Origin of the sequence: Hyphobacterium sp. CCMP332 (genome assembly GCA_014323545.1) — a bacterium.
Classification (GTDB): Bacteria; Bacteroidota; Bacteroidia; order Cytophagales; family CCMP332; genus CCMP332.
This window is the reverse complement of the sequence record CP058647.1, coordinates 230,687-288,357: the sequence shown is the minus strand read 5'-3', so window position 1 is coordinate 288,357 and position 57,671 is coordinate 230,687. Positions and strand designations below refer to the sequence as shown.

The 57,671-nt window shown below is 36.7% G+C and carries 49 protein-coding genes (2 of these 49 running past the window's edge); 33 read left to right on the top strand and 16 right to left on the bottom strand.

Annotated elements, in window-relative coordinates:
• Nucleotides 1-141, bottom strand: the 5' end (the start) of a protein-coding gene (locus HZR84_01225) for a PhoH family protein (GenBank protein ID QNL20629.1). The gene continues 1,194 nt to the left of window position 1, outside the view; the window shows 141 of its 1,335 coding nt (coding positions 1-141); the start codon lies at nucleotides 139-141; the stop codon falls past the left edge of the window.
• A 147-nt stretch (nucleotides 142-288) separates the two neighbouring features.
• Here HZR84_01225 and HZR84_01220 point away from each other — a divergent pair, with 147 nt between their 5' ends.
• Nucleotides 289-1,170 (top strand): amidinotransferase, encoded by an 882-nt coding sequence (locus HZR84_01220; protein QNL20628.1) that lies wholly within the window; start codon nucleotides 289-291, stop codon nucleotides 1,168-1,170.
• On the opposite strand, the gene HZR84_01215 is transcribed toward HZR84_01220, so the two are convergent.
• From HZR84_01215 to HZR84_01195, 5 genes are all read right to left on the bottom strand, one after another.
• On the bottom strand, nucleotides 1,167-2,090 hold the full coding sequence (locus tag HZR84_01215; protein ID QNL20627.1) for an L-lactate dehydrogenase: 924 nt from the start codon (nucleotides 2,088-2,090) through the stop codon (nucleotides 1,167-1,169). The genes HZR84_01220 and HZR84_01215 overlap by 4 nt on opposite strands.
• Nucleotides 2,091-2,135: 45 nt before the next feature.
• Entirely contained in the window at nucleotides 2,136-2,924 is a 789-nt protein-coding gene (locus tag HZR84_01210; protein ID QNL20626.1) for an ABC transporter ATP-binding protein, read from the bottom strand.
• The gene (locus HZR84_01205; protein QNL20625.1) at nucleotides 2,924-3,838 is read right to left on the bottom strand and encodes a zinc ABC transporter substrate-binding protein; all 915 of its coding nucleotides are present in this window, start codon (nucleotides 3,836-3,838) and stop codon (nucleotides 2,924-2,926) included. The genes HZR84_01210 and HZR84_01205 overlap by 1 nt, the downstream gene beginning before the upstream one ends.
• Nucleotides 3,838-4,497 carry a metal-dependent transcriptional regulator gene (locus tag HZR84_01200; GenBank protein QNL20624.1) on the bottom strand — a complete coding sequence of 220 codons (660 nt, stop codon included), beginning with the start codon at nucleotides 4,495-4,497 and terminating at the stop codon, nucleotides 3,838-3,840. The genes HZR84_01205 and HZR84_01200 overlap by 1 nt, the downstream gene beginning before the upstream one ends.
• 95 nt (nucleotides 4,498-4,592) lie before the next feature.
• Nucleotides 4,593-5,696: a hypothetical protein gene (locus HZR84_01195; protein ID QNL20623.1), complete on the bottom strand. Its 1,104-nt coding sequence runs from the start codon at nucleotides 5,694-5,696 to the stop codon at nucleotides 4,593-4,595.
• 11 nt (nucleotides 5,697-5,707) lie between these two features.
• On the opposite strand from HZR84_01195, the gene HZR84_01190 reads away from it, so the two are divergent.
• The gene (locus HZR84_01190; GenBank protein QNL23151.1) at nucleotides 5,708-6,523 is read left to right on the top strand and encodes a 2,3,4,5-tetrahydropyridine-2,6-dicarboxylate N-succinyltransferase; all 816 of its coding nucleotides are present in this window, start codon (nucleotides 5,708-5,710) and stop codon (nucleotides 6,521-6,523) included.
• Entirely contained in the window at nucleotides 6,523-6,918 is a 396-nt protein-coding gene (locus tag HZR84_01185) for an acyl-CoA thioesterase (GenBank protein ID QNL23150.1), read from the top strand. Before HZR84_01190 ends, HZR84_01185 begins: the two co-directional genes overlap by 1 nt.
• Nucleotides 6,919-6,920: 2 nt before the next feature.
• Here HZR84_01185 and HZR84_01180 read toward each other — a convergent pair whose 3' ends face one another.
• Complete coding sequence (locus HZR84_01180; protein QNL20622.1) at nucleotides 6,921-7,808, bottom strand: 3-hydroxybutyryl-CoA dehydrogenase; 888 nt, start codon at nucleotides 7,806-7,808, stop codon at nucleotides 6,921-6,923.
• A 160-nt stretch (nucleotides 7,809-7,968) separates the two neighbouring features.
• On the opposite strand from HZR84_01180, the gene HZR84_01175 reads away from it, so the two are divergent.
• On the top strand, nucleotides 7,969-8,892 hold the full coding sequence (locus HZR84_01175) for a T9SS type A sorting domain-containing protein (protein QNL20621.1): 924 nt from the start codon (nucleotides 7,969-7,971) through the stop codon (nucleotides 8,890-8,892).
• A gap of 48 nt (nucleotides 8,893-8,940) precedes the next feature.
• Here HZR84_01175 and HZR84_01170 read toward each other — a convergent pair whose 3' ends face one another.
• From HZR84_01170 to HZR84_01140, 7 genes are all read right to left on the bottom strand, one after another.
• Nucleotides 8,941-11,163 carry an amino acid permease gene (locus HZR84_01170; GenBank protein ID QNL20620.1) on the bottom strand — a complete coding sequence of 741 codons (2,223 nt, stop codon included), beginning with the start codon at nucleotides 11,161-11,163 and terminating at the stop codon, nucleotides 8,941-8,943.
• Nucleotides 11,164-11,170: 7 nt separating this feature from the next.
• Entirely contained in the window at nucleotides 11,171-14,701 is a 3,531-nt protein-coding gene (gene smc / locus HZR84_01165) for a chromosome segregation protein SMC (GenBank protein ID QNL20619.1), read from the bottom strand.
• Between the two features lie 84 nt (nucleotides 14,702-14,785).
• On the bottom strand, nucleotides 14,786-15,199 hold the full coding sequence (locus HZR84_01160; GenBank protein QNL20618.1) for a hypothetical protein: 414 nt from the start codon (nucleotides 15,197-15,199) through the stop codon (nucleotides 14,786-14,788).
• A gap of 107 nt (nucleotides 15,200-15,306) precedes the next feature.
• Nucleotides 15,307-15,939: a class I SAM-dependent methyltransferase gene (locus HZR84_01155; GenBank protein ID QNL20617.1), complete on the bottom strand. Its 633-nt coding sequence runs from the start codon at nucleotides 15,937-15,939 to the stop codon at nucleotides 15,307-15,309.
• Complete coding sequence (locus HZR84_01150; protein ID QNL20616.1) at nucleotides 15,940-16,773, bottom strand: hypothetical protein; 834 nt, start codon at nucleotides 16,771-16,773, stop codon at nucleotides 15,940-15,942. It lies immediately after the preceding gene.
• Nucleotide 16,774: 1 nt separating this feature from the next.
• The gene (locus HZR84_01145; protein ID QNL20615.1) at nucleotides 16,775-17,962 is read right to left on the bottom strand and encodes a phosphoglycerate kinase; all 1,188 of its coding nucleotides are present in this window, start codon (nucleotides 17,960-17,962) and stop codon (nucleotides 16,775-16,777) included.
• 78 nt (nucleotides 17,963-18,040) lie between these two features.
• Nucleotides 18,041-18,388, bottom strand: coding sequence for a 4Fe-4S dicluster domain-containing protein (locus tag HZR84_01140; GenBank protein QNL20614.1), 348 nt, complete (start codon nucleotides 18,386-18,388; stop codon nucleotides 18,041-18,043).
• Nucleotides 18,389-18,470: 82 nt separating this feature from the next.
• Between HZR84_01140 and HZR84_01135 the strand changes: the two genes are divergently transcribed.
• Nucleotides 18,471-19,484 (top strand): acyl-CoA reductase, encoded by a 1,014-nt coding sequence (locus HZR84_01135; protein QNL20613.1) that lies wholly within the window; start codon nucleotides 18,471-18,473, stop codon nucleotides 19,482-19,484.
• Here HZR84_01135 and HZR84_01130 read toward each other — a convergent pair.
• Nucleotides 19,477-28,194 (bottom strand): gliding motility-associated C-terminal domain-containing protein, encoded by an 8,718-nt coding sequence (locus HZR84_01130; GenBank protein QNL20612.1) that lies wholly within the window; start codon nucleotides 28,192-28,194, stop codon nucleotides 19,477-19,479. The genes HZR84_01135 and HZR84_01130 overlap by 8 nt on opposite strands.
• Before the next feature lie 241 nt (nucleotides 28,195-28,435).
• Here HZR84_01130 and HZR84_01125 point away from each other — a divergent pair, with 241 nt between their 5' ends.
• From HZR84_01125 to HZR84_01110, 4 genes are read left to right on the top strand one after another with little or no spacing between them, the layout of a single operon-like run.
• Nucleotides 28,436-30,700, top strand: coding sequence for an aconitate hydratase (locus tag HZR84_01125; GenBank protein QNL20611.1), 2,265 nt, complete (start codon nucleotides 28,436-28,438; stop codon nucleotides 30,698-30,700).
• Nucleotides 30,701-30,709: 9 nt separating this feature from the next.
• Nucleotides 30,710-31,615 carry a polysaccharide biosynthesis/export family protein gene (locus HZR84_01120; GenBank protein ID QNL20610.1) on the top strand — a complete coding sequence of 302 codons (906 nt, stop codon included), beginning with the start codon at nucleotides 30,710-30,712 and terminating at the stop codon, nucleotides 31,613-31,615.
• Nucleotides 31,616-34,021, top strand: a complete 2,406-nt coding sequence (locus tag HZR84_01115; GenBank protein QNL20609.1) for a polysaccharide biosynthesis tyrosine autokinase — start codon at nucleotides 31,616-31,618, stop codon at nucleotides 34,019-34,021. It begins immediately after the preceding gene.
• Between the two features lie 8 nt (nucleotides 34,022-34,029).
• Nucleotides 34,030-35,088: a GDP-mannose 4,6-dehydratase gene (locus tag HZR84_01110; GenBank protein ID QNL20608.1), complete on the top strand. Its 1,059-nt coding sequence runs from the start codon at nucleotides 34,030-34,032 to the stop codon at nucleotides 35,086-35,088.
• Between the two features lie 101 nt (nucleotides 35,089-35,189).
• Here the strand turns inward: HZR84_01110 and HZR84_01105 are convergent, their stop codons facing one another.
• A complete protein-coding gene (locus HZR84_01105) occupies nucleotides 35,190-35,561 on the bottom strand; it encodes a four helix bundle protein (protein ID QNL20607.1) in 372 nt (123 codons plus the stop codon).
• Between the two features lie 241 nt (nucleotides 35,562-35,802).
• Here HZR84_01105 and HZR84_01100 point away from each other — a divergent pair, with 241 nt between their 5' ends.
• The 24 genes from HZR84_01100 to HZR84_00985 all read left to right on the top strand — a co-directional run.
• Nucleotides 35,803-36,768 carry a Gfo/Idh/MocA family oxidoreductase gene (locus HZR84_01100; protein QNL20606.1) on the top strand — a complete coding sequence of 322 codons (966 nt, stop codon included), beginning with the start codon at nucleotides 35,803-35,805 and terminating at the stop codon, nucleotides 36,766-36,768.
• A 1-nt stretch (nucleotide 36,769) separates the two neighbouring features.
• On the top strand, nucleotides 36,770-37,285 hold the full coding sequence (locus tag HZR84_01095) for a UpxY family transcription antiterminator (GenBank protein ID QNL20605.1): 516 nt from the start codon (nucleotides 36,770-36,772) through the stop codon (nucleotides 37,283-37,285).
• Nucleotides 37,286-37,379: 94 nt separating this feature from the next.
• Nucleotides 37,380-37,910 (top strand): ArsR family transcriptional regulator, encoded by a 531-nt coding sequence (locus HZR84_01090; protein ID QNL20604.1) that lies wholly within the window; start codon nucleotides 37,380-37,382, stop codon nucleotides 37,908-37,910.
• 231 nt (nucleotides 37,911-38,141) lie between these two features.
• A complete protein-coding gene (locus HZR84_01085) occupies nucleotides 38,142-38,969 on the top strand; it encodes an ABC transporter permease (GenBank protein QNL20603.1) in 828 nt (275 codons plus the stop codon).
• 20 nt (nucleotides 38,970-38,989) lie between these two features.
• Entirely contained in the window at nucleotides 38,990-40,435 is a 1,446-nt protein-coding gene (locus HZR84_01080; protein ID QNL20602.1) for an MBOAT family protein, read from the top strand.
• Nucleotides 40,436-41,395: a hypothetical protein gene (locus HZR84_01075; protein QNL20601.1), complete on the top strand. Its 960-nt coding sequence runs from the start codon at nucleotides 40,436-40,438 to the stop codon at nucleotides 41,393-41,395.
• Between the two features lie 35 nt (nucleotides 41,396-41,430).
• Entirely contained in the window at nucleotides 41,431-42,726 is a 1,296-nt protein-coding gene (locus tag HZR84_01070) for an ABC transporter ATP-binding protein (protein ID QNL20600.1), read from the top strand.
• Nucleotides 42,713-43,501, top strand: coding sequence for a sulfotransferase (locus HZR84_01065; protein ID QNL20599.1), 789 nt, complete (start codon nucleotides 42,713-42,715; stop codon nucleotides 43,499-43,501). Before HZR84_01070 ends, HZR84_01065 begins: the two co-directional genes overlap by 14 nt.
• Before the next feature lie 5 nt (nucleotides 43,502-43,506).
• Nucleotides 43,507-44,331 carry a sulfotransferase domain-containing protein gene (locus HZR84_01060; protein ID QNL20598.1) on the top strand — a complete coding sequence of 275 codons (825 nt, stop codon included), beginning with the start codon at nucleotides 43,507-43,509 and terminating at the stop codon, nucleotides 44,329-44,331.
• Between the two features lie 6 nt (nucleotides 44,332-44,337).
• Nucleotides 44,338-45,423: a DegT/DnrJ/EryC1/StrS family aminotransferase gene (locus HZR84_01055; protein ID QNL20597.1), complete on the top strand. Its 1,086-nt coding sequence runs from the start codon at nucleotides 44,338-44,340 to the stop codon at nucleotides 45,421-45,423.
• Nucleotides 45,420-46,118, top strand: coding sequence for a WbqC family protein (locus tag HZR84_01050; protein QNL20596.1), 699 nt, complete (start codon nucleotides 45,420-45,422; stop codon nucleotides 46,116-46,118). The genes HZR84_01055 and HZR84_01050 overlap by 4 nt, the downstream gene beginning before the upstream one ends.
• Before the next feature lie 22 nt (nucleotides 46,119-46,140).
• Nucleotides 46,141-46,908 (top strand): phytanoyl-CoA dioxygenase family protein, encoded by a 768-nt coding sequence (locus tag HZR84_01045; GenBank protein QNL20595.1) that lies wholly within the window; start codon nucleotides 46,141-46,143, stop codon nucleotides 46,906-46,908.
• A 7-nt stretch (nucleotides 46,909-46,915) separates the two neighbouring features.
• On the top strand, nucleotides 46,916-47,905 hold the full coding sequence (locus HZR84_01040; protein QNL20594.1) for a GNAT family N-acetyltransferase: 990 nt from the start codon (nucleotides 46,916-46,918) through the stop codon (nucleotides 47,903-47,905).
• Nucleotides 47,902-48,525, top strand: a complete 624-nt coding sequence (locus HZR84_01035) for a class I SAM-dependent methyltransferase (GenBank protein QNL20593.1) — start codon at nucleotides 47,902-47,904, stop codon at nucleotides 48,523-48,525. The genes HZR84_01040 and HZR84_01035 overlap by 4 nt, the downstream gene beginning before the upstream one ends.
• Nucleotides 48,522-48,980: a GNAT family N-acetyltransferase gene (locus tag HZR84_01030; protein ID QNL20592.1), complete on the top strand. Its 459-nt coding sequence runs from the start codon at nucleotides 48,522-48,524 to the stop codon at nucleotides 48,978-48,980. The genes HZR84_01035 and HZR84_01030 overlap by 4 nt, the downstream gene beginning before the upstream one ends.
• Nucleotides 48,981-48,990: 10 nt before the next feature.
• Nucleotides 48,991-49,926 (top strand): hypothetical protein, encoded by a 936-nt coding sequence (locus tag HZR84_01025; protein ID QNL20591.1) that lies wholly within the window; start codon nucleotides 48,991-48,993, stop codon nucleotides 49,924-49,926.
• Nucleotides 49,919-50,884 (top strand): glycosyltransferase family 2 protein, encoded by a 966-nt coding sequence (locus tag HZR84_01020; protein QNL20590.1) that lies wholly within the window; start codon nucleotides 49,919-49,921, stop codon nucleotides 50,882-50,884. The genes HZR84_01025 and HZR84_01020 overlap by 8 nt, the downstream gene beginning before the upstream one ends.
• The gene (locus HZR84_01015; GenBank protein ID QNL20589.1) at nucleotides 50,856-51,899 is read left to right on the top strand and encodes a GNAT family N-acetyltransferase; all 1,044 of its coding nucleotides are present in this window, start codon (nucleotides 50,856-50,858) and stop codon (nucleotides 51,897-51,899) included. Before HZR84_01020 ends, HZR84_01015 begins: the two co-directional genes overlap by 29 nt.
• Before the next feature lies 1 nt (nucleotide 51,900).
• The gene (asnB, locus tag HZR84_01010; protein QNL20588.1) at nucleotides 51,901-53,718 is read left to right on the top strand and encodes an asparagine synthase (glutamine-hydrolyzing); all 1,818 of its coding nucleotides are present in this window, start codon (nucleotides 51,901-51,903) and stop codon (nucleotides 53,716-53,718) included.
• Nucleotides 53,708-54,682, top strand: a complete 975-nt coding sequence (locus HZR84_01005; protein ID QNL20587.1) for a hypothetical protein — start codon at nucleotides 53,708-53,710, stop codon at nucleotides 54,680-54,682. Before asnB ends, HZR84_01005 begins: the two co-directional genes overlap by 11 nt.
• Nucleotides 54,669-55,235 (top strand): GNAT family N-acetyltransferase, encoded by a 567-nt coding sequence (locus tag HZR84_01000; GenBank protein QNL20586.1) that lies wholly within the window; start codon nucleotides 54,669-54,671, stop codon nucleotides 55,233-55,235. The genes HZR84_01005 and HZR84_01000 overlap by 14 nt, the downstream gene beginning before the upstream one ends.
• Entirely contained in the window at nucleotides 55,232-56,359 is a 1,128-nt protein-coding gene (locus HZR84_00995) for a glycosyltransferase family 4 protein (GenBank protein QNL20585.1), read from the top strand. Before HZR84_01000 ends, HZR84_00995 begins: the two co-directional genes overlap by 4 nt.
• Complete coding sequence (locus HZR84_00990; protein ID QNL20584.1) at nucleotides 56,349-57,485, top strand: glycosyltransferase family 4 protein; 1,137 nt, start codon at nucleotides 56,349-56,351, stop codon at nucleotides 57,483-57,485. Before HZR84_00995 ends, HZR84_00990 begins: the two co-directional genes overlap by 11 nt.
• Nucleotides 57,478-57,671, top strand: partial view of a sulfotransferase domain-containing protein gene (locus HZR84_00985; GenBank protein QNL20583.1) — the 5' portion only. It continues 643 nt past the right edge of the window; the window shows 194 of its 837 coding nt (coding positions 1-194); its start codon is at nucleotides 57,478-57,480; its stop codon lies off the right edge, out of view. The genes HZR84_00990 and HZR84_00985 overlap by 8 nt, the downstream gene beginning before the upstream one ends.

Below are 57,671 nucleotides of genomic sequence, written 5' to 3'. Positions count from 1 at the left end.
TTTAAAATTATCGAGTTCTTCGAGAACTGTAATTGGAATGGCAATATCGTTTTCTTCAAAATTGTTAATTGAATCGTGATCGTATAAGATCACTGAAGTATCAAGAACAAATATTTTCTTAGGCTTTTTGCTCCCAGGCATAGGCTGATGTAATTCCGATCTATATAAAAAATGCTGCAATAGGCAGCAATGATTTTGAAGTTGAAAATTTGATAATTTATTCTTTGCTTTCCTAATCTAATTGTAAAATATAATGACATATTTTATATGACTCTGGCTAAAAAGTTAATGATGGTACGGCCTGCTTCTTTCGGATCAAATCCGGAGACCCTTCAGAACAATGCATTTCAAAAAAGTGATGTGATTGATTCAAAAAAAATACAAAGGGAAGCTTTGATTCAATTTGACGATATGTTTAATAAACTCCGGGAAAACAACTTTGACCTGTTAGTTCTTGACGAGCCTTTGGGGGATGCCTTACCGGATACAATTTTTCCCAACAACTGGTTCAGTACGCATCAACGCAGGGAGATCATTTTATACCCGATGTTTTCAGCATTGAGGAGAAAAGAACGACGACCAGAATTTATAGAAGCCATTAGCGATTCTTCAAATTATAATTTGTTATTGGACCTGAGTCAAAAAGAGAAGAATGGGGTTTTTCTTGAGGGAACGGGCAGCGTGGTATTTGATCATAATTCTCGGTTGGCATTTTGCTGTGAATCGCCTAGAAGTAATGAATCGCTCTTTTTTGAATTGGTCGAACATTTAAATTATAGGGGATTCTATTTTAAGGCTATTGATAAAAATGGTGTCCCAATCTATCATAGCAATGTAATGATGGCCGTAGGCGTTAGGAAAACGGTGGTCTGCTTAGATGCCATTGATAAAAACGATCGGGATCAAATGATTGCTTTGTTAAAAGAAGGCCGTAAAGACATTATTTCAATTACATTGGAACAAATGCATCAGTATGCAGGCAATCTATTACTGGCCAAAAATGATGATAATCAGGCTTTTTGGTTGATGTCAAAAACGGCTTTTGACTGTCTTGATCAAAGCCAAATAGATTCCTTAAAAGAAGATGGTGAAATTCTCTATTTCAACATTCCAGTAATTGAGAAATACGGTGGTGGTAGTGTTCGCTGTATGCTCGCTGAATTGTTTTAAAACATTTTCACCGAATTTATAGCATCAGAAATGACTCTTACACTTTTTTGAAGTGCCTTCGATTCCGAATCGGTCATTTTTAATTCTAATACGTCGATTACGCCTTTATTTGATACCATGGAAGGAAGAGATATGGCTATATCATTTATCCCATATGGTCCGGAAATAAGTGTTGAAAGGTTTATGATCCTTTTTTCGCCTCTTAAAATCCATTTTAAAAGTGTAGCAGTAACAAGGCCTATGGCGTGGTTTGTGGCACCCTTGCGTTTGATGATTTCATAGGCAGCCCTTCGCACTCTTTCACCAATCTCGGATTCATATTCGCTATTCCAATCTTTCCATTCGCGTAGAGGAATTCCACCAATCATTGCTCTCGACCAAAGAACAACTTCTGAATCACCGTGCTCTCCAATGACCTGAGCATGGACACTTTTGGGTTCCAAAGCCAATTTTTTACCAATCATTTCTCTTAACCTTGCAGTATCGAGCATGGTTCCTGTACCGATGACCTGTCCGGGTGGAAGTTTAGTATATTTTTGATAAAAGTAAGTTAGGATGTCTACGGGATTGGCCACTATAATTAGAATACCTTTGAATCCTTTGAGTTTTGCCGATATGTTTTTAACAATTTTTATGTTTTCTTTTAACAGGTCAAGACGACTCTCATCGGGCTTTCCTCCACGTCCTGCAGTAATTACGATGGCCTTGCAATTTAACATCTCTTCTATTTCTACGGCCCTAACTTCAGCGGAAGAGTAAAATGGAGAACCGTGATTAAAATCCATCGCCTCGCCTTCGGCAATTTCTTTGCGCGCATCGTTTAATAACAATTCACGGCATATTCCCTTGTGTAAAATAGAACTCGCAACACCGGTGCCAACCCAACCCATTCCTATTATCCCAATTGAGACATCATTCATATTTCTACTTTATTTTGAGTGCATTTTGGATATTCTAAGGCAATATTAAGATTCTCTGGATGGGAAATCCTGTTTTTTCATGATATCGGTAAGGGAACTTAAAATTGTCAGTTTACCGCCATATGTATCTGTCAGATTTTTAACATTGAAAGTTTTAGAAATTGGTCCTGAAGCAACTAGTCTTAGATTAAGCAAGATCAACCAGTCAAAATATTCGGCAACAGACTGGAGGTCATGGTGCACAACGACCAGAGTCTTTCCGTTTTTCACCATATTTCTCAACAATTCAATGATGGCACTTTCTGTAGCAGCGTCTACGCCGGCAAAGGGTTCATCCATAAAATAAATGTCAGCATCCTGTGCTATGGCTCTCGCTAGAAACACTCTTTGCTGTTGGCCGCCCGAAAGCTGAGAAATTTGTCTTGTTGCATAGTTTTGCATGCCTACTTTTTCCAAAGCAATTTGAGCAATTTCCCTGTCGGCCTTGCGCGGTCTTTTCAAAAGACCAAGATGTCCATAGCGACCCATCAGCACAACATCAAAAACTGAAGCAGGAAAATCCCAGTCAACCGATTCTCTTTGTGGAACATAACTCACTTTTTTCCTTACATCATCGATGTCTTTATCAAATATTTTTATGTAACCACTGCTGATTGGAATGAGACCCATAATGGATTTTAACAAGGTGGATTTACCCGAACCGTTGGGTCCAAGAATTCCAATTATTTGTCCTTTCGGAACAGAAAAGTCAACCCCCCAGAGTACGGGTTTGCGATCGTAGCTGACGGTTAAGTCATGGACTTCAAGAATTGGATTTTGTGCTTGTATAATCATTATTTCAAAGCTTCAACTATTATTTTCACATTGGCTCTCACTGTGCCTATATAGCTTCCTTCCGGACTTCCGGCTTGACCCAGGGCATCTGAATAAAGATAGCCGCCAATTTTGAGAGGGTGTCCTTTTCGCATACAGCCTTCTACCACAGCATCAATAGACCGTCGCGATACAGATGTTTCAACAAAAACGGCGGGAATTTTATTCTCCACAAGAAAATTTACGAGTTTAGTAATATCTTTTATTCCGGCTTCACTCAATGTGGATATTCCCTGTAATCCACGTACCTCAATATTATAGGCACGGCCAAAATATTCAAATGCATCATGAGCGGTAACAAGAACTTTATTTTTATGTGGAATTGAATTGATAGAATCTTTTACAGCATTGTGTAAATATTTTAATTGGAGGACATAATTATCGCGATTGTTCAGGATTTCATTGCTAAAATGCAGTGTGTCTGCCAAATGGCCACCCAAATTATAAACTGCCTTCGACCAAAGCGACACATCAAACCAAATATGGGGGTCATAATTTCCTGAAAATCCTTCTGCCTGAATAAAATCATCTTTATCAAGCATTTCTTCCATTGAGTAAACAGTCTTTCTTTCTTTTAATCGTTCAAGAATTTCAACCATTTTACCCTCGAGATGCAGTCCGTTATAAACTACAATATCCGCATTGTTTAATCTTTGCAAATCGCCCTGAGTCGCTTTGTACAAATGTGGATCGACACCCGGGCCCATTAAACTTGTAATTTCAGCATTGGTATCGAGTAAATTGATAAGCGCATCACCGATAATTCCGGTTGTGGCCACAATACGGACTTTTCCCTGCTTTTCAGAGGAATTTGTCGAAGTACAGGCTATTGTGATAAGCAGCAATAACACATAAAACATCAAATTTTTTCTCATCAATAATTTACCATTAGATTTTGTGCTATTTGTGCTGAAATAATTATTGGGCTGTGATTATTGATGCTGACTTCATATGAATTGTCAAATTCGACGATCTCAATTACCTTGACTTTCACTCCAAGTTTAATATGAATCTTGTCCAGGTATTTGAGGAAAACACTAGAAGTTTCTCCCAATCCCACTACTGAAGCCATTTCTCCGGGTTTCAGTTCAGACAAGGGAAATTTTTGAAGTTCAGGGAATGAACCCGAATCATCGGGAATGGGATCGCCATGAGGATCAAATTTTGGCTGACCCAAAAACTCGTCCAGTCTTTTTATCAATAGAGGAGAACGGATGTGTTCCAATTGCTCAGCTACTTCATGAACTTCATCCCAATTAAATTTTAATTTATCAACCAAAAACACTTCCCAAAGCCGATGTTTTCTTATCACTCTTATGGCGGCCTCCTGGCCTTCGGTATTTATTTTTACACCCTGGTATTTTTTGTAATTGATCAGCTTTTTATTTGAAAGTTTTCTCAGCATGTCACTTACAGATGCCGGCTTTGTGTCCATGGCATCGGCTATTGCATTGGTGCTCACAGCCTGATGCCCCTGCTGTGACAAATGAAAAATGGCCTTGAGATAATTCTCTTCTGTAAGACTGAGTTTCATAGTATAAATTTAGACAAATCTAAAAATAATATTTGAATAAATAAACTAATATTTAAATTTATAAAGCATTGTAATACAGGTAAATATGATAAAAGTTAAGAGGAGTCTAAAACCGTGTTTAAAAAATTTAACTTGATCTTTTCACTATTCCATAGGGCGGATTCATCTTTAAAATCTGAATGGATTTTTAATTTTATGGCTTCGATGACTGATGTATCCGGAGAAGAATTAAAATCAAAATGAATGAGGGGTGCTTTTGGATTACAGTTCTTTTTCCAATAGTTATTTTCACTGATGATCATTGGAATTCCATTTGCAAGCGCATCGTATAATTTAGTGGGGAATTTATTCCTGTTTTGTTCATTGACGTGATAAGGAGCAAGAAGAACATCCGATCTTTTATAGACTTCAATAATTTCGTAATTATCTACAGGGTTACTTTTTATTTCACCGCTTAACCAAGGGTAGGAAATTTTATTTAACCTTGAATAGACATCCTCTTTAGTGGCATGAATACATAGATTTAGCTGGGCTTTTTGCCCCAATTTATTAATTGAATCAACAAAATTAATGGCTTTAAAAATACCGGTGCTATGATGCGCAGTACCTGTAAATGCAAATCGGATATTATCCGGATTGAATATATTTCTCCGGATTTTTTCACCCTGGTATTTATTCTCCAATACCGTGTGTTTTGGACCAATAAAGGGGAGTTCATCTAAATAACATTTCTCAGCTAAAAAAAAATGGTCAATTTGCCTGCTCGCCTTTAGCTCAATATTTCTTATATAAGTTGCCAGTAAATGATTCAAGGGAAAGGGATATATGCCTAGCCTACTTACATTTAGACTGTGATTTTCACGAATATCATAAATAAGAAAACAGTCATTATTTTTTTTGTATTTAATTGCTGAATTTAAAAGTTCAAAAGTATTGACGATTAAAATTTCAGGTTTAATTCTATTGAGCAGTGCTAAGAATTTATAATTTGATTGCATTCTGCCCAAACTGATCCGCTTAAAATTAAAAATTGGATGAAATGAAATCTTATTATCACTTTGTTTATTGTTAGAACTAAAACCGGCAATATGTACATCGAGGTTTGGAAATTCTGCTAAAGATAAACCCAACTTTTTGTACATTCGCGGCTCATTAACCGGCTTTAAAACAGAAGCAATAAGGACTTTCTTTTTATCCATTGAATCGGCAAATTATGGAATTACAAAAACTAATTGAAACGGCCTGGGACAATAGAGAACTTCTCAAAGAAGATGAAACGATTGCTGGCATAGAAAAAGCAATTGAAATGCTCGATAAAGGCGAAATTCGTGTGGCAGAACCAGAGGGCGAGGACTGGAAGGTCAATGAGTGGGTAAAGAAAGCAGTTATCCTCTATTTTCCAATTCGCAAAATGGAAACCCTGGAATCAGGAATTTTCGAATTCCACGACAAGATTCCATTAAAGAAAAATTTTGCAGAATTAGGAATTCGGGTTGTACCTCATGCACTCGCCAGATACGGTGCTTATGTATCAAAAGGAGTAGTTATGATGCCTTCGTATGTAAATATTGGTGCCTTTGTGGATGAAGGTACTATGGTAGATACCTGGGCTACGGTGGGAAGTTGTGCGCAGATTGGAAAAAACGTACATCTGAGTGGTGGTGTTGGAATAGGAGGTGTTTTAGAACCTCTTCAGGCTTCACCGGTTATTATAGAGGATGGCGCATTTATAGGTTCAAGGTGTATAGTGGTAGAAGGTGTGCGCATAGGAAAGGAAGCGGTTTTAGGTGCAAATGTAAGCCTTACTAAAAGCTCTAAAATTATCGATGTCACAAAGTCAACACCTACTATCTACAAAGGCTTTGTTCCACCGCGATCTGTAGTCATTCCGGGTACCACAGTTAAAAAGTTTCCCGCAGGGGAATTCAATGTTCCTGCGGCCTTGATAATTGGTAAGCGAAATGCCGGAACTGATCTGAAAACATCATTAAATCAAGCATTGAGAGAAAACGATATCGCCGTATGATGACATTAATCACATCTAAAATTGCAATGGCAAAGGACCTCGGTATGCATGGCAATTTATTTGGAGGAAATATGCTTTCATGGATAGATGAAGCAGCCGCTACATTGGCTTCAAGGATTGTGCAAACCGCAAGTCTTGTGACGCTTAAAATGGAAGAAGTAGTTTTTAAAAAAGCTGTTAAACAGGGTTTTCAGATTTTAATTTATGGTGAGGTACATAAGATTGGAAGCACTTCAATTACCCTTTCCATTGAAGCTCGCAAGCACAATGTTTATTCAGGAGAAGAGGATGTAGTTTGTTCTACTAAAATAACTTTTGTTAAAATAGACGAACACGGTTCTGCAATACCGATATCACCTCATATTCGTAAAAAATGGGAAAATGGGGAAATTTAGGTTTATTTGAAATTCGCGGCGATGACCAATTCCTTGCCACCCATTGAATAATCATAAAAACCGGTACCCGATTTTATCCCGAGATTTCCGGATTGTACCATGTTGACCAATAATGGGCAAGGGGCGTATTTTGGATTGCCTAGACCTTCGTGTAATACCCTTAAAATAGAAAGACAAACATCCAATCCTATAAAGTCTGCCAGCTGTAATGGTCCCATGGGATGTGCCATGCCCAGTTTCATAACGGTATCAATTTCCTGAACTCCGGCCACACCCTCAAATAGTGTAATGATCGCCTCATTAATCATTGGCATTAAAATTCGGTTGGCCACAAATCCTGGATAATCATTTACCTCTACAGGTACTTTTTTTAAATTTTCAGAAAGTTCAAATACCGTTTTGGTAACCTGATCGGAAGTAGAATAGCCCCTGATTACCTCTACCAGTTTCATGACCGGCACCGGATTCATAAAATGCATACCAATTACCTTATCGGGTTTTGAGGTTACACTGGCAATTTTAGTTATGGAAATTGATGAGGTATTGGAAGCCAGTATGCAATCCTTTTTAGTATTCTCATCAAGGGTCTTGAAAATTTTTAATTTCAAATCCACATTCTCCGTGGCTGCTTCTACAACCAAGTCAGCATCGGCAACACCTTTTGGCAGATCCGTATTCATATTAACTCTGGCCAGAATACTTTTTTTGTCGTTTTCAGTAATGAGCTCTTTTTTGATTTGGCGTTCGAGATTTTTATTAATGTTGGCAATGCCCTTGTCCAATGAATCCTGACTTATGTCAATCAGATTGACATCATATCCGTTTTGAGCAAAAACATGTGCGATCCCATTTCCCATAGTACCTGCTCCAATTACTGCGATTTTTTTCATCCTTTTGAGTTTTGGTCACGCAAATTTAATGCTCAGAAATGCTTATCCAAATAATTTAATATTCACTTACTTTTTGAATTTTTATTGTATTAAGTAATAAAAAAGACCTATTATAAATCTAAAATTGCTTTAATTGGTTATAAATAGAAATATCTATACTATGAAAACAAAATTACTTTTACTCTTAACCTTAATTTCAATTCAATTTGTCTGGGCTCAATCTGTGACTATAAGTCCGGATAAAGATAATACCTTGTATGAATCCGCTAACGGTGATATCAGCAATGGCGCCGGTGATTATTTGTTTTTTGGGCAAACCAATCAAGGCGATTTAAGAAGGGCCCTAATATCTTTTGATATTGCATCAGCGCTTCAACCGGGAGATAGTGTCACCAATGTATTACTTCGATTTGAAGTCAGCAAGGTACCAAACAGCACAAGTAGAACCACAAATATTCATACATTAAGTACTGATTGGGGAGAAGGCAGCAGCAATGCAGGAGGAAACGAAGGTACCGGAACAGCAGCAAGTACGGGAGATGCCACCTGGACCATGGCCTTTTTTGGTGGAACCAATCCCATTCCGTGGGCCAATGCCGGTGGAGATTTTAACCCAACTGCATCGGGTAGTGTCGATGTGACGGGTACAGGAGCTTATAGTGCTTCAAGTGCACAGATGATTGCCGATGTGCAGGACTGGTTAAATAATCCTTCCAATAACAATGGTTGGATATTAATTGGAGAGGAAGGCATAAATGCCAGTGCAAAACGCATCGATTCAAGGGAAAATTCATCCAACTCAATTTCCTTGCAAATTGATTTTTTAAGACCTGTGGCTCTAAATGCAAAATCCGATTTGATTAAAACTGTTTCTGTGTTTCCAAACCCTGTCAAATCAAGTTTTGAGATTAAGTCTAATATGAAAATTGAAAATGTTGAAGTGCTCGATTTAAATGGAAAAAGAAGAAAAGTATTGAATCCAAATTCTAAGCTTTTTGATATTTCAGATTTGGACCGGGGTATTTATTTGCTCAAAATGCAAATAGGAGATACAACCATAACTCAAAAATTGATTAAGAATTAAATTGCATAAAACGGCACAATTAACCCGAAACGCAAGTTTCGGGTTTTTTTATACTATTTGCTTTTGAGTATTGGTATTGACGAAGAGCACATCACCAATGGAATCGTAACCTTTAAAAACTTCTTCGGCCTCGTGTTTCACCATTTCAGTTCGAATTCCCAGAATGGTTAAATCGGCTTCGGCAGACTTTTCATTGACAATATTTTTTATTTCAATCTCTTCGGTTTTAGGTATAACCTCAATATTATTTGGTGAAATTGGCAACCTGCCTGTTTTGATCAATTCCATGATCTTATTTCTTTGATTGACTAGATCTTCTTTTGGATAAATGGCAAAGATTTTAATATCGCCCTTATGCCAATCCGGATGTCCTAAAATAATGTAGGACAACAAGATCATTAAACTCGCATTCTCAAAATCCTTTTGAGTAAGCCAAATGTGAATTTGTTTTCTAAAACCGAAATTTCTGTCAGAACTTCCGAGAATCATAACATCAAAATTGGTGGATTTCGTGAGTTGAAAGTTATCTACAATATCACTCAGATTATCGGGTTTATGTTTTGAAAACTCAAAGAGTATCATGTTATTTTCTTTGCCGGATATGCCCGGAAGTTGAATCACCTGGGCCACTGCCGAGGTATAGCTTGGACTGATCATTGTATCCAAGTAGATATTTGTTTTGTTGGCCTCTGCCATTTTTATGAGCTTGTTTAAAGACTCTCTTGCTTTAATATGTGTGTCTTTGGACAGATAACCATCAATTCTATGAATATAGGTTCCAAATCCAAATTTATAAGAAATCCAACCCAGCAATTCAAAAGCACCAAAACGTTTGAATGAGTCTTCTGAAATACATACTACTGAGGGTCTCCATGTATCAGCATCGGGATCTTTATGAGCCTTTTGCAGAAATACCTGAAGTTGGCGTGCTAATTGGAATATTACGGATTGAAATATTCTGTTTAATCCCTCTTTTTGACTTCTGGTATTCGATATTCCCAGATAAGTGAGTACCATAATAGCCAGGGATATTGTGGCGTAGGTGGCATTCATTTGAAACATCAGAAAAATACACAATACGGCTCCAACCAGGGATAAAAACCATTTCGATCTAAAGGAAGGCCGGTAGGAGGGATCACCAGCAAAATGTTCCAAAAATGAAATGGTACATATTGCTCCATAAGTCACCATGAAGAACATTGAAATGATCTCTGCCACAAAGTTGACATCACCGATCATAACGAAAAAGAAGGCAATAATTGAAGTGACGATTGCGGCGTTTCGCGGTTCTTTGCTTTGCGTTACAAATTTTGATAACCAGATATTGGCATCTGTGGATGGAAAAATTCTATCTGAAGCCAGAGCCTGCAAAGTTCTGGGTGCTACCATAATTGAACCCAGTGCTGAAGAAATGGTAGCTGCAGCGAGCCCAATAGGTATGATTGGTCCCCATATGGCAATATCGCTCATGATCAACTGATTCTGATCGAGTTCGTTAGGTGAGGCGGAGAGGTACAGTTTTATAGCAATAAAGAAATACATTATCATTCCAAAAATTGTTGCATACAACGTTCCTCTTGGAATTGATTTTTTGGGATCCTTTAAATCTCCGGATAGTCCCACACCGGCAGTCATACCGGTAAATGCTGGAAAACAGATGGCAAATACAAAAAAGAAATTATCCGGATCAGAAACCGTCTGCATCATATCCATTTCAGTAAAATCAACAGAACCGGCTGTTTTTCCTCCCATAAAAAACATAATAAGAGATGCTGCGAGAATGGTGACTACAAAATAGAGCGCTTTCACTCCAAGATCAGCACCCTTAATCAAAATGAGTGAAATCAATAATAGCAAAAAGGGAATGCTCACGATTCTGTAATCAAAAACGTAAATCGCGTATTCCTGTAATAAATAATGAAATACAGGTTCAAATGCCTGGGAAAATGCGATAATATAAAATGCTACACTTATCGCCTGAGATAAATAAAGTGCTATTCCAATTGCGGCACCTATGGTGATTCCAAATGACCTGGAGATAATATAGTATTCACCGCCACCTTCTACTTTCTGGTTTGTGGCAATTTCAGCAATGGCCATGGCCGTTGGAATTGTTACCAAATGACCAATAATGATAATTGCAAAAGTGCCGTATAAGCCAACATTTCCAACCGCATATCCAAATCTGAGGAACATGATTGCTCCGAGAATGGTAGAAACAGCTGTAAGAAATACAGGCGCCGTTCCAAAGCCTTTTTTAGTTTGACTCATAAAATAATCAGGTTAATTCTCTTAAGTCTACAGGAACGACTCTCGATACCCCATTTTCTACCATGGTAATCCCATAAATTATATCTGTACTTGCCATGGTTCTTTTATTATGTGTGACGATTATAAATTGAGATTCATTGGAAAACTCCCGAACAATATTATTGAATTTATCAATATTCGCATCATCCAAAGGCGCATCTACTTCGTCAAAAATACAAAAGGGAGCCGGTTTTAATAGATAAATTGCAAATAATAGGGAAGTGGCCGTAAGCGTCTTTTCTCCCCCCGACAATTGATTGATGGTTAGCGGGCGTTTGCCCTTGGGTTGCGCAAATATTTCAATGTCGGAATCCACAGGATCATCGGGGTTTATTAGTTTTAAATCACAGGAATCTTCTTCTGTAAAAAGCGTGCGAAATACCTTGTGAAAATTAACCCTTATTAGCTCAAATGCCTTTTCAAATGTTTCTCTAGCCACCATGTCAATCTCCGAGATGGTATTTAAGAGAGATTCCTTTGCTTTTATTAAATCTTCTTTTTGTTCTATTATAAAATCATATCGGTTTTTAATCTCCTCATAAGCTTCCAGCGCCATGGGATTAATAGGGCCTAATCGCTCGAGACGATCTTTTATTTTTTGAACTTCATTTAACAGCGCTTCTTTTTCTTCCTCATCAATGTTTTTATTGCCATCAATTTTGGCTATGTCAATTTCAATTTCAAACTCAACAGAAAGCCTCTCCTTGAGGGCGGTCATTGCCAGGTCTGTTTCATTTCTTTTTTCCTCAAGACTGTGGATAAATGAATCAATCACCTCTTTTTTTCTTTGAAATTCCCTGACTTGCTTCTCTATATCATCGATCAACGTTCTCAGCGCATAATAGGCTTTTTCCTTTTCATTAACCGTGTTTTCAAGGGATTCCTTTTGATCGTATAATTCAACGAGATCAGACTCCGCAGCATCGGTTTTACTGAGTAAGACTTTTATCTCTTCATTGGTTTTCTGAATATCACTTTGAGCTTTTTCTATTCTTTCCTTACTGTTTTCAAAATTGCCTTTTTTGTAATCGATATCCTGGGTCAGCGACTTTTCTTTATTCTGAAGCTGAATAAAAAAGATATTTGCTTCATTGTAAGCCTGAGAGGCTTCCGAAGAATTGGATTTTTCTTTCTCAAGTGCTTCTGCGGCAGATTTTAATTCCTGTTCTATATTTTCAAGTGCTATTTGACATTTTTCGAGTTTAGGCCCCTGTTCGAGTTTCGAAGATTCGATCTCTTCAATTTTAGCACGGATATCTTCTTTTTGACCTGAACTCGAAGCAATTAAATCTTCAAATTGCTCTTTCCTTGTTTTGATAGAAACCAGCTCTTGTTTGAGGTTATTCAAATAGTCCTGTTTTTCATCGATAATATGGTTTTTATCAGCCTTTTTGAGCTCCTCAAGGTCAAATTGCCGTTTTTTAAGTTTGGCTTCGGTCTCCTGATCTTTTATTTGAAGTTTTTGAATTTCATTTTTTAGTTTGACCAGATTTTTTTCCCTTCCAATCCTTTTGCCTTCAAAAAGTCCTACTGAACCGCCGGACAGACTAAACTTCCTTTTTACTGTTTTCCCATCTTTACTTATCCATACTACATCTTTATCTGATAATATACTGTTGTCAAATTTTTCAACGATATAGACATTATCAAGAAGGTATTGCACCAGTTTTTTATACTGCATATCGTATTCTACCAGTTCGGTAGCTGCGATGGCTGAATTAAAGATTTTTGGCTTTTGAGAAAGGTAATTGTCAAATTCAGAAAGGATAAAGAAATTGGCCTTTCCCTTACTGGCGTCGCTCAATAAATGAATAGCTTTTAATGCCTCGTCGAGACTGGCCACCACATAGTAATTCAGGTAGGGTTCAAGGTAATTTTCAATAGCCAACTTGTGGTTTTCATCTGTAGAAATAATATCGGAAAGCAGCGGTGACTTTTTTGCCCAATTGCCTGATTTTTTAAGAAATTTTATTGCCTCGGGAAAACCTTCCAGATTATCGACCAGTGATTTTGTGAGTTTGTACTCATTTTCCCTGGAGTCGATACTTCTTCGGACTTCGATATGTTTAGTTCGAATCTTTTCAATGTCGTTTTCCGCTGCTTCGATTTGTTTGACTACTTTGCTTTCATCGTCTTTCAGAACTGAAAGTTCTTTTTCTTTTTCCTTAATGTTGTTTTCGAGAATTGCGATCTTTTCTGAAAACATCTCAATGTCTTTTTCTTTGGCACCGCTGTCGGTATCTGCACGTTCTATTTGTTGTTTTAGTGATTCGAGCTGAATTTCATTGATTTCTATAGCTTTGGAAATTTGATAATATTCCTGTTGAGCATTGGTTTTGCTTTTTAGTAATTCATCGTATACAGTTTGCTTAGCTTCTGTTATTTCTTTTTGTTGATGATGTAATTTTTGGAGTTCCTCAACTTTCCTGGTATTGGCTTTCACCTCTTCAGCGATTTCTAAAAGTTCCTGTTCAAGACTTTTTATACTAAATGCGGCCCTTTCATTACTTTTTTTATCCGAGTCCAACTGTTCATTTAACCTTTCCAGATTGGAATTGAGATATCTGAGCCTTTCGTTTTTGATATTTTTTTCGCTCTCGTAATTTCTGATTTTTTCTACATGCTCATTTAACGATTTCTGTGCTGAGGAGAGTTCTTTTTCTTTGGTAATTAGATTTTTCTTTTCCTCTTCAATTTTTGAGTCCTGCTTCTGAATTTTACTTTGTATATCACTTCTTTGATCCTTTTCGGATTGTATTTGTGCCTTGTATTTATCCAGCGTTTGTTTGTGAGAACTCATGCTGATTTGGGCGAGCTCAATACTTTTGCTTTTATAATCTGATTTTAATTCCTGATATTTCTGAGCTTGTTTAGCCTGTTTTTCCAGGCTTTTCATATTTTTTTCAATCTCAAAAAGAAGATCTTCCACACGTTCAAGATCCTTATCAGTGTCCTCGAGTTTTTTAAGGGTTTGTCGTTTTCTAACCTTGAATTTTGAAATACCTGCAGCCTCTTCAAACAGATTTTTTCTTGCTCCATCCTTATTTTGAAGAATATCATCGACCATTTTAAGCTCAATTATGGCGTAGGAATCAGATCCGATGCCTGTGTCCATAAAAAGATTGGTAATATCCTTTAAGCGACATTGAACTCCATTTAATAAGTACTCACTATCACCCGAGCGATAGTATCTCCTGGTAATGGTTACCTGAGAATACTCAGTAGGTAGAATGTTTTTAGTATTGTTAAATGTAAGGGAGACCTCTGCCATTTGCATGGCCTTTCGCTTTTTGGTGCCATTAAAAATGACATTTTCCATTTTGTCTGAGCGCAATGTTCTGGATTTTTGCTCACCAAGCACCCATCTTATGGCATCAACGATATTTGACTTGCCACAACCGTTGGGGCCCACTACACCAGTGATACCCTTGTCAAAATTTATAATAATCTTATCACCAAAACTCTTAAAGCCTTTGGCTTCCAGTCGTGTAATCTCCATATATTAGATTGCAATGGAGCGAAATTAGCATTTTTGGTAAAAAGGAATCCCCGGAAAAGGGGTTATTTTATAAGATGTGGATAACTATTCGGCAATTAGGTCAAATGCTTCTCTTTTTATGGAATCAACATCCAAACCGAGTTTCAAACCGTCTTCTATAGCACGGATAAGTACAGTAACAATAATTTTCTTGAATCCAAGTCGGATGGCAACTTCTACACAATAGTCCAGCTCCTTTTGATATAATTTGCCATCGATCATCATCATCTGTACAACATTAAAGAGGTATTCGAACTGATCCTCCTCATTGTCAGGTACAACGATGTCGATATCTTCAGCCCGGTCTATTAATTGATCAATTTGCTTAGCATTGAGGCCACTTTTAAAACCAATCTTATATACAAGATCTTTCTCGGTCTGATCAAAGTGATCATCGATTTTAGCCAAATACACCAAGTTACTCAGGTGTTTATCAATCAAGGTTTGCTTGTCAAGCATGTTTGCTGTATTAGTTATATACAAAAGAACTAAATTTTTTTAAATCAGGTTCTCACCTGAAAGTTTATATCATATATAGATTTTCTTTTTTATATAAATGTAACCGACTAAATCGGAATTTTTTTCAATTTTATACTAAATATAAGCTCTTTAGGGCTTAAATAGCTATTTTCCTGTTTCCATTTCTTTAAATCGATAAAATTTCTTGTATCAAATAGAGTTAATACAGGGATATTTGTGCTTATTCTAAAAAAAATATACATGCTTTTTATAAGCAAAATATTTGATTTTCGGTATGTTTTTGAGTTAAAATCGGTGATGATTAATGAGCCCTGTTCTGCAAGCATGGAATGACATTTATCTAGAATTAAAGGTATATCATTGAATTTTTGACTATCCAGAAAAAAGGGCAATGCGATTACATCGTATTTCACTGATGAGCCAAAATTTTTAAAATCTTTTTTTTCTATTCGGATTTTATCTGCCAGATTCAGATTATCGCGTCTTTTTCTGCTTTTTTCACACATTTTGGCACTTTTATCAATACAGTTTATGCATTTAAATTTACTTGTGTCAATGTGTTCAAGAAATTCCGAACTTCCACATCCAACAACCAATAATTTACTCTCCTGACTGACTCCGTTTAAATGGATGCATTCGGCTTTTATCAAAGATTGGCCAAATACAATTTTTTTAAGTAGATCATAAAAGGGAGCAATTATACCGTAGTTATTCGTCATTTATAGCCAAAATAGAACAATTGGAATTAAAAATATTCCGTCTCCAAGGCTTCGGTAAAGGTCGGTGGAAATAAGTAGTTGTGATTTTCTAAAAGAAAGAAATAGAATAAACAGCATTGTCAACAGTAATAGTCCGATAAGCGTATGCTCACTGAGGGATATAAAATACAGACACAAAAACAAACAAAAAAGTGCTGCTATTTTAATGCTTTGACTGATTTTATAAGGACTCCAGTACAAACTGATGCTTGTAAACCGATCTTCCATATCGGCTTCTCGTTCTATAGTGCTAAAAAATAAAAGATTGATAAGGGCTAATAAAAATAATATAACTAATGCCAGATAGGCATCAGGGGAAATATATTTTGCAGAAATAAATGGGCTTAAAGCAATGCCAAGTGAGTATCCTAAAGCCACACGCATTTCCTTGCCAAACAGGAAGAAATAATCTTTGGAGAAGTGATTTAATATTTGATGTACAACTACAAAAATCATTAAAGATAGTCCTGCAATAATGATTTCCATAGGAAAATAAAACAAAGTAAAGGCAGCGTTAATCAAAATGGCCAGCAAGGCAATTAAGCTTATGAAAGTGAAATGCTTCTGATGGAATCGATGTCTGAAAGAAACAGCTTCTTTTTTAATCAATTTGGCATCAACAAGATGATCGAGGGTGTAAATCAACCAAACACTAAGTCCTAATACCAAATCATAATGCCAAATTGAATTTAAATCTAAGATGATATATAAAAGCTTAGAGCAAGCTACTGCACCAATCGCAATGTCGATACTCAAGGCATTTATGTACCTTAAAAACTTTGTATAAATATTCAAATTATTGGTCTAAAGCCAGTATCCCTGGAAGCTCTTTTCCTTCGAAATATTCCAATAAAGCACCTCCTCCGGTAGAAACGAAAGATACTTTATCACCATATCCCAATTGATTGACAGCAGCAGCAGAATCCCCTCCACCTATTAGTGAAAATGCACCTTTCGCACTGGCAGCCGCTATTGCCTTGGCAATTTCTTTAGTTCCTTTGCTGAAATTATCCATTTCAAAAACACCCATTGGTCCATTCCATAATATGGTTTTTGCTGAAGATATAGTTTCAGAATATGTTTTTATGGCTTGTGGCCCGATATCCAGACCCATATAGCCATCTTTGATTTCATGGCTATTGCAAATCATCGTATTGGCATCATTATCAAATGCATCGGCTGCCACAGAGTCCATTGGTAACAATATCGATACACCCTTATCTTTACTTTTGCCTATCAGTTCTTTCGCAAGCGGGATTTTGTCCTCTTCGCAAAGGGAATTTCCAATTTTCCCACCCTGTGCATTAATAAATGTATAGGACATACCTCCACCGATGATAAGGTAATCTACCTTATCCAGAAGCTTTTCAATAATTAATATTTTATCAGAAATCTTTGCACCCCCCATGATTGCTACGAATGGTCTTTCGGTGTGTTCCAACACTTTTTTTGCATTCTCAATTTCAGCCTGTATTAGATAGCCCGCTGCTTTTTCTTCAAAAAATTCCGCAATGGTTGTGGTACTTGCATGGGCCCGATGAGCGGTTCCAAAAGCATCATTGACATAGGCATCGCCAAGAGAAGCTAACTGTTTTGCAAAATTGGTATCGCCTTTGGTTTCCTCCTTGTAGAAGCGGACATTTTCAAGAAGTAATACTTCTCCGCTATTGAGCTTTTCAGATAGTTCTTTTGCACTTTTTCCGATACAATCATCGGCAAATTGTACTTCAAGCCCCAGAGCTTTGTTCAAATTTGGAATGATATGTTTCAAGGAAAATTTAGCTTCCGGTCCCTGTTTCGGTCTTCCGAGATGAGACATAAGTATAACAGCTCCACCCTCATTAAGGATTTTTTTGATACTAGGTATGGCTGAATTAATTCTTGTTTCATCGCTTACCTTTTGATTTGAATCCAGAGGGACATTGAAGTCCACTCGCATTAATACTTTTTTTCCTGAAAATGATATGTCGTCGATTGTTTTCATAAATAGTGCTTATTCTGCAAAAATGAAAAATCCTTCCCAATAGAGAAGGATTTATAATTGCTTTGTTTAATTCAAATATTATTCACCGTGCATCCATGCTTTTTTGGCGAGTAGTTCTTCCTCCGATTCTCTTGCTTCGGGATCGTCAACACAACAATCTACAGGACAAACAGCCGCGCACTGTGGCTCTTCATGGAATCCCATGCATTCAGTACATTTATCGGTTACGATATAGTAAAATTCATCCGATTTTGGCTCCATCATTGTGCCCGCATCCATATTGCTACCATCTTCTAATTCTATTTCCTTTAGTTCTGTTCCGCCGGAAAAACTCCATTCTACACCTCCTTCATAAATTGCAGTATTTGGGCACTCGGGTTCACAAGCGCCACAATTGATGCATTCATCGGTTATCATTATAGCCATAGCATTCCAATTTTAATCTTTTAACCTCAATTCAAGGCTAAATGTTTAATTTTCGGCTGCAAAATTAAGCATCAAATCGGAAATGACTAAAGAAAGGTTAATTCATTCTTTTTCTCAATTGGGGAATACGCTACAAAAACTTGGAAATGAAGAAAAAGAGCAATTATTCATGCGTGCATTTAATGAAAATCTCTGGTTTACAAGCGATAATATTAACAAGGCACTATTAGGTATTTGCAAATGGCTGAATGAGACTGATCTTAAAAATTGGATTGATTCATACCCCGAATTACCAATCAGTCAAAGTAAAAAAGTGGGATTAGTCCTTGCAGGAAATATTCCAATGGTTGGATTTCACGATGTGCTTTGTGTATTAATGTCGGGTAATATGGCCATTACAAAATTAAGTTCAAAAGATTCAGTACTGATGAATTTTTTAAGAAATGAACTAATAAAGATTGACCTTGAATTTGAAAAATTATGGATTGTAGTAGAAAGAATAAAGGATATTGATGCTGTTATTGCCACCGGAAGTGATAATTCTGCACGATATTTTCATCAGTATTTTTCAAAATACCCAAATATTATTAGAAAAAACAGAACCTCCGTGGCAGTCTTATCGGGTTTTGAGAGCAAAGAAGAATTGCAGGAGCTTGGAAAAGATATTTTTGATTATTACGGTCTGGGCTGCAGAAACGTGACTTATTTGTACCTGCATGAATCAATGTCACCGGTAACAATACTTGATGCACTGGAAGTATTTTCTGATGTTATTAACAATAATAAATACGCCAACAATTATGACTATTACAGATCGATATATTTGGTTAACGGAGACACTCATCTCGCCTCAGATTTTCTTCTCTTGAAAGAGGGACAAAGTCTTTTTTGCCCGGTGGCAAATCTTCAATACAGCTATTATAAGGATTTAAAAAGTCTCGAAATAAATATTCAATCTCAGATCGAGAATATTCAATGCATTGTTTCAAATACAAAACTGGGAATCAAAACCATTCCATTTGGCAAAAGCCAGGAACCCGAATTATGGGATTATGCAGATGGAGTGGATACCATGAAATATTTAGCTACTATCTGAATATCTCAATAAATCCCTTGAATATTCCCTGATTTGGAATTTCCAGAGTATAGAAATAGGTACCGTCGGCATAGCCTTCGCCATCCCAGTCGTTTTGATAATCATCACTACTATATACGGGCCGGCCGGATTTTTCAAATATTTTTAATTTGCTGCCGGAAGGAAGCTTTGGAATTACAAAATAGTCATTGTATCCATCCTGGTTTGGAGTGAATATGTTTGGAATGGTGAATCTGTTGGCAAATTCATAAGCTTCCACATAGACTTCAAACGATTCTGTACAATTTCGTGAATCATTTATGCGTATGTTGTGAATTCCTTCACTTATTTTTTCCAGCACGGTATCAAAGGCCTGTGTATTTGGATTCAGAATTAGATTGAAAGCCGGATCCCCATCAAAACTCAGTGTATAAGGCTCTGTTCCTCCGACTACATCGTATATAGCCACTCGTCCTGTTGACGAGTCTTCTATGGTCATTGTGATATTCTCTATCTCAGCTACAATAGCGTCCGGTTCTGTTATTTCAATAGTGGATCCAAAGTTGTATAAGCAATTCAGTGAATCGCGTATTACGATATCATATAAACCTTCCGCAATCTGATTAAAAGTGGTATCAGAGCTAAATGTTCCGGGTAGAAATTGGATTCCATTATCAAAGCTCACAGCAAAAGGTGCAAAACCATTTTGCAAACCTGAAATTGCAATCGATGCATCATCAGAACCATTACAGGTTATTGAATTTGCAGAAACAGAATAATTCAATAGAGCAGTACCAGTGATCTGGAAAGCTCTGACTTGCTGACAATTGTTTCCATCACTCATCAATAAATTGTAATTACCGGCACTGAGGCTATCGAACAAGGTTGAGCTTTGTTGTCCGGCGGCTCCTATTATTTCATAAACATAATTACCATCCCCACCGATTGGATTTAAAACCAGCACTGAACCGGTATTTTCACCGCAATCCGCGTTACCTGTAATATTTAGATCAAAGGATAATGAATCAGGTTGAACCAGGCTTACATCGACACTCACATCGCAATTGTCATTATCAATTACAGTAATGGTATAAGTAGAATCTGCAAATAAACCTCCAATAGGATTGGAAGGAACAGGATTGCCATTTAAGGCAAATGAATAAGGAGTTACCCCGCCACTTATGCCTGTCAATTCAACAGAACCACTGTTTGCACCATAGCAAATTGGATTTGTTCGAATAATATTACCAATTACAATATTGTTTGGTGCAAAAATGGTATCGGTAAATTCAGCAACACAATTGAGCTGATCCAATATTTGAATGGTATAAACACCATTGTCGAGATTGTTAAAAACCGTAATAGCAGGAGGAATGTTTGCCTGACTATTTCCATTTAATTGTACAACGTAATTCGGTTGCCCACCGGAAATATTGCTGATGCTTAAACTTCCATCTGTCAGATTGCAATCGCTGATATCGGCAGCAGTGATATTTGCTGTTATTTCGGGATTTTCGCTAATGAAATAAGGCACGGTTGTAAGACAGCCACTGGCATCTTCCATAAATAAAACGCCATTTCCACTACTTAGACCTGTAAAAGTTCTGGTAGTATCGAAAATAACATTGTCTAAACTAAATTGGAAAGGAGCTGTACCACCTATTACCGTGTCGATGCTTAAGATCCCGCTAGTATCTCCAAAACAATCAATATTTTGAACACTGATATTGGGTGCTCCCGATCCGGAAACGGTGATATTAATTGAGTTGGTATCCGTACAACTTGAATTATCAGAAACAATCAATGTATAAAAACCATCGTCTAATCCTGTGATTGGGCTGCTTACCGTATTTCCATTCAAAACAAAAGTATAGGGAGAACCATTTCCACCTAAAACTGAGTCAATATTTATTATTCCGTTATTACTCGAACAATTCGTAGGTGGAGTAATTGTAGCGAATAATTGCATGGAGTCGGGCTGAGACTGAACAAAATTATAATTGGAAGTACACAGCGTACTCACATCTCTTATACTCAGAACGTGATTTCCTGCGAGCAAATTATTAAACAGGGTATCGGCCTGGAATGTACCGCCATCAATGCTGTAAAGATAGGTACCCGATCCTCCCTGAGAATTGCTAAGGGCTATTGAGCCATCATTTCCACCAAAACAACTAACGGCCTGAACTTCTATTGGTGTCGCCGTTGGTGCAATCAAACCATTGATGATAATGTTGATCGAAATCTGACAGCCATTGGCATCCAGAATGACCAAAGTATAATTTCCCGGCGATAGGCTATCCACTGAAGAAGTGATAGGTTGAATTGGTTCCAGGGTATCTCCGATACTGTCGAGAAGAATAAATTGATAAGGTGAAGTACCACCGGAAACACTTAAAATGTTAATAACGGCATCATTTGCTCCACAGCTCGTTTCCTTATCTACCTGAATAATTGCGCTAACATTAAAGGAACTTCCGATAAAAAAATTCAATTGGAAGGTACAAGTAGGATCCAGGCTATCGCGAACTATTCCTAAATAATTTCCCGGTGCCAGACTATTAAATACATTGCTGTTTTGCCATGTTGCACCGGTATCAATTGAAAACTCATAAAACCCTGAACCACCGCTTAAAGAAAGGAATTGAGCCTGACCATTGTTTAATCCACTGCAAAGGGTAGGAGTAGTGCTAACCGAAGCTGAAATAGCCCCTGCAACATTAATGCTAATTGTAGTATCAAAACTACAAGTTGAAACCAGATCATTTATGGTTATCAAATATGCTCCGGAGCCTAATCCGCTGAATGAATTAGTGAAAGAGTCAACGCTGTTTATCAAATATTGATAAGATCCGGAACCCAGATTGACCGAATCCACAGTGATAATTCCATTTCCCGATCCGCAGGCGCTTGGTTGAATGACGGTAATAAAAGGCTGAAGATCAAAAACAGAGTTGATGACAAAAACACTATCGTCTATACCCGGAGCAGCACAGGAAGAAGATGATGCAACCGTAAAACGAATTGAATCACCATTTGATAAATTATTAAGATTTATGCTGTCAGAATTTACCGATTGATCAATTCCATTGACCTCCCAGGTATACAATGGCGAAATACCCTGACCCGAAACATAAGCCTTGAAGCCCAGTGCCGTGCCACTACAAACCGGATTGACATCGTATACAATTGAATCAAGATTTGTCACAATGGAAGCTACGCTATTAACCAAGATTGTATCAAAAGCGGTTGAGGTCGCACAAATTTCAGAGGAAACCAGTTCGACTATCACCTGATCGCCATTGACAAACGTATTTCCTTCGATAAAGTCAATGTTAGTAGCTTGAGGCACTCCATTTACAAACCAGTTATAAAATGGTGTTAGTCCTCCAGAGGTAGGAACAGCACTAAATCTAACCGAATCACCATTGCAAATGCTTGATGGTATTTGGCTCAGGCTAACTGATGGTGTGATATTTCCGGTGAGGTTGACTACAAGACTTGCATTGGCCGTAGTTGGGATGGCGCAGGATGAACTTGAGGTCATAATAACATCTACGCTATCGCCATTATTAAATGAAGTACTGCTCAAGACATTACCGCTTGTTGCCTGTGGCGTACCATTGACTGTCCAGGCAAATACAGGGCTTAATCCTCCTCCGCTTTGACTGGCGATTATATCGATATTGCTTCCGCTGCAGGCACTCGATGGATTTTGTACTAAAGAAACATTAGGGCTAACGCTGGTAACTACAGAGGCATTTAAATTTGAATTGGCGGTTCCGGTGGCACATGAAGCCGAGGAAGTCAGCAATACTTCAATCAGATCATTATCATTAATTGTAGTTGAAGTTAAAGATGGGCCTGTTTCTCCAATCTGAACAATCGTATTTATGCTCCATTGGAAAGTAGGGGAAGAGCCCTCACCTGATGAGATTGTAGAAAAGATAACCGTATCACCACTGCAAACAGGATTTGGTGATTGCACTATGGAAACACTTGGATTGACATTACTGGTTATACTCGCGGCTAAATTTGAACTAACGGGGCCACTCGAGCATATTTCACTCGATGTCAATGTTACTTCTACCAAATCACCATTACTCAATGCAGTGCTAAAAAATGTACTTCCGGTAAAGCCGGCTTGAGGACTGCCATTTACAGTCCATGCAAATACGGGACTAGAGCCTCCTCCGCTAAAACTTGCCGTAAATAAAGCTGTATCACCAATACAGGATGGGCTTGGGCTTTGAATTAAACTTACCGTTGGATTAACTGTTGGATTGATATTCGCACTTATATTGGCTGAGGCGGGACCTGTATTACATATTTCTGAAGAGCTCATTTGAACAGCAACTAGATCTCCATTATTGACAGAATTTGAAATCAATGAATCACCCGTAATTCCTGCTTGAGGGCTGCCATTTATGGTCCATGAGTAAACAGGATTGCTACCGCCATTTGTTGGACTGGCAATAAATGCTGTTGAATCACCAAAACAGACAGGGGATGGAGATTGACTCAGACTAACTGCTGTACTCAAATTAGTGAGGATCAGAGGATTTAAGCTGTCCCTTGCAATTCCTGTGGCGCATGGTTCTGAAGACGTCATTAAAACTTTTACTTCATCACCGGGATTCAAACTGTTGCTAAAAAATGTAGAAGTGGTAAACCCGACCTGGCTAATATTATTTACCAACCATTGAAAAGTCGGACTTATTCCGGAACCAGTAACAATGGTTGTAAAAAATGTGGTATCTCCAAAACACGTAGTATCCGGATTAAATGCAATACTCACAGTTGGATTTATTCCGGGAACAACAGAAATGCTAATAAAAGCTGAATCGAAGCAACCACTCAATGTATTTGTACCCACTACTATATAGTCAGTACTTGCTGCCGGACTCACATTAATGGTTGAAGTATTACCTATTGAAACAGCATTCCCAACTTCAAACCACAAATATGTATCGGCTCCGGCTGCGCTAAGATTTGAGCTGCTTCCAATACAAATTGGATTGGCATCAGCGCTCGCAGTTACGTTTGGAAGCGGATTAACATTAATAGTAATAAATGATGTGTCAAAACAACCGGTAGAGGTCTGTGTACCAATTACAAAATAATCGGTGCTGCTTGCAGGAGATACGCTAACATTAGGACTTGTAGATATTGGTACCGCGATTCCAACTTCAAACCATTGATATGTGTCAGTTCCGCTGGCACTGAGATTTGTACTTTCGCCAAAACAAATCGGGTTAACACTGGCACTGCTGTTCACCGTTGGCAATGGATCAACATTTAAAGTAAAAAATGCAGAGTCAAAACAACCGGTAGCGGTTATTGTACCTATTGCGATATAATCAGTATTTGATGCCGGTGAAACATTTAAATTGGCACCTGAGCCGATACTTGTAGCATTCCCAACTTCAAACCAAATGTAAGTATCTGCACCCGAAGCCGTAAGAGTTGTCGTTTCACCCTGGCAAATTGGATTAGTTGCGGCAGTAATATTAACATTAACCGCTGGATTCACATTTACAGTAATAAAAGCAGTATCAAAACAAGAGGTCAAAGTATTAGTACCTATTACAAAATAATCGGTATTCGAAGCCGGATTTACGGCTACAGTAGACGAGGTTGAAATAGCAACAGCATTCCCAACTTCAAACCACTGATAAGTATCGGCACCTGAAGCAGTTAAATTAGAGGTGTCCCCGGGACAAATTGGATTGACATCAGCAATTGCATTTACATTTGGAATTGGGTTAACGGTGATAGTAATAAATGCCGAATCCGAGCATCCTGTGGCAGTTTCATTACCAATGACGAAATAATCTGTGCTGGCTGCAGGGCTCACATTCACTATGGCAGAGGAAGAAAAACTTACAGCATTACCCACTTCGAACCATAAATAGGTATCAGCCCCTGAAGCTGTTAAAGTGCTGCTTTCTCCCAAACAAATAGGGTTGCTGCTTGCTACTGCATTAACATTTGGAAGAGGATTTACCGTCAATGTAATTGTGGCCGAGTCAATACAACCTGTGGCTGTCGCCGTACCAACGAGCAAATAGTCCGTTGTCAATGCCGGAGATACAGAAAGTACAGTACCGCTACCTATGCTTATTGCATTTCCAACCTCAAACCATTGATAAGTATCTGCTCCAGCGGCATTTAAATTGGTGGTATCACCTAAACAAATAGGATTAGAACCTGCAGTAATGCTGACGAGCGGGTTTGCGTTAACATTTATCGTAATAAAACTGGTGTCAAAACAACCCGTGGCTGTCAGGTTTCCAACAACAAAATAATTCGTACTTACAACCGGGCTAACAGAAACATTAGCAGTCGTTGATATAGCCGTGCCATTACCAACTTCAAACCATTGATAGGTATCCGCTCCGCTTCCTGTTAAATTACTTGTTTGACCAAGGCAAATTGGATTTAAATCTGCGCTGCTATTGACACTCGGCAGTGGATTTACGGTTATTGAGATAAATGCAGTGTCAAAGCAACCTGTAGCAGTCTCTGTTCCAATTACAAAATAATCGGTATTTATTGTAGGACTGACATTCACAACTGAAGAACTTGAGAAAGACACGGCGTTTCCAACTTCAAACCACTGATAGGTATCCGCACCGGAAGCGGTTAGACTGGTACTTTCGCCATTGCAAATGGGATTAGACGATGGAGTGATAGCAACCGGAGGGCTCGCATTCACATTTAAGGTAATAAAAGCAGTATCTATACAACCGCTTACAGTGGCCGTTCCAACTGCTATATAATCTGTATTTACAATTGGAGAAACACTAATGACTGAACTTGTACCAATGGCTGTTGCATTTCCTACTTCAAACCATTCGTAAGTATCGGCTCCTGAAGCAGTTAAATTGGTGCTTTCACCCTGACAAATCGGATTTGACCCTGCTGTAATATTTACGGTTACTGCTGCATTTACATTTACAGTAATGAATGCAGAATCAAAACAACCAGTCGTGGTGTTGGTACCAATTACAATATAGTCTGTGCTTACTCCCGGGCTTACAGCTACACTTGGCGATGTAGAAATGGCGACAGCATTTCCAACTTCAAACCATTGATAGGTATTTGCACCTGATCCGGTTAATGTGCTTGTTCCACCCGGACAAATCGGGTTAATATCTGCGCTAGCACCTACTGTGGGCAATGGATTTACCGTTAAGGTTATAATAGTTGAATCAAAACATCCAGTTGCGGTAGTCGTTCCAATGACCAAATAATCGGTGCTTGTAGCCGGAGAAACATTAATTGCTGCTGATGTAGAAATGGCGATGGCATTTCCTACTTCAAACCACTGATAGGTATTGGCACCGGAGGCTGTTAAGGTAGCGCTGTTGCCAAAGCAAATTGGATTCGATGATGCTGTAATATTAACAGTAGGAGGTGGATTGACAAAAACAGTAACCGTATCAAATTCGGCGCAACCGGCTGCATTTTCACCCCTTACAGCGTATTGAGTAGTAGTATTAGGTGAAATTGAAAACACATTACTTGTAGAGAGAACAGCCGGGTTACCAACTTCAAACCACTGGTAGGATGTTGCACCACCGGCGGTAAAAACAGCAGTATCTATTGATTCACAAATTGTTTCAGATGCCTTATCAACCGTGAGCACAACCGGTGTTAATACATCGATTGAAATATTATCGGAATTTGTACAGCCATTTGGGTCAGTATAATTGTATGTAATAAGGTAAGTACCCGTGCCAACAATAGAAGGATCAAATGTATTTCCTACAACCCCAGGCCCGCTGAAAATCCCACCTACAGGATTCCCTGTTAAAGTAACAGGAGGACTGTTTGGACATTGGTCAGGGACAGGATCCAAAGTAACCACAACATCTTGAACTACCATGGTTTGATTTACAACACTTGTACAGGTAAGATTGGTATCATTATCTACAGTAAGGCTAACAGTGTAAGAGCCATTGGCAGTATAAGCATAATTTGGATTTGCCAGAGTAGAAGTCCCTGTTCCGTCTCCAAAATCCCAACTGTACAAATAAGGTGGGTCTCCTCCGCTTGTAATGTCTGTAAAATTCACTACCTGTCCGACGCAGGCCGTGTCATCAGAAACTGTAAAATTGGCGTTTAAACTAGAAAAATCTACTGCACCGGGTAATCCGGAGTCATTAAAACTCAACTCGATGAAAATGTCAAATCCGGCTATAAAACCAGTTCCAAGATCAATTACAAGGGCATAAGTTCTACCTGCGGTTAAGTTAATTGGGGCAATGAAACGCGCATTAGGAGGGCTGTTTCTAATTCCAGTGGGCCCGGTATTTCCGCCATTATCCAAACAGGCCACCTGAGTTGAAGGACCAATATTGCAACCACCGGTGACATCGTAAATAGCCCAATTATTGGCAAAACTAAGTGCAAGTGGAGCACCACCGAAAAAAACATTGTCATCAATAGTCATTTCAAAAGGGCCTGTATTGGCCACAGTGAACTTGTACCAAAAGGGTCTATTTTCACCTGAAGCCCAGCAAACGGAGTCGCCTCCAGCCAGATCATCAAAGCCTACACCTGTAAATGGAGCCTGAATTGTATCATTCCTGTTGGTAGTATTACATAATCTTAATGCCGTCGAACAATCCAGAGACGGATAACCCTGGCCAAAAAGGGAACCCTGAATGACAAGGAGAAGCGTTGACAAGATAGTAATATGCTTAATAGTACGTTTATATGTCATATTCACCGCACGAGCTTACGTTAAATTACAGTATTCACAATAATAATCCTATTAACAAGTGTACGTGATTCAATTTAAAATGATGGGTACTCCTGTAATATTTTCCCAAAAAAGTACAATTTTTTTTAAGGAAAGGCATGATTCGCATATTTTTTACGTTTAAATGGATAATTATTTCAGTTCAGATATTCATCCTTTATTTATACTTTTGCCTTCTTCATAGAAAAAAACCTGAATCCATATGGCATTCGACATAGAAATGATCAAAAAGGTTTATCAAAACCTTGCTGAAAAAGTAGAGAAAAGCAGAAACTTATTAAACAGGCCTCTTACACTCACCGAAAAGATATTATACAGTCATTTGGCAGACCCTTTGCCGAAAGAAGAATTTAAAAGGGCCAAATCCTATGTTGATTTCAAACCGGACAGGGTAGCCATGCAAGATGCCACAGCACAAATGGCACTACTTCAGTTTATGCAAGCTGGTAAAAAACAGGCGGCTGTTCCATCGACTGTGCATTGTGATCATTTGATATTAGCCAAAGAAGGAGCCAAAGAAGATCTTAAAAACTCCATTAATACCAGTGGAGAAGTATTCAGTTTTTTAGAATCCGTCTCAAATAAATACGGTATTGGTTTCTGGAAACCTGGAGCAGGAATTATTCATCAGGTCGTTCTGGAAAATTATGCATTTCCCGGAGGAATGATGATCGGAACGGATTCTCATACTGTAAACGCCGGAGGATTGGGTATGGTGGCTGTTGGCGTTGGAGGCGCAGACGCAGTAGATGTAATGGCGGGAATGCCATGGGAACTAAAATTTCCAAAACTCATTGGCGTAAAATTAACCGGAAAACTCAGCGGTTGGACTGCCTCAAAAGATGTTATTTTAAAAGTCGCTGGAATTTTAACCGTAAAAGGTGGAACAGGTGCAATTGTTGAATATTTTGGGCCAGGAGCCGAATCCTTATCATGTACGGGGAAAGGAACCATTTGCAATATGGGAGCTGAGATTGGTGCCACGACTTCTACTTTTGGTTATGATGCTAAAATGGAAGAATACTTAAGAGGAACAGATAGGGCAGATGTGGCCGATCTTGCCAATGGAGTTAAAGAGCATTTAACCGGAGATCCTGAAGTATATGCCAATCCTGAAAAATACTTTGATCAGTTAATTGAAATTGACCTATCCACACTTGAACCTCATGTAAACGGTCCATTTACACCGGATAGAGCTATTCCAATTTCAAAATTTGCTGAAGAAGTAAAGAAAAACGACTGGCCGGCACGTCTTGAGGTTGGTTTGATCGGATCATGTACCAATTCTTCCTATGAAGATATCACACGTTCAGCATCCATCGCGAAACAGGCTTCGGAAAAAAATCTAAAAGCCAAGGCGGAGTTTACAGTTACTCCCGGTTCTGAAATGGTAAGGTATACAGTTGACAGAGATGGTTATTTGGACGTATTTAAAGACATAGGCGGTGTAGTACTTGCCAATGCATGTGGGCCATGTATAGGCCAATGGTCTAGACATACCAATGACCCGAAACGCAAAAACAGTATAATCACCTCATTTAACAGGAATTTTGCAAAACGGAACGATGGCAATCCAAATACCCACGCATTTGTTGCCTCACCTGAAATCACCACAGCCTTTGCAATAGCCGGCGATCTTACATTTAACCCAGTTACAGACAGTTTAACAAATGAAAACGGGCAACAGGTGAAATTGGATGAGCCGATGGGTATAGAATTTCCACCTTCGGGTTTTGCAGTAGAAGATTCTGGTTATCAGGCTCCTGCCGAAGATGGAAGCAAGGTTGAAATAAAAGTTGCGCCCGACTCAAAACGTTTGCAATTGCTCGAACCTTTTGACCCTTGGAATGGAGAAAATTTCAAGGATATGAGATTGCTTATTAAAGCAAAGGGTAAATGTACCACCGATCATATTTCTATGGCCGGTCCCTGGTTGAGATTCAGAGGACATTTGGATAATATATCAGATAACACGCTTACAGGTGCTGTCAATTATTTCAATGATGAAACAGACAAGGTCAAAAATCAGTTGACCGGTGAGTACGGAGCTGTTCCTGCAACTCAAAGAGATTATAAGTCTAAAGGAATACCAACAATAGTTATTGGTGATCACAATTATGGGGAGGGAAGTTCCAGAGAACATGCGGCTATGCAGCCACGATTTTTAGGTGTAAGAATTGTTCTGGTGAAATCATTTGCCAGAATTCATGAAACAAACCTGAAAAAGCAGGGAATGTTGGGTCTGACTTTTGCAAATGAAAACGATTATGACAAAGTTCTGGAAGACGATATAATTGAAACTGTAGATTTGGATCAATTCGCGCCTGATAAACAAATTACATTGCGATTTAAACATTCTGATGGTTCTGAGGATTTGATCAAAACCAACCACACGTATAATGAAAACCAGATTAAGTGGTTTAGAGCGGGCTCTGCTCTTAATTTGATAAAAGAGCTTGAGAAGTAAAAATTGGAAATGAAGCGATTAGGTATTCTGGCCATTATTTCAGTAATGGCTTTCTCCTGTGTTATGAATAAGAAAGTTATTTATTTACAGGACGACGACTATTACGGTAAAAACTTGCCATATAATCAATGGGTTAATGAATATGAAGCCAAATATCAGGATTATATGCTTCAGCCCGGAGATATTTTATCCATTCGCATCGGTTCGCTAACACCGGCGGAGTACAACTTCATCAAGGAATACGAAAGACAATTAGGCCAGATTAGAAAACTCAACCAATTTGAACAAAATAATTTAACCCAGCAAAGTGGATCCGGTGCGCGTGGAGGGATGATGGGTGCAGGAGGTAGTGGAGACAATCCTTTTGATGTGGGTTTGATTCAATTTCTTGTTGATAATTTTTTGTCCGGATTTGAACTGGATGATGAAGGAAAACTCAATTTACCTGAAATTGGAGAATTGATTTTATCCGGCAAATCCATAGATGAGGCAGAAGCCATAATTCAAAAAAGCCTGGAAGGTTATTTTGAAACCCCTATTGTAAAGGTTGAACTCATGTCATTTCAGTTTACAGTATTTGGGGAAATTGCCAAAGAGGGTCGCTACACTTCCTATAGTACAGAAACAAATATATTTGATGCCATTGCCCTCGCGGAAAACCTTACTGAATTTGCAGATAGATCCAGGATTAAACTAGTCAGAACCGAAGGGCGAAATGTGAAAACAGCCTATATCAATTTACTGGATGAAAAATTATTAGGATCAGAATTTTACTATTTGAGACCCGGAGACAAAATTATTGTTCCGGCTTTAAAGGCAAAGGTATGGCGGCAATATATAATATCAGATGCTGCAAGAGCCGTGGCTACATTGAGTTCAATTGCCACCTTAGTTGTATTACTAACCACGAGATAATTGGAGGAATTTCAAAATACTGATCAGGAGGAAAAACAGGGCATTGGAATTATTCAGAAAGTACTCCTGAGCGCACTTTCTAAATGGTACTGGATAGCTTTGTGCGTGATCGTATTTTTAACTGCGGCTTTTCTTTACAACAGATATACCACACCCATTTATCAGGTTTCTGCTTCACTTGTAAAAGTGAAGGACCCCGAAAGTGAAAGTATTTTTTCATCAGGCAGAACGGCCGGTATTTTCCGCACCGATGCAAGTGATGTTGAACGCGAATTGAGAATTATTAAGTCTCAAAAAAATATAGAAGAAGCTTTAAATGAATTGGACTTTCATTTCAGTATTTACAGATCAGGTGAAATCAAAACAACTGAAATTTATCCTCACAACTATTTTTGGATTGAAATAGATTCAAATTCTACAAAAATTCCATTTGGAGAGCTATTTGAATTTACCAATCTAAAGGATAACTCATCATTTTCCTTAAAACCTCTTAACGAACAGAGCGAGTATGCCGATTTGCCCAAAAGCAAATTTAAATTTGGTGAGTGGTTTAATATCAATGGCTGCAAAATGAGAGTTCAAAAAATAACGAATAGTGACCTCTCAAAAACAAGCGATGATTTCCTTTTAAAATTAAATGACCCTGAAAATAACATTAGTTTATACAATAATCAATTAAGGCTGCGCAGCGATAAAAATTCTAATAATATTTTTCATTTTGCATTCAACTCTACCACGCCTCATAAGGACATGGCTTTTTTGGAAACCCTGATTAAGGTAGTCCGAAAAAACAACCTGTCCGAAAAAAATAGGGATGCCTCAAATTCTTTGAGCTTTATTGATGCTCAATTGTCGAAGCTAACAGACACTTTAAGTTTTTTCCGAGGAAAAATTGATGAATACAAGATAAAGAACCTGGATTTTGGGAACGGCTCCAATTTGATACTTGAGAAAATAAACAGGCTTGAAGAAAGTAAATCAGAATTGCTTCTGAGAAAAAATTATTATGAATATCTGGAAAACTATGTAATTCAAAATAGAGATGAGGAAATCTTTGCGCCAATGGTTATAGGCATTGATGACCCACTTCTCAACTCTTTGGCTTTAGAGTATATTAAAATTAAGAAAGAGGCGCGTTTATTGAAAAATGATAAAAACAAGGAAAACCCTTATCTCAATTATGAAGAAAGCGTAGTTCAAAGAATAGAAAAAAACATACTCGAAAATGTCACAAACCTTCAAAGAGATAATCAAAAAAAACTTGTTGAAACCGATTCCAGAATCAATTTTTATATATCCTCATTAAAGGGTTTGCAGGAAGAGCAGAGAGATTTATACGAAATTCAGCAATTGTCGGAACTAAATTCTCAATTGGTCGAATTGTTACTTCAAAAGAAAACAGAAATAAGCATTGGTAAATCAGCCAACAGTTCTGATTATGATATACTCGATAATCCAAAGTATGTCGATGATCCTCTTATTCCGGATAAGGAAAGAAATTTATTAATTGCCCTGGCCATTGGTCTTGGGATTCCTTTTGGTTTTATTTATTTGAGGGAAGCTTTAAACAATAGGGTAAAATATAAGGATGATCTTCTCAGTCTCACCAATATCCCGCTTATAGGGGTAATAGGACACAGTAAACATTCCAATAATCTCGTAGTAACAGAAAAACCCAAATCCGTTGTTTCCGAGTCCTTTAGAGCCATACGTTCAAACATTCATTTTCTTCAGGCAGGTGAAGAAGGAGGTGTTTTTCTTGTGACATCCAGTATTAGTGGAGAAGGAAAAACCTTCTGTTCGATCAATCTGGCACAGGTTTTTTCACTCTCTGAAAAAAAGGTATTGCTTATAGGGGCTGATATGAGAAAACCTAAAATTTACGATGATTTTGGAATCTCCAATGACTATGGGTTATCCTCATTTCTGAGCGGTGATATGAAGCTGAATGAAGTTATTCAAAAAACCAGGTTCCCAAGTTTGGATATCATCAGCGCCGGAATTATACCCCCAAATCCTTCCGAATTGCTTATGAGCGACCGGATGCAATCGGCTGTTAAGGACTTACGTAAAGAATACGAATACATAATTATTGACTCTCCACCGGTAGGGCTGGTGACGGATGCTAAAATCCTTATGGAAAGAGCCGATCAAACCATTTATATCGTAAGACAAAACGTTTCACCGATTGAAGCGATCAAAAACCTTGACCAGGATTATCAGAACGGCAAAATAAATCATATCTCCATGATTCTCAATGATCTTTCGATGAAGAAAGGTGGATATGGCTACGGTTACGGCTATGGTTACGGCTATGGTTACGGTTATGGCTATGGCTATGGTTATTATGAAGATGATCACAAAAAGAAGAATGGTATTTTTAACCGGCTGTTTGGCAAAGGCTGATTAATACAATGAAACTACTTCTCACCGGTGTTGCGGGCTTTATTGGATATCACACGGCGTATAAGCTTCTCAGTGAAGGCCATGAAATTATAGGTCTTGATAACCTTAATACATATTATGATGTAGATCTTAAATTAAGACGTTTGGAGTCACTGGGAATAAGTGCTTCCCAAATCTCTGACGATGATATATTGCAAAGTGAGAATTTTCAGAATTTTAAATTTGTAAAAATTGACATTGCCAATAAACATGAGCTTGTTGATCTTATTTCAAAATCAAATCCCGAAGTAATAATTCATTTAGCAGCGCAAGCTGGCGTTCGGTATTCTCTGGATCATCCGGAAAAATACCTTGAAAGTAACATACATGGTTTTTTGAATCTCCTGGAAGCAATTAGAGAAAGGCCAATAAAGCATTTCATTTTTGCCTCAAGTTCTTCAGTTTACGGTTTGAATAAAGAAATACCTTTTAAGACATTTCACCACACCGATCATCCCATTTCCCTTTATGCTGCGACAAAAAAGAGCAATGAAATGATGGCGCATACTTATAGTCACCTTTTCAAAATTCCCATGACGGGATTAAGGTTTTTTACGGTTTACGGACCCTGGGGTAGGCCCGATATGGCCATGTTTATTTTTACAAAAAACATATTGGAGGGAAAGGAAATTAAGGTCTACAACCAGGGAGAAATGAGCAGAGATTTCACATATATCAGTGATATTGTCGATTCAATCAATAGACTGATCGATAAGGTACCAAGTGGAAAACCTTCAAATGCTCAAAAAAATTTACTTCCCAACGAGAGCACAGCAGCCTATCAATTGTTCAACATAGGATATAACAGCCCAACAAAATTGATGGACTTTATCAAAGCCATAGAAAAACACACAGGAAAAAAAGCAATAATCAATTTTCAGCCTTTACAGGCCGGAGATGTAGAAAATACATATGCTGATGTCTCCGATCTTTATCAATACATCGATTTCAAACCACAAGTAGGAGTGGATGAGGGAGTGAAAAAGTTTGTGGAATGGTATAAAGAGTACTATTCCCGCTCCCGATAGTTACCGGGATGCGGCCTGCCTGCCATGCCTTTCGACAGGAAATCCGGTAGGCTGGCATCCCCTGAATTTTAGAGCGTTTCTATGAGTTGAGAGTTTAGGGTTTAGGCTTGCGCTCCAATTCGGCTTTTTCGTAAGCCGGAAAGTAGTTTTGAGATTATGTCAATTTCATTTCTAATGCTATTATACTCTGAAATTGACAGGTAGTTTAGATCTAATCCCAAGATTAGTTGGCTTAATAGCTCCATTAGGCTGCTATGAGCAATATTGTAAAAATGAGATTGATCTTTGGATGTGCTTCTTGAAGATCCTTCGGCAATATTAGAACTAATTGAAATCGAAGCTCTTCTCATTTGATTGACTAAGCTGAATTTCTCGGAATCAGGAAAAAATGAGCTGATTCTATAAATATCGATAGATAATTCTCTTGATTTTTGCCAAACATTTAGTTTCTCGAAAGAGTATATATGTTTCATTTAACTATGAAAATAACAGGTATTATTTTTCTTTTATTGAGAAATTAGTGAATCGTTGGTACGGTTGTTTGAATACATCGTATTTTACCCTAAACCCTTTCAAATGAATATTCATAAGCCATAAAATAAAAGTATCCAATTAACCCAAACGAATCCTTCTAATATTGTGAATCATAATTGTTAATACTTAAAATTGCATATTGAACGAGCTAAACTCTAAGCACTAAACACTAAACTAAATTTGAAAAACTTCGCTCTCATCGGTGCTGCCGGCTATATAGCACCGCGACATTTAAAAGCTATAAAAGAAACCGGAAATAAATTAACTGCTGCCGTTGACAAACACGACTGTGTGGGAATTATGGACTCATTCTTTCCAAAAGCTGCTTTTTTTACCGAATTCGAACGATTTGACAGGCATTTAGAAAAAGAAAAAAGAGAAAATCATCAGGCAGATTACATCAGCATATGCACACCCAATTATATGCACGATGCCCACATCCGTTTTGCATTGCGCTACGGAGCTGATGCAATTTGTGAAAAGCCACTCGTTTTAAATCCCTGGAATGTTGACCACCTTTTGGAATTGCAAAAGGAATCAGGTAAAAAAGTTTATAACATTTTGCAATTAAGGCTTCATCCAAGTGTTATTGCTTTAAAACAAAAAATTGAAGCTGAGCCGAATAAGATACATGACATCGATCTAACTTATATTACCTCTCGGGGCAACTGGTATTACGCCTCATGGAAAGGAGACATTAATAAATCGGGTGGAATAGCTACAAATATTGGAATTCATTTTTTTGACATGCTGATGTGGATTTTTGGGCCGGTTCAGAAACGCAAAATTCATTTGCATGAACACGATCGCGCGAGTGGATTTCTGGAATTAAAAAATGCAAGAGTAAGATGGTTTTTGAGTATTAACGCAGAAACACTTCCCGAAAAGGTAAAAAAATCGGGATTAAGCACTTACAGATCCCTAACAATTGAGGGCGAAGAGTTTGAGTTTAGCAAGGGTTTTAATGATCTGCATACGAGGAGTTATGAAAATATAATGTCTGGAAATGGCTTTGAGCTCTCAGAAGCAAAACCCTCTATCAATGAAGTGTTTGAGATTCGTCAAGCGGAAACGCAACCTCTAAAGGACGATTATCATCCCTTGGCAAAATTACCCCTGGCACATCATCCTTTCACTAAATCCTGAGATGTCTGAAAAGAAATGGCTGGTATTTTACACCAAAAGCAGGCATGAGAAAAAATGTTTGGACCTTCTTTTGCGCAGAGGCTATGAGGCATGGCTACCCATGGTAAAGGAATTAAGACAATGGTCTGATCGCAAAAAAAAAGTAGAAGCCCCTCTCTTTCGCTCTTACATTTTTGTCAAATTGGAGGAACATCAGCTTAGGGAAGTTCTTCAATTGCCGGGTATTTCATGGAACATTCGTCACAATGACAAACCCGCTGTACTCCATTCAAAAGACAAGGAAATCATTGAACAAATTCTGGAATCGGGATATGCCATAGAGGAAGAATCGGATATTAGCGATTTCGAAAAGGGTAAAAAAGTTATAATTACTTCAGGCGCCTTGAAAAACAACACAGCCATTGTACTATCAAAAGATAGCCCTTTCGTACTTATTCAGCTTGAAAGCATCGACAAAAACATCAAGGTAAAGCTCCCATTTGATACTTTAAAGCTAATTAATACAAGTGATGAGTAAAAAAACTACTCATATCTTGTTTTTTATAATTCGTAATTCGTAATTTGACATTTAATCAACGTAGCCATTGCGAAGTTGATTGTAATTGGTAGAATTGCTCGAAACACTCATCACATCTAAGACCAGAATAAAATTGCTGGTCAAATTTTTTTCAAACGCTCACAGCAAGGGCTATTTGCGGAGTTTGGCCAATGAATTTGGTGAATCCACCAATGCGATCCGACTGGAACTTAATAATTTAAGTGAAGCCGGATTTTTAGTTTCCGAAGAAGCTGGAAGAACCATAGAATACCGTGCAAATAGCAAACACCCACTATTTCCAGAATTAAAAAACCTCGCCATGAAATATTTGGGACTGGATAAGATCGCTGAAGAGGTGGTTCAGAAATTGGGGGATGTAAAAGGCGCATTTATTCACGGTGATTATACTAAAGGCATAGATAGCGGTTTGATTGATCTGGTTTTGATTGGCGAGGTAAACAGAGACAATCTTCATCGATTGGTTGCAAAAGCTGAGAAGATGATTAAAAGAAAAATTAGAGCCATGATTCTCTCCGAAGAAGAGTTTATTGGCTTAAAAGATAAATTAGAAGCTGATCAGGCCATTTGGCTGTGGAGGGCATAGACGATTGACGATGGATTAAAACGACCATGGCCATGGTCGATCGTCCATTGTCCAATTGAATCCTTCAGTTGAAACTTGACAACTGATTGAATAGCGAATTCTAATGAACCATCCTGCTCTGTTCATGTGACTGAGGAGGCGAAGCTGTGTCAAATCAATTGGCAATTAGAAATGAGCAATTAGTAATTTTGAAACAGACCTGCACCTAAACTCTAAACCCTAAACCCTAGCGTGGAAAATAAGCAAATAACAATAATCAAACCACAAAAAGGCTGGCAACTGATAGATGTTAAAGAAATTATCAGATACAAGGATTTGTTATATTTTTTGGTTTTGCGCGGAATTAAAGCAAAGTATGCGCAATCGGTTTTAGGTGTTAGCTGGGCGGTAATACAACCATTGGTTCAAACAGTTGTATTTACGCTGATTTTTGGAAAATTAGCGCGATTGGGCAGCGATGGTGTGCCGTACATTCTATTCAGTTTTGCAGCAATGGTTCCCTGGCATTATTTCAGTGGTATGTTAACCGAATCTTCAAATAGTTTGACTGCAAATAAAGCCCTATTGTCAAAAGTTTATTTTCCGCGTTTGATTTTACCTTTATCAGCTGTTTTTACAAAATTCATTGATTTTTCAATTGGGTTTATCGTGATGATAGGATTGTTTTTATACTATAATTTTATTCCCTCATACAATATCATTTATTTGCCGATTCTATTATTGATAATGGTGCTCACTTCCATTGGTTCGGGGATGATCTTATCTGCGTTAGCGGTTCAGTTCAGAGACGTAAACCACGCCATGTCATTTATGGTAAGAATCTTAATGTATTCGGCTCCTGTAGTGTATTCCATATCAATAATTCCGGAAAAATATTTGTATTTCTATGCCCTCAACCCTATGGTAGGCGTAATTGAAGGAATGCGGTCTTCATTCCTGGGCACAAAAGCTATGCCCTGGGATTTAATTGGCATAGGGGCAATGGTATCGGTTTTACTCTTTGTTTTTGGCTCCTTTTATTTTAGAAAAATGGAAAGAAACTTCGCCGATGTGGCCTAAATCTAAATTAGAGCTAATACATGCTATTTAACTCCATTGATTTTGCGGTATTTCTTCCAATTGTATTCGGCATATACTGGCTGCTTAGAAATAAGCTGCAATGGCAAAATCTCTTTGTGGTCATCGCCAGTTATATTTTTTACGGCTGGTGGGATTGGCGTTTTCTGTCGCTGATAATTTTCAGTACCCTTGTGGATTATTTGGTCGGTCTGCGTTTGGAAATGACTTCCACCAAACAAAAACGCAAGTATCTTCTGATTCTGAGTCTTTTAACCAATCTGGGATTACTCGGCTTCTTCAAATACTATAATTTTTTCCTCGATAATTTCACAAGGGCCTTCTCATTTTTTGGCACAGAAATCAATGGTGATTCACTGAATATCGTGTTACCGGTGGGCATAAGTTTTTACACCTTTCAAACGTTGAGTTATACCATCGATATCTACCGCAACAACTTAAAACCCACACGCGATTTTCTGGCCTTTGCAGCCTTTGTGAGTTTTTTTCCACAGCTGGTGGCCGGACCCATTGAACGCGCGGTTCATCTTTTACCTCAATTTTTCAAAAAACGCGTCTTCGATTATGGCCTTGCAGTAGATGGCTGTCGACAAATATTGTGGGGTTTGTTCAAAAAGGTAGTGATAGCTGACAACTGCGCCTATTATGTCAATATGATCTTTGACAATCCGGAGAGCTATTCGGGGAGCACATTATTATTAGGAGCAGTGCTCTTTGCATTTCAGATATACGGCGACTTCTCGGGTTACTCTGACATCGCCATAGGTACGGCCCGTCTTTTTGGTTTTGACCTGATGAAAAATTTTGCTTTCCCGTATTTCTCCAGAGACATAGCTGAATTCTGGAGACGCTGGCATATTTCCCTTTCCACCTGGTTTCGCGATTATTTATACATACCTCTGGGAGGAAGCAAAGGATCCAAATACATGCAGATAAGAAACATCATGATCATATTTGTGGTGAGTGGTTTTTGGCATGGCGCCAATTGGACCTTTATTGTTTGGGGTGCTTTAAATGCTCTCTACTTTTTACCCTTGATGATCCTTGGACAGAATCGAAAAAATCTGGATACAGCAGGAGAGGGCCGTTTCTTTCCGGATATAAAAACCATTTTATCCATTGGAATTACCTTTTTAATTACCTGTCTGGCATGGATATTTTTTAGATCGGAATCCATTGCCCATGCGATGGACTATTACAGCCATATGCTGAGCATGGATCTGTTTTCAATTCCTTTTACGAAAGATTTTCTATTTCTAAAAGTATTGCTGCTTTTAATATTGGTATTTACCATGGTGGAATGGCAAGGTAGGACAAATGAATTTGCCATTCAGAAAATGTTTGGTTTAAAATCAAGGCCACTGCGTTGGCTGGCTTATTATGCAATCGTATTTGCAATTATTTTATTAGCGGGAAAACAAGAGGAGTTTATTTATTTCCAGTTTTAAGTGAGAAGATTTCTTAAAACCCTATTATTCTTTTTTATTTTGTTGCTGGCAGTCATCTATCCTTTGGATCGGCTGTTTTCAATATCACTTGCTAAAACAGAAATCGGTGAGTTTTCAGTATGGAATGACATTTTGGAAGCGGAAGTCGAAGATCCTCTTCTTATTTATGGAAGTTCCAGAGCCTGGGTTCAAATCGATCCGCAAATAATTGAGGATTCATTAGGAATTTCCGCCTATAATTTTGGAATTGACGGGCACAATTTTCAATTGCAATATTTGAGACACAGCCTAAATCTGAAATACAATGGAAGTCCTGAATACATAATTCAAATTGTCGATCATGCCACTTTACAAAAAAGGCCCGATTTATATAATCTAAATCAATTTCTTCCATACATGCTCTTCAATGAGCATTTTTATAAATACACCTCGGATTATCTGGGCTTTGAAAAATACGATTTCTTTATTCCATTGATCCGCTATTCAGGCAACACCAATGCAATGGCCAATATTCTATTTTCATGGTATGGGAAAGTGGATTCAAAAAAAATTCGGTATAAGGGTTTTAGGGCAAATGATAAAACATGGAACAAAGATTTTGACAGGGCAAAAAACAAATTTAAATCCTATAAAATCGATTTGGATTCTCAGAGTATAGATCTTTTTGAGGATTTTATAATTGAATGCCAAAACAATTCCACGAAATTGATTCTGGTTTACCCACCTGAATATATCGAAGGCCAGTTATTTATAGAGAATAGGGCATCCTTAATCAATTTGTATGAAAATATAGCTTCAAAACACAGTTTGCTATTTCTGGACTACTCCAAAGATGAAATCAATTATAACAAAGACTTTTTTTATAATGTCTTGCATTTAAATAAAAATGGTTCAAAGGTTTTCAGCGCAACCCTGGCCAATGATTTAAAGTCAATTTTAAAGCCTCAAATTGTTATTTAACTCCATTGATTTTGCTGATTTAAGCCAATATATAAATGACTAATTCCAATATTGTAATTTCTGTCAAAAATATAAGCAAACGCTATCGCTTAGGAACTCATGAAAAGGCCGACACTTTTGCAGGCCATATTAAAAATGCGATTACTTACCCCTTGCGTAACCTTAGACGGATTATGCGATTGAGTTCTTTCAAGGATGGGGAAGACGATACCATTTTTTGGGCTTTGAAAGATATTAGTTTTGAAGTCAAAAAAGGTGAGGTGCTGGGAATCATTGGGCATAATGGGGCTGGGAAGAGTACCCTATTAAAAATTTTAAGCCGAATAACACCACCGAGCGGCGGAGAGATTGAAATTAAAGGCAGAGTTTCTTCACTGCTGGAAGTTGGAACAGGCTTTCACCCTGAGCTTAGTGGCCGCGATAATATCTATATGAACGGGACCATATTGGGGATGACCAAAAGGGAGATCGATTCAAAACTGGATGAAATCATTGATTTTGCCGGTGTGCACAAACACATAGATACCCCTGTTAAATTTTACTCCAGCGGAATGAAAGTTCGTTTGGGGTTTAGTGTAGCAGCACACCTTGAACCCGAAATCTTAATTATAGACGAAGTACTGGCAGTAGGTGATGCAGAATTTCAGAAAAAATGTCTTGGTAAAATGGAAGATATTTCCGGGCAAGGCAGAACCGTACTATTTGTAAGCCATAACATGAATGCGGTTAAATCTTTATGCCCGAAGGCGTTATTGCTAAAAAATGGCAATCTTGTGTTCAAGGGTGAGTCTGAAGCAGTGGTAGATCGTTACTTATCCATCAATAAAATTGGTGATTCAAAGTATTTATTTGATGAGGAAGGAGATCTAAAGGAAGACTTTATTAAAATAAATTCACTTCAAATTCATTCTGAAGATCATAACTTAACAAATCATTTTCCAATGGACAAGAATATATTGATTTTGCTTGAATTTGAATTTCTTCAAAAGCCATCAAATGATTTTGGATTTACATTACAATTCAAGAATGAGAGAGGAGATATTCTATTTGTAACTAGTTCAAGAAATATTCAATTCCAAAAATTCAATACTGGCAATCATAAGATCCAATGTACAATACCTTCCCCATTTTTTAATGAAGGAGAATTTTCAGTTAATTTTCATATCGTAAAATTTGGGATGGAAACGAGGTTGTTGAAAAAATATATAGATGTCGTTTTTTTTAGGATTGGCCCTCCAAACCAAAAATTAGGAGAATGGATGGGGAAATCAAAAGGTTGGTTAAAGCCACAGTTTAATTGGGAAGAAATAAGTGAGGATGCCAATTATTAATGTCTTATACAGAGTTAGGTTGTTAAAAAAATGTTCAGCATTTATTATAGGCGCTCAGAAATCGGGGACTACAGAATTATTTGAAACACTAAAAGATCATCCACAAATAATTACTTCATTTAATAAAGAAGTTCACTTTTTCTCTTCTGAACATAAATATTTAAATCAAGGTGTCAGTTGGTATTATAAACAATTCCCTAAAATTTCTTTTTGGTCTTCAAAAATTCTTTTAGAAGCTACTCCATCTTACTTGTTTTTTCCTAAAGCATTAGAACGATTAAAAAAATATAATCCAAATGCGAAGATAATTGTATTACTAAGAAATCCTGTCAAAAGAGCCTATTCAGCTTGGAATATGTTTTCAAATTTATATAAAGACGAAGGTCGAGAAAAAAAATTATTGGAGACCAGGCCATTTGAAGTAGCAATAGATAATGAATTAAACAAAGTACAAGACACTATGAATATACATTTTTATCTTGACAAAGGAATTTACATTAATCAGATTTTAAATCTTTTTAAAATTTTTGATAGGGATCAAATATTGATATTGGAAAGTGAAAAATATTGGCAGAATAAAAAGAAATTTAACCTATTAATTTGTGAATTTCTAGATGTTACACCATTTGATTTTGTTGAAAAAAATAAAAAGCAAAAAGCAAAAGGCTCATATCAGTATGAAATTTCTAAGGAGACTCATAAAAAATTAATAGATTTTTATTCTCCTTACAATAAGAGATTATCAGAATTAATTGGTGAAGATTTTAATTGGTGATTAAAATGATCCCTTCCAAACAAAAACGCGAAAAAATCAATAATTATTTCGTTCAATTTGGATACCACACAAAACCATCCTTTCTAATTGTAGGTGCACAAAAGGCAGGAACATCAGCTTTGTTTCAATATCTGTCTTCACATTCAGAAATCATAGCTCCTCCGATTAAGGAAATGGGCTATTTTTCAAACGATTCATTATATAAACTGAGGGGTCATTATTATTACCATACTAATTTTCCAAAACCTCATCAAATCAATAAAAATCAGATTACATTTGAAGCAACACCTGAGTATTTATACCATCCTGAATGTGCAAAAAGAATCTTTAATTATGATCCAAAAATTAAAATTATAATTTTATTGAGAGAGCCCGTTTCAAGGGCTTATTCAGCTTGGACAATGTATCATAATTTTCACCTGTCAAGGAATCATTTTAAACTAGAGGATAAGCGTACTTTTGAAGAGGCAATTCAAAATGAACTAATGAATATTGAATCAGTAAATTGGTATCGCGATCCATACGGCTATTTAAGAAGAGGAATTTATTATGATCAGGTAAATAATTATTTGAAGGTTTTTCCAAAAGATCAAATAATGATATTGGAAAGTAATTATTACAAATTAAACGTCGAGTTAGTTCATAAAGAAATTTTAAATTTTATTGGAATTGATAATAAACAAAAACTGCGTGCCTCAAATATGAATGAAAGAAAGTATCATTTAAAAATTAATTCTGATACGGGAGCCATTCTTAAAAATTTATTTAAACCATACAATGAAAAACTATTCAATTTAATTGGACAAGAATTTGATTGGAATAAAAACTAAATCATTTTGATTCCGGTGACCAAACCATATTTACCATCAAAAGAAAAATTTAAAAAATATGTTGATGACATATGGAAAAGACAGTGGCTAACCAATAATGGTCCACTGGTCAATGAATTTGAGCTTCTTTTAAAAGAATATCTGAAAGTCGAACACCTGGCATATGTTGGCAATGGGACAATAGCACTTCAAATTGCTATTAAAGCCCTTGAACTAAAGGGTGAAATAATTACCACACCTTTCTCCTACGTTGCCACTTCCAGCAGTATTGTTTGGGAGCAATGCAAACCAATTTATGTTGATATTTCTCCGGAAACCTTCAATATAGACCCTAGTAAAATAGAAGAGTCTATCACCCATAAAACATCAGCAATACTGGCAACACATTGCTTTGGAAATCCATGTGACATTGAATCAATAGAAAAAATTGCCAATAAGCATAAGCTAAAAGTAATTTATGATGCGGCGCATTGTTTTGGTACAAATTATAAAGGAAAGTCTATTCTTGAATACGGCGATCTAAGTACCCTAAGTCTTCATGCAACTAAAATAATGCATTCAACAGAAGGAGGATTGATCGTTACAAGACATCCGGAAATTCTTAAAAAAGTAGCTTTTATGAGGAACTTTGGTCATTCAGGACCAACAACTTTTCATGGACTCGGTATCAATGGTAAAAACTCTGAATTTCACGCTGCCATGGGGCTTTGTGTTCTCGAGGATATAGACTTGATTCTTGAAAGTCGCAAAGAACAGTCAAAATATTATGATATGATATTAAAACCTCTTGTTTATAAAAAACAGCAAATTGAGAGTTCTTGTGATTACAATTTTTCTTATTATCCTATACTGTTAAACGATGAACAAGAAGTTCTAGAAATAAAAAAAGTTCTTGAAGAAGCTGAAATTTTTCCACGTCGATACTTCTACCCTTCGCTTTCCAAATTAGATTATGTAACTCAAAAGGAAACCCCAATATCTGATGATATTTCTTCACGGATTCTCTGTCTTCCTTTATATCACGATTTGACGAAGGAAGAACAGGATATGATCTCAAGATTAATGCAAAGAACACAAAAATACGGTTTGTGAAGCTAGCAATTATGCAACCTTATATATTCCCCTATTTGGGCTATTTTCAGTTAATCAATGCAGTAGATAAATTTATATTTTATGATGATGTTAATTTCATTAAAAAGGGCTGGATTAATAGAAATCAGATTTTAATAAATGGGCGGGTTCATAAATTTTCTATACCACTTCTCGAGGCTAGTCAAAATAAGAAAATCAATGAAATAGAAGTGTCTTCAGAGGATAAATGGAGAAAAAAGTTATTGAAAAGTATTGAAATGGCATACAAAAAGTCACCCTTTTTCGACAAAGTATTCCCAATAGTTGTTAGAAGTATCAATAATAAAGAAACGAACCTTTCAAAGTTTATAATAAATTCATTGAAAGAAGTTATTGATTACCTTGATTTGACCACTGCTATTGTTTATAGCTCAAAAGGTTATAATAATCAAGATCTTAGCGGTCAGGATCGGATTATCGATATTTGCAAAAAGGAAGGCTGTGATCATTATATAAATCCAATAAATGGCCGTTTATTGTATGATAAAAAACGATTTGATAATGAAAGAATGAAACTAAATTTTATTAGCACAGGAGAATTACAGTATAATCAATATTCAAAAGACTTTGTCCCTTACCTTTCCATTATCGATGTTATGATGTTTAATAAAAAGTCAATTATTAAAGATCTTTTAGAAGAATATGAATTGGTTTAATTAAAGAATAAATTTTTGCAAGATGAAACAATATGATAAGCAATCTTTTTTAGAAGAATTTAATGATAAAGGATACGTCATTATTGACAATGTTGTTGATAGTGATTTCATTAAAAGGGCTACAAAAGAGTTAGAACTGGCGCTGAAAAAGGAGTTGGAATTCGTAGGAACTAAAGATTATAAGTTTTACGGTTATGTATTGTCAAATGCCAAATATGGTGGGGCTTTTCTTGATTTGTTGGATAACAAAAAAGTCACAGATCCAATGGATTGGGTGCTAGGTGAGAACTCAATATTATATTCGTATACCTCTTCGTCCATGCCACCCAAATCCGGAAATGATTCGAGTCATGTCCATGTGGATTGCCCTATTTATTTAGATGATTATATTTTACGAATGGGGGTGTTAATTCCATTGGTTGATTTTACTCCTGAAAACGGAGCAACATACTATTTAGAGGGCAGTCAGAAAAGCGAACAAATGCCCGACGATGATGAATTTTATAAGAACGCACAAAGATTGACAATTAAAGCCGGCACAGCTTGGTTTTTTAATACCAGAATGTGGCATGCTGGAGGTAAGAACAATTCTGAATCGTGGAGACATGCTATCACTTTAAATGTTTGTAGACCATGGATGAAACAATATATAGACACCCCGAGATTGCTTAAGGATATCGATTTATCCAATGTTTCAGAAAAAGTATTGCAGAAGCTTGGCTTTTACAGTCAACCTCCTACTTCATATGAAGAATATTTTGACCCAAATAGAAAGAGGTTGTTTTTGTAGCATTCGCATGTCTTTAGAAGTAAAAATTATAAAACTAGAAGATAAAAAAGAATGGAATCTGGCGCTTAAAGATTTAAGTTATTCTATTTTCCATTCTTGGGAATATTGTAATGCTTTAAGCTATTCACAAGAAAAAGAAATTTCGTTATTAAGAATTGACTTTAATGATTCTGGGGCAATTAGTGTTTTTTCCAAACGCAGTAAAGATGGAACTGCACAAGATATTTATACACCTTATGGTTTTGGAGGCATTATATTTTGGGGCACTGAATCTGATAGTGTAGAATTAACAATGTTAGATTGGTTTAAGTCTCAAAATGTCGCAACAGCCTATTTAATGTCTCATCCATTATTCGGTGGAAAACCATCCGATTTATTTGAATGTAATAGAACATCTTTTTTGCTGGATCTTAGATTAAGTGAAGATCAGCTTTGGTCAAGCATGGCTAAAGGTCATAAATATGAGTTAAAAAAAGTATACAAAGATTTATCAATTGCCATAAATTCAGATAAAGGACTCATTATAAGTAAATTACCTAAATTATATGCAGACACCCTTGACAGAGTTGGCGCGGGTGAAAACTATCATTTTAAAGAACAAACACTTTTAGAATTAATAGATTTAGATTCCACGATTGCATTAGCCGGAACAATTAATGGTGAGGTACATGCCGTCGTAATATTATTATCGAATAAGAATTGTGCAGAGTATTTTATTAATGCTACGGATGATAAGGGAAGAAATCTTACCAGGTTATTACTTTGGGAAGGAATTAAAAGTTTAAAAGCCAAAGGTATATTAAAGTTCAATCTTGGAGGTGGAGCAAGTGAAGGAGATCATTTAGAAGCTTTTAAAAGGAGGTTTGGTGGAGAAAAATCCCTTATCCCTGTTTATAAGAAAATAGTAGATAGGCAAACGTATCTGGATTTGTGTGATCGAATTTGTAAAGGACCAATTGATTCAGATTATTTTCCGGCATATTGGAAAAAATCATGAAAGATTATAAAACACTAAAAGAGCATTACGAAAAAAAATTAAAAGAACATGGCCCCACTGCCAGGGGAATGGATTGGCCAAATCCTGAGGATCTTGATAGCAGATTCAAAGTCTTGACGAGTATAATTGCCGAAAAAAACGTGACATTACTTGACCTTGGGTGTGGGGCAGGCTTACTAATTGATTTTATGAAACGGAATCAATTGGATGATATCACCTATTTCGGCTCTGATATTTCTGAAAAGATGATTTCCGCTGCAAAAGAAAAATATACGGATAATGAATTCGAAGTGCGCGACATACTTGATCAGCCTTATGAACAGGGTCAATTTGATTATGTGATCATGAACGGTGTACTAACAGAGAAACGTGAAATGAGTCAGGCACAAATGATCGATTTTGCACAAAACATCATTCAATCTGCTTTCAAAAGCTGTCGCAAAGGGCTGGCATTCAATGTGATGAGCACCCATGTAGATTGGAAACGTGAAGACCTTTTTCATTGGGAACTTGATGAAGTAGTTTCATTCCTGGTAGCGAAATGTTCAAGACATATTAGGATTCTGATGGATTACGGACTATATGAATATACTGTTCATATTAGAAAGGAATTAATGTGAAAATTATTGAAGTAAAGGAAGATTACAGAGACTTATATGTCAAAACGCTTCGTCACCTTATACATAGCACCATTAATTTACCGCAGGAAGCTTTGAGCTATTTTTCGGATCCTTGGACTGCTGATAAAGTTAAAAGCTCCAAAGATTGGGTCTTTCTATTGGCGTTGGACGAAAATAAGCCTTCGGGGGTTATTCTTGGAACCCCTGTTGAAGGTGGAGTTGGTACCATAATCTGGGTTTTGGTAGATAATACAAACCAGAAAAAAGGAATAGGGACAGCCTTGTTTCATGAGGCTTGTAAATTATATAAAGAGAAAAAAGCTCATAAAGTTAAACTAACTGTTCCAAATCGAAGGACAGTTGAATTTTACGAAAAAGTCGGAATGGTCCTCGAAGGTGAGCATAAAAATCACTGGTGGGGAAATGATTTTTGGTCAATGGGATTACAATTATAATTCGGATATTATGAAATGGAATAAATTAGGACTTGTTTTTGATCTTAGAAAAGAAAAACCAGATTGGGTAAAAAGTCATGCGATGACACCGACCCCTTTATTACTGAAAGATAAAATTAGAGTTTATTTCACTGGAAGAAGTCAAAAAGGTGAAAGTATGATTTCTTATGTGGACTTAGACAGAAAAGATCCATCAAAAATTTTATATATCAAAAAAGAACCTGTTATGGAAATTGGTGGAATTGGAATGTTTGACGATTGCGGAACAATATGTACTTGCGCAATTCAGGAAAATAATGAGATTTACCTTTATTATACAGCTTATAGTGTAAGTTTTAAAGTTCCTTATAAAAATGCAGTAGGGCTTGGTGTCAGTAAAGATAATGGAGATACATTTCTAAGAAAATATGATGGCCCGATACTTGATCGCTCAAAGTTTGAACCTTTTTTCGTCATCTCTCCATGGGTAATGCATTTTAATAACACCTGGCATATGTGGTATGCTTCTGCTACAGATTGGGTCTTGGTAGATAATAAACCCGAATCAGTATATCATATTAAATATGCTCACTCTAAAAATGGACTGGATTGGGAAAGAGATAATATTACATGCATTGAACCTCTTACAAAGGAAGAGGCTAATGCAAGACCAACTGTAATTCACGAAAATGGCAAGTTAAAAATGTGGTTTACATATCGCGGGAGTAGGGATTTTAGAGACGGCCCGGAAAGTTATCGAATTGGATATGCTGAAGCTGTTGAGCAAAGCCCAACAAAGTGGAGCAGAATGGATGATAAATCCGGATTGGAAATAGGTGAAACTAACTATGATAATCTAATGCAAGCTTACCCCGCAGTTGTAAAAGATGGAGACAGAAAGATACTTTTTTATAATGGAAATGGATTTGGTGTAAACGGTTTCTGTGTGGCAATAGCTAATGAATAAATCAGAAAATAAAGAACCATTATTGTCAATTTGTACTGTCGCATACAACCATGAAAATTATATTAATGATTGTCTTAAAGGACTTTTGAATCAAAAAACTAATTTCAAATATGAAATACTGGTACATGATGATGCTTCAACAGATTCTACACAATCTATAATAAAAGAATGTGAATCTAAGAATCGAGGAAAAATTAGAGCAATTTACCAGTCTGATAATCAATGGATTAGAAAAAATATTAATCCACTTTCTCAATTTTTAATTCCCAAAGCAAAAGGCAAATATTTAGCCTTATGTGAAGGGGATGATTTTTGGATTGATGATAACAAACTTCAAAAACAGGTTGACTTTCTTGAATCTAACCCTGATTTTAACATTTGCGGACATGTTACGGGTGTAATTATTGAAGATAACATTGAATATAATAGTGAAAAGCGTCCTAATTCCAAATATGTTGGAAGAAAACTATACCAGAAAGACATTGTCAAAATGATGACAAAAGTAGGTCCAACTTTTCATACTTCCAGTTTTGTTTTCAGAAAATCTGCTTTGACAGATAAAAATTTAATATCAAAATCTACAGTGGGCGATTATGTGATTTTGTTAAATATGACTAATTATGGCTTTGCTTATGTATTACCGGATGAAATGTCAGTTTATAGAAAAACAATACAAGGATTTAGTCATAAAAATGAGAACGATAGCTTTAAACATTCCAGGAACAAAGTAAAGTTTTTTAGTTCCATGAATCAATATACTTCCGGAAAATACAAAGAACTGTTTAATCCCAGAATTGTGTCGGGTTACAAAGGTTTAATGAGATATTATATTGAAAAGAAAAACTGGTTTAAATCCTTTTATTATTTTTTGCAGTTGATACGTATTGACCGCTCTCAAATGCGATTATATTACGAATTAAAAGGACTTTTTGGGGATAGTAAAGACAATCAGGGGTAATAATTACAATATTCACTCCCAAAAAGAATGGTTTAAAATCTACAACAAGAATTTTAGTATCAACACTAAAAATATTGTTAATCTGGGAAAAGAAAATTCAGAATTTCAATTTGAAATTAGGGAACAAGTCCGATATCGATTATTTAATGAAAAGCATCTCTTCCCACTAGGTCACGGCCCCAATGATTTTGTATTATTTCCATTATTAAATGAAGGCTACAAGGAATTTGCTAATTCCTGTAAAGATCACCTTTTAAGCATTATAGATAAATGGGATTTCTTGCATTTGTATTATGTCCCTGAATCATCTTCGGGCTGGTTTGAATTTAAATCATCTATGGAAGAGGCTGGATTTCAGGTTTCCATTCGTAGACATCGACATTTCTATTTTGTTGATACGACAGCAGATTGGGATAGCTATTATAATGATTTTCTTCACAAAAGTCTAAGGGATGTTAGAGGTAGGTTTAATCGATTGAAGAAAGCTAATTTAAGCTATAAAGTGGTTGAACAACACGAAAATATAAAAGATCATCTTGAAAAGCTATTAACAATTTATGATCAACGAAGACAAAGCACTGGTCAGCAAAATGCATTTTCAAGAAATGCCCATAGAAAAATGCTTGAGGAGGTAGTAGAGGTTTATGAAAAAAAGGGATGGATTCAATTGTCGTATCTTTTAGGTAGTGATGATAAAATATGGGCTTATCAATTGGATTTTCTGAAAGATGGTATTCAGTATCATTATACCCCGGCCTTTGACGAAAATTATAAGTTTTATTCACCAAGTAAAATACTGTTATTCGAAACCCTTAAATCTGCTTTTCACAATCCTAAAATCATTCAGTTTAATTTCATGAGAGGGGAATCACCTTATAAAACCCAATATGCCAGAGAAAAAGAAGATTATATTTTTATGGATATTGAAAACAGAAACTCTAAAAATTTGAAGCGAATAAAAAAATTTAAGAAAGTAGTCGATTTAAAGAATAAGTTATTATCAAGACACAATTAAGATGTGTGGAATACTAGGATATCACAGCAAAAACGGAACACTTGATATTGAGGAATTTAAACAGTCATTACATAAATTATTTCACAGAGGTCCTGACGCAAGTGGTATTTACAATAGCAAAAATTTGCATTTAGGCCACAGAAGATTATCAATAATTGATGTAAAAGATGGGACTCAACCAATGATAAGTGAGGATGGAAGATATGTTTTAATATTCAACGGTGAGATTTACAACTATAAAGAAATTGCTCGAAAATTAAAGTTGAATAATCTTAAAACTAAATCAGATACTGAAGTCCTTTTGGAAGCTTTAAAAATCGATGGTACAAAAAGCCTGAATTACCTTAGAGGGATGTTTTCCTTTGCATTTTATGATAAAGCACAAGATTCGATAATAATTGCCAGGGATCATTTTGGCATTAAGCCATTGCATTATTTTCACGAAAACGAATCCTTCGCCTTTTCTTCAGAAATTAATGCTTTAAAGTCATTAGGGAATACAAATTTGACCCTGGATTTAAATGCGCTTGATCTTTATCTAAAATTAAACTATATCCCTGCACCCTTTACTATTTATAACGAAATCAGAAAGCTTAAACCGGGCCATTATTTAACATATAACTTAAATACCAATAGTCTCAAAGAACACCAATACTACAATTTTGAATTTAATCCTGATTTTAATACAAAGTTTGAAGATCTTTCTGAGGCTTTTGAAGATGAACTCAGAGATTCTGTAATTCATCATACTTATTCTGATGTGCCATATGGCGCCTTTCTTTCCGGAGGAATTGATTCCACCATTATTACCAAATACATGAGTGAATACCTTGGAAAAGGTGTTAAATCTTTTACCATTGAATTTGAAGATGAGTATTCTGAACTTGGCTATGCAAAAAAAGCATCAGAAACATTTGGTCTGGATCATTATCAATTTCAAGTTAAGGCGGAATCAGTAGGTATAATTGATTCCATAATAGATCATTCGGGCGAGCCTTTTGGTGATAGCTCAGTCTTACCAACTTATTACCTTAGTAAAATGGCATCAAATGAAGTTAAAATGGTGCTTTCAGGTGATGGTGCAGATGAATTCCTGGGAGGATACAACTCCTATTTTAACTGGTTACAGAAATTAAACAATCAAAATAAGAATTTCAGTTCACATGCTCATTTACTAATCTCAAGGATTAAAAATAGGAGTAAAGACCTTCAGAGAACCTATGAGAATTGGTTAAAACTTACTCCCGGTTTAAATAATGTCATTCGAAATAGATTATGGAAAAACTGTTTAAAAATAAGCCCAAAAAAAAATGCAAATTACTTAAAATCAATTTTTGATTCCGGCAATCAATTATCTGATCTTCAACAAGTTCAGAACATGGATATCAAATTACTTTTACAAGGAAACATGTTGCCTAAAGTTGACATAGCTTCTATGATGAATTCCTTGGAAGTGAGAACACCATTTGTTGATGTTAAATTGGCAAATTTTATTTCCAAGCTTCCTCCTGAGTTTTACTTTGAATATCAAAATAATGGCTTTAAAGGCAAATTACCTCTTCAAAATATTTTACTAAAAACCTTTTCTAAAGATTTTGTTGAGAGGCCAAAACATGGCTTTACTGTTCCACTAACAAAATGGATTAAGGAGGATAAAGAGTTTATTGAGATTTTAAGTCACTATTTTAAATCTGAAAACAGCAGTTTACTTAAGTTCTTTAACCAAAGCGGTTTAGAGGATATTTATAATTCCAATAAGAAAAACCATATATGGTCATTAATTATTCTAGGAAAGTGGCTTGATAAAAATGAAAGCTAAAATTATCCTGATTATAAGCATTGATACGGAATGCGATAAAGGGCCCGCATGGAAAATAAAGAAACCAATGTCATTTGATAATATCATTCATGGCATCCCTAAATATCTCAACCCTCTCTTTGAAAAATATAATATAAGGCCGAGTTATTTATTAAGTCCAGAGGTCATGCAAAACGCGCAATGTGTGGATTTGTTTAAATCACTCACAAATGCTGAACTTGGAACGCATTTGCACGGCGAATTCATTGAACCCCAGGCTGATTGGGAGGCCGGACGAACCAAAACACCTCAATTGGCCTACGATTCTAATGTTGAAAAAGAAAAGCTCAAGAATCTAACAAATCTTTTTGAATCCAAATTTAACTACGCTCCAAAATCATTTCGGGCAGGACGCTGGGGAATAAGCAAAAATACACTTCCATTTCTTGAAGAGCTGGGTTACACCGTTGATTCATCTGTCTGTAGTTTTAGAACGCATACATTCAAACAGGGTAAAGTCAACTTCTGGGGAGCTCCTTTACAACCCTATCATCCATCCACACAAGATTTCAGAAAAAAGGGCAAAATGAAAATTCTGGAAGTCCCTGCTACCTTGGGTAATCCGCATTTAATGAAATGGCCAAGACCCATATTGCGAAAATTGGATGATAATAGCAAATGGCACAAAAAGATACTGGGAAAATTGGGTAAATCTTCCAAAATAACCTGGTTTCGGCCCTGGAAAAGTAATGCAAAGGAAATGATCAATCTGGCAGATAGCTTTGTCAAAAACTATTCAAATTCAGTTCATTCCACGGTACTGAATATGATGTTTCACAGCAATGAAATTTTAGCGGGAACAAGTCCTTATGCTCAAACAGAAATTGAAGTAAAATCTTATTTCGAAAGTTTAGATACACTTTTTGATTATTTATATGGACACTTTGAAATGAGCTCTCTAGGATTATCAGATGTACAGAGCTAGAAAATTTATAAAGAATTTTAAATTGGGTACGCATAAAGAAGTTTTTTATGAATACGATTTAAAGAAACCATTGAGTAAACCTATAATTTCTATTGAGCCCGAAGTACGTTTGGCCGAAATCGAAAGCTTCAGTGAGATAAAAAAAATATGGAATGTCAGTCAGTCTCAATTTACTAAACGGATTCAATCGGGAAATTCTGTTTGTTTTTTAACTTATGTTGGTCCTAATCCTATTGCATACCACTGGCTGCAACTCGAAGGTCAGCACTTTGTTCAAAAAGGTAATTTTAATTTTGAAGTTGAGAAAAATGTTTCTGCCATAATTTATCATACCAGGGTAAAAAAAGAGTATCAAGGACAGGGTTTAAATACTTATATAATGTGGTACATGCTGGATTATTGCTTGAAGAAAGGCTTGCAAAAAGTTTGGATTTATACAGCTGCAGATAATATTGCACAAAGAAAAAGCCTTGAAAAATTGGGATTTGAATTCATAAAGTCTGTATCGAGCTTAGTTGTGGGACGAAAATATTATTCGATCAAAAGTTTGTGAAATACAAACTGACCATAATATTTGACCAGTTTGCCCATCCTAATCAACCATTTTGGCATCAACTGTATTTGCGTTTGATACAATTGGCCGGTTTTGAGATAAAGATTTTCACCAAAAAAAAGCACTGTACACCAATAGGTCAATTGTTTCTATTAAGGCAAAAATCCGGAATTAGACGTTTTTTGAATTTACCCTTTTATTTTATTTCAGGCCTAAAAAATAAAATCGATTTAAAAAATTATCTTAATTTTCCAGACCTGGCAGAAGATCAGAATTCTGTGGTTCATATTTTAAACTCACAACAGTATCCTGCCATTTCCCTTTTTCTAAAAGACAAGAAAAAAATATTTTCCTTTCGTGGATACGAGACATTGGTCAGGCCGGCCAAAGACCCGGAATGGAAAGCTGAACTTCAAAATATTTATGGCGAGGCAAAACTACTTCATTTTGTGAGCGATTACATTAAAACCAAAGCCATTGAGGGTTTTAATGCACCGGAAGATAAATGCAAAGTAATCCGGCGTTCTGTGGATATAGAATTTTTTAATCCAGGCAAAAGAAATTACGCCTTGTCTCCAGTCATCAGGATTTGTACCATAGGAAGACTTACCTGGCAAAAAGATTATTTAACGGCATTGAAAGCTATTAGAGATTTAAAAGATAACGGAAATGATATTGAATATTTTATTGCCGGAGAGGGTGAAATGGAAAATGAAATCAGGAGTCAAATAGCTACATTTGATTTGGATAGCCGTGTTAATTTTATGGGTAATCTGAACCGAAAATCAGTAAAAGAGCTTTTGGCTTATTCTGATATTTATATTCAATCCTCAGTAAATGAAGCCTTACCCAATTCAATACTCGAAGCATCAGCCATGGCGATGCCAATTGTAAGTACCAATGTTGGTGGGATTCCCGAAGCAATTATTCACGAGAAAACCGGTTTATTGGTCGATAAAAAAGATTATGAAAATATGGCCAAATGCATCCAAAATCTGATCGAGGATAAAAATTTAAGAATAGAAATTGGAAAAGGGGCCAGAAAACTAATGATTGAGAAGTTTCATCCCGATTTGGAATTAAAATATTGGGTAGATACGTATAAAGAATTAATTGAAAACTAAAAAAAAGTTACTTGCAATTTTAAATACGCCTCCCGGCGAGCCTTTTATCATTAATCATCTCAATGCAGTTTCGGAAAACATTTCAGAAATTAAACTACGCATAGCCTATGGCTCTACTTCAGAAAACGGAAAAATCAAGAGTCCCTTAAACCGCAAAGTCAATGCTTTCGCGATTCCTAATTTTGACAGACTCAGCACACTTAAAAAAGCATCCTTTGTATTTAAATATCCATTTAAAAAAAGATCTCAGATAAAGAAATTTGCTGTTGAACAGTTTTTTAAAAGACAGAAGGCCGATATTATTCATTTTCATTTTGCCGGCACGGCAATTAAATGGTATAACTTTTTACCGTCGAATACCAAATTCACATTTAGCATTAGGGGTTCGGATATAAATGTTATGCCTTTCACTAATAGCACGTATCTTGAAAAACTTAAAAGTGTGGCGGAAAAGGCAATGCGAATACACGTTGTTAATGAAGAACTAGCCGATCGTTTTAATGCTTTGTTACCAGGGTTTGAAGCTAAAATTAAATGCATTCCTACGCTGGTCTCATCAGAATTTTTTGACATATCCAATATGCCGCTAGACAAATATATTATAGCTATCGGGAGACTTCACTGGATCAAAGGCCATAGGGATCTATTACTGGCCTGTCATTTGCTCAAAAAAAAAATCCCCAATTTCAATCTTGAAATAATTGGTGAAGGCGATGAAAGGCAAGTACTTGAATACATGATTCGGGATCTTGGACTAACAGAAAATGTAAAACTAACAGGAAATCTGAGTGCCGATGAGATCAGGGATAGTTTGAGTCGCGCTGCTTTTCTGATACAGTCTAGTCTGGATGAGGGTTTTCCAAACTCAATAGCAGAGGCCATGGCTGCCGGAGTACCTGTAATAAGCACAAAATGCGGAGGCATAGAAAATGTTTTAAATAGCGAAAATGCCTTTCTTTCTGATCCCGGGAAACCAGGGGAACTGGCAAAAAACATGGAACTGGCAATAAAACATCAATTTGACAGGGAAAATTGGGTAAACATAAATAAGCAAAAAGCCAGAGAAAATTTTTCAAAACAATCGCATTGCGATCAATTTTCGGAATTCTGGAATTTGAATGGCTAAAGTCAGTTTCATTATTTTCGGAGCTCAAAAATGCGGAACAACCAGTTTAGCAGAATTACTTTCTACTCATTCCCGGATCTCTTTCTCGAAAATCAAAGAACCCGCTTTTTTTATTCGGGAAAATTGGCGCGACAGACTTGATGAATACGATGAATTGTTTGATAAAGACGATCAAAAAATCAGGGG

Excerpts from the sequence above, each read along its gene's own strand:
- HZR84_01220 (QNL20628.1), top strand. The coding sequence starts at position 289 with ATGATGGTACGGCCTGCTTCTTTCGGATCAAATCCGGAGACCCTTCAG.
- HZR84_01155 (QNL20617.1), bottom strand. The coding sequence starts at position 15,939 with ATGACGAATAACTACGGTATAATTGCTCCCTTTTATGATCTACTTAAA.
- HZR84_01200 (QNL20624.1), bottom strand. The coding sequence starts at position 4,497 with ATGAAACTCAGTCTTACAGAAGAGAATTATCTCAAGGCCATTTTTCAT.
- HZR84_01130 (QNL20612.1), bottom strand. The coding sequence starts at position 28,194 with ATGACATATAAACGTACTATTAAGCATATTACTATCTTGTCAACGCTT.
- HZR84_01120 (QNL20610.1), top strand. The coding sequence starts at position 30,710 with ATGAAGCGATTAGGTATTCTGGCCATTATTTCAGTAATGGCTTTCTCC.
- HZR84_01205 (QNL20625.1), bottom strand. The coding sequence starts at position 3,838 with ATGAGAAAAAATTTGATGTTTTATGTGTTATTGCTGCTTATCACAATA.
- HZR84_01140 (QNL20614.1), bottom strand. The coding sequence starts at position 18,388 with ATGGCTATAATGATAACCGATGAATGCATCAATTGTGGCGCTTGTGAA.
- HZR84_01095 (QNL20605.1), top strand. The coding sequence starts at position 36,770 with ATGTCTGAAAAGAAATGGCTGGTATTTTACACCAAAAGCAGGCATGAG.
- HZR84_01195 (QNL20623.1), bottom strand. The coding sequence starts at position 5,696 with ATGGATAAAAAGAAAGTCCTTATTGCTTCTGTTTTAAAGCCGGTTAAT.
- HZR84_01170 (QNL20620.1), bottom strand. The coding sequence starts at position 11,163 with ATGAGTCAAACTAAAAAAGGCTTTGGAACGGCGCCTGTATTTCTTACA.
- HZR84_01025 (QNL20591.1), top strand. The coding sequence starts at position 48,991 with ATGAAATGGAATAAATTAGGACTTGTTTTTGATCTTAGAAAAGAAAAA.
- HZR84_01180 (QNL20622.1), bottom strand. The coding sequence starts at position 7,808 with ATGAAAAAAATCGCAGTAATTGGAGCAGGTACTATGGGAAATGGGATC.
- HZR84_01110 (QNL20608.1), top strand. The coding sequence starts at position 34,030 with ATGAAACTACTTCTCACCGGTGTTGCGGGCTTTATTGGATATCACACG.
- HZR84_01045 (QNL20595.1), top strand. The coding sequence starts at position 46,141 with ATGAAACAATATGATAAGCAATCTTTTTTAGAAGAATTTAATGATAAA.
- HZR84_01070 (QNL20600.1), top strand. The coding sequence starts at position 41,431 with ATGACTAATTCCAATATTGTAATTTCTGTCAAAAATATAAGCAAACGC.
- HZR84_01215 (QNL20627.1), bottom strand. The coding sequence starts at position 2,090 with ATGAATGATGTCTCAATTGGGATAATAGGAATGGGTTGGGTTGGCACC.
- HZR84_01105 (QNL20607.1), bottom strand. The coding sequence starts at position 35,561 with ATGAAACATATATACTCTTTCGAGAAACTAAATGTTTGGCAAAAATCA.
- HZR84_01065 (QNL20599.1), top strand. The coding sequence starts at position 42,713 with ATGCCAATTATTAATGTCTTATACAGAGTTAGGTTGTTAAAAAAATGT.
- HZR84_01125 (QNL20611.1), top strand. The coding sequence starts at position 28,436 with ATGGCATTCGACATAGAAATGATCAAAAAGGTTTATCAAAACCTTGCT.
- HZR84_01005 (QNL20587.1), top strand. The coding sequence starts at position 53,708 with ATGAAAGCTAAAATTATCCTGATTATAAGCATTGATACGGAATGCGAT.
- HZR84_01060 (QNL20598.1), top strand. The coding sequence starts at position 43,507 with ATGATCCCTTCCAAACAAAAACGCGAAAAAATCAATAATTATTTCGTT.
- HZR84_01020 (QNL20590.1), top strand. The coding sequence starts at position 49,919 with ATGAATAAATCAGAAAATAAAGAACCATTATTGTCAATTTGTACTGTC.
- asnB (QNL20588.1), top strand. The coding sequence starts at position 51,901 with ATGTGTGGAATACTAGGATATCACAGCAAAAACGGAACACTTGATATT.
- HZR84_01175 (QNL20621.1), top strand. The coding sequence starts at position 7,969 with ATGAAAACAAAATTACTTTTACTCTTAACCTTAATTTCAATTCAATTT.
- HZR84_01040 (QNL20594.1), top strand. The coding sequence starts at position 46,916 with ATGTCTTTAGAAGTAAAAATTATAAAACTAGAAGATAAAAAAGAATGG.
- HZR84_01160 (QNL20618.1), bottom strand. The coding sequence starts at position 15,199 with ATGCTTGACAAGCAAACCTTGATTGATAAACACCTGAGTAACTTGGTG.
- HZR84_01145 (QNL20615.1), bottom strand. The coding sequence starts at position 17,962 with ATGAAAACAATCGACGACATATCATTTTCAGGAAAAAAAGTATTAATG.
- HZR84_01185 (QNL23150.1), top strand. The coding sequence starts at position 6,523 with ATGACATTAATCACATCTAAAATTGCAATGGCAAAGGACCTCGGTATG.
- HZR84_01210 (QNL20626.1), bottom strand. The coding sequence starts at position 2,924 with ATGATTATACAAGCACAAAATCCAATTCTTGAAGTCCATGACTTAACC.
- HZR84_01035 (QNL20593.1), top strand. The coding sequence starts at position 47,902 with ATGAAAGATTATAAAACACTAAAAGAGCATTACGAAAAAAAATTAAAA.
- HZR84_01000 (QNL20586.1), top strand. The coding sequence starts at position 54,669 with ATGTACAGAGCTAGAAAATTTATAAAGAATTTTAAATTGGGTACGCAT.
- smc (QNL20619.1), bottom strand. The coding sequence starts at position 14,701 with ATGGAGATTACACGACTGGAAGCCAAAGGCTTTAAGAGTTTTGGTGAT.
- HZR84_01080 (QNL20602.1), top strand. The coding sequence starts at position 38,990 with ATGCTATTTAACTCCATTGATTTTGCGGTATTTCTTCCAATTGTATTC.
- HZR84_01135 (QNL20613.1), top strand. The coding sequence starts at position 18,471 with ATGACTAAAGAAAGGTTAATTCATTCTTTTTCTCAATTGGGGAATACG.